The sequence below is a fragment of the Nocardioides ginkgobilobae genome, assembly GCF_054781275.1.
The window spans coordinates 1-56,655 of the sequence record NZ_BAAGUS010000015.1 but is presented as its reverse complement, the minus strand read 5'-3'; the positions used below and the strand labels follow the sequence as shown (position 1 = coordinate 56,655).

The window sequence follows — 56,655 nt, the reverse complement described above, 5'->3', positions numbered from 1 at the left end:
AGCTGGAGGCCCTCGAGGCGGGCGTCGACATCGTCGTCGGCACGCCCGGTCGGCTCATCGACCTCGCCAACCGCAAGTCCCTGGACCTCTCGCACGTCCACGCCGTCGTCCTCGACGAGGCCGACGAGATGCTCGACCTCGGCTTCCTGCCCGACGTCGAGAAGCTGATGCGGATGACCCCGGAGACCCGGCAGACGATGCTGTTCTCCGCCACGATGCCCTCCGCGATCGTGGCCCTGGCCCGCACCTACATGCGCCACCCGATGAACATCCGGGCGGAGTCCTCCTACGAGAACGCCACCGTCCCCGCCACCGCGCAGTTCATCTACCAGTGCCACGACCTGGACAAGCCCGAGATCATCGGCCGGCTGCTGCAGGTCGAGGACGCCGACAAGTTCATCGTCTTCACCCGCACCAAGCGCCAGGCCCAGCGCGTCGCCGACGACCTGGCCGAGCGCGGCTTCGCCGCCTCCCCCCTGCACGGCGACATGGCCCAGGTGGCGCGCGAGAAGGCGCTGACGAAGTTCCGCGAGGACAAGATCCGGGTCCTCGTCGCCACCGACGTCGCCGCCCGCGGCATCGATGTCCGCGGCGTCTCCCACGTCATCAACTACACCTGCCCCGAGGACGACAAGACCTACGTCCACCGCATCGGCCGCACCGGCCGCGCGGGCGCCACGGGCATCGCGATCACCCTGGTGGACTGGCAGGACCTCCACCGCTGGAAGCTCATCAACAAGGCGCTGGACCTGCCCTTCGACGAGCCGCTGGAGACCTACTCCACCTCCGAGCACCTCTTCCACGACCAGGGCATCCCGCCGGGCACCAAGGGCCGCATCGTGGCACCCAAGCCGGCCGAGAAGCGTGAGCCGCGCGAGCGCAGCGGTGAGCGCTCCGGCGAGCGCCCGTCGCGCAACCGCAACCGCACGCGCACCCGGTCCCGCGGCGGCGAGGTGGTCTCCGCCGAAGGCCAGCCGACCGACGCCGCGCCGGAGGGCGCTGCGGGCGGCGAGGACCGCCCGGCCGGCTCCTCGAGCAGCCGCAACCGACGTCGCCGCCGCTCGCGCGGCGGGAGCGGCAACGGCGGCGGTGCCGCGGCGGCTAGCGCGCCGAGCGAGTGACCAGGTTGGCCGCGACCTCGCGGTAGGCCTGGGCGCCCTTGCTGGAGCGGCTGGTCGCCAGGATGGAGCGACCGGCCGCCGGGGCCTCGGCGAACTTGATCGTCTTGGGGATCGGCGGCTCGACGACCTCGAGCTCGTAGGTCTCCGCGATCGTCTCGAGCACGGTGCGCGAGTGGTTGGTGCGCCCGTCGTACAACGTCGGCAGCACGCCCCAGACCTCGAGCTTGCGGTTGGTGAACTTCCGCACGTCGTGGACCGTGTCGAGCAGCTGCCCGACCCCGCGGTGCGACAGCGTCTCGCACTGCAGCGGAACGAGCACGCCGCGGGCCGCGGTCAGCGCGGCCACCGTGAGCACGCCCAGGGAGGGCGGGCAGTCCAGCAGCACCCAGTCGTAGTCGTCCTCGAGGTCCTCGACCACCATCTTGACCACGTGCTCGCGACCGGTGCGGGTGAGCAGGTCGGCCTCCGCGCGAGCGAGCTCGATGGTCGCCGGCAGCAGGTCGACGCCGTCCTCGGTCGTGAGGATGACCTCGGTCGGGTCGGTCCCCTTGGTCAGCACGTGGTGCACCGAGAGCTCGAGGTCCTCGGGGTCGATGCCGAGGGAGAAGGTCAGGCACGCCTGGGGGTCGAGGTCGACGAGGAGCACGCGGTGCCCCAGCTCGGCCAGGGCGGCGCCGATCGAGGCGACCGAGGTGGTCTTGGCGACGCCACCCTTCTGGTTGGCGATCGCGAGTGTCGTGGTCATCAGGGGTCATCATGCCGGACGCACCCTCCCCGGCACCCCCTCGACCTGTTCTACTCCTCCCATGTCTCGCTCCCTGGTCACCGGACCGACCGCCGGCATCGGTCTCGCCTTCGCCCAGCAGCTCGCCGCCCGCGGTGACGACCTGGTCCTCGTCGCCCGCGACGCCGCCCGCCTCGAGGCGCTGGCCGACGAGCTGCGCACCGCCCACGGGGTGGAGGTGGAGGTGCTCCGGGCCGACCTCGCCGACCGGGCGCAGCTGCGCACCGTCGAGGAGCGGCTCGGCGACCTCCAGCGACCGGTCGACCTGCTGGTCAACAACGCCGGCTTCGGCCTCAAGGGACGCTTCCTCGACAACGACGTGGACGCCGAGACCGAGATGCTCGACGTCCTGGTGACCGCCGTGATGCGGCTGACCCACGCCGCGCTGCGACCGATGGTGGCGCGCGGTTCCGGCGGGGTCATCAACGTCTCGAGCGTCGCCTCGTTCCTGCCCCGCGGCTCCTACTCCGCGGCCAAGGCCTACGTGAACCGCCTCGGCGACTGGGCAGCGGCCGAGTACGGCCCGCAGGGCGTCACCGTCACCACGCTGTGCCCGGGGTTCGTGCGCACCGAGTTCCACGCCCGGATGGACGTCTCCCAGGACTCCGCCCCGGACTGGCTGTGGCTGGACGCCGACGACCTGGTGCGCCAGGCGCTGGCCGACCACGCCCGCGGCCGCGCGCTGTCGATCCCGAGCGTGCGCTACAAGGCGATCGCCGGGGCGGCGCGCCTGGTCCCGACGCCGGTGCTGCAGCGCTTCCAGTCGCTCGGCCGCAAGTAGCTGGCCAAGAACGACTCAGAGCCCGAGCGGCTCCGGGGCGTCGCGCCCCGCGGCGCGCCGGGCGTCGGCGGCCAGGGCCAGCAGCCGCTCCAGCTCCTCGGGGGCGGTGGTGTTGCAGGCCAGGTCGTGGCCGACCTTGCCGGTGCCGTGGTGGTCGCTGGACCCGGTGACCACCAGGCCGAGGTCGCGCGCGATGCCGCGCAGCTCGGCGCGGGCGCGCTCGTCGTGGTCCTGGTGGTCGACCTCGAGGCCGGCCAGGCCGAGTTCGGCGAGCTCGGCGATCGCCGCGGCGTCGGGGATCCGGGCGGTGCGCCGACCCCAGGCGTGCGCCACGACGGTGACGCCACCGGCGGCGGTGACCACCTCGATCGTCTCGCGCAGCGGTGCCGCGTAGCGGTCGACGTACCCCGGCATCCCGGGGTTGAGCAGCCGCGCGAAGGCCTCGTCGCGGTCGCGGACCACGCCGCGGACCACGAGGGCGTCGGCGATGTGGGGGCGGCCGCTGGCCGCGGCGTCGCCGGAGACCCGGGCGACGTCCTCCTCGGTCAGGTCGATGCCCACGGTCCGCAGCCGCTCCAGCACCGCCGGCACCCGGTCGTTGCGGCCCTCGAGCACCTTGTCCAGCAGCGCGACGAGCGGCGGGTACGTCGGGTCGGGGAGGTAGGCGAGCAGGTGGACGCCGCGCCCGTCGAGACGGGTGCTGATCTCCATCCCCCGCACCAGCGCGATCCCGGCCGCGTCGGCGGCGCGCTCGGCCTCCGCCCAACCGTCGGCGGTGTCGTGGTCGGTCAGTCCCAGGACGTCGAGCCCGGCAGCAGCCGCCGCCTCGACCAGCTCCTCCGGGGACTGGGTGCCGTCGCTGGCGCGGGTGTGGGTGTGCAGGTCGACCCTCACCGGGCGCCCTCCCGGCGGCTCACCACGGGGGCGCGGGCTCGGCGAAGGGCAGCTCGACCAGCGGCGGGCCCAGGCCGGAGACGTCGCGCAGGATCCAGTCGTCGCGCAGCAGCAGCACCGCCGAGGCGGGCCGCACCACGATCCACAGCCACCGCCCGAGCGCCTCGCCGGCGACGACCGAGCGGTCCCACTCCCCCGAGCTCCCGCTGGTGGAGACCGACCACAGCGGCACCTGCTTCTGGTCCAGCCGCACCCGCACCAGCGGGGGGCCGTCGGGCAGGCCCGGGCCGGGGTCGTCGTGCGCGGAGCCAGCGAGCCGGGCACCCAGCCCGGTGCCGGTCTCCTCGGTCACGACCACCACGTCGACCGGGCCGTCGAGCTCGCTGGTGCCGGAGCAGCACGTCATCGTCGCGCGGGTCCCGGCCTCGGAGCCGACCGCCGCGAAGTCCGTGACCGACCAGCCCGGGCTCAGCGGCCACGGCAGGTAGGTCGGGAAGCCACGCGTGCGGCCGAGGTGCTCGGTGAACGCGGCGTACGACGCCGACGGAGGGCGCCACAGGGCGTCCGTGGGGCCGTGGTCGGGGCACGACCACGACCTGCCTCCGTCGCCGGGAGCGACGGGGGCCGAGCAGCGGGGACAGGCCGGTGACATCGCCTGCACTGTAGCGCCGCCCCGGCTCAGTCGGCGGCGAGGACGACGACGCGGTCCTTGGGGCCATGCGCGGATCGTGCCGGAACCGGGCCCGCCCCGGAGGCGGAACGGCTCAGCCGGCTCGAGGGGTGGTCACTCCCCCTGCGGGCCCGGCCAGTTCTTGTCCGGCTGCGGGGTGGGGCGACCCGGCTGCTCGCCGCCGCGCGCCTCGAGGTAGCTGTTCTTGGGCACCATCACCTTGCGACGGAAGATGCACACGACCTTGCCGTCCTGGTTGTAGCCGATGGTCTCCACGTGGACGACGCCGCGGTCGTCCTTGCTCTTGCTCTCCCACTTGTCGAGCACGGTCGTCTCGCCGTACAGCGTGTCACCGTGGAAGGTCGGCGCGACGTGGCGCAGCGACTCGATCTCCAGGTTGGCGATCGCCTTGCCGGAGATGTCGGGGACCGACATGCCGAGCAGGATGGAGTAGACGTAGTTGCCGACCACGACGTTCTTGCCGAACTGCGTGGTCTCCTCGGCGTAGTTCGTGTCGAGGTGCAGCGGGTGGTGGTTCATGGTGAGCAGGCAGAACATGTGGTCGTCGAACTCGGTGACCGTCTTGCCGGGCCAGTGCTTGTAGGTCGCGCCGACCTCGAACTCCTCATAGCTGCGACCGAACTGCACGTCAGGCTCCTCTGCGTCTCTTCGTCCCCACCTGCGGTGGTGACCCACGGGTAACAAGCGCTGGTCATCCTGCCACGCGGAACCCCTCCGGACGGGCTAGCGTCTCAGCACCATGAGCATGCTCCGCGTCACCTCCCGCGCCCTGGCCGCCGTCACCTCGGGGGCGCTCGCGCTCGCAGTGGCGGGCTGCGCGGGCGGCGATGACGTGGTCCGCGACGAGCCGACGCCTGCTGGCTCGCGCTCGTCGGCACCGGCTCCGCCGGACGAGCCCGACGACGGCGGGTTCGCGCCCACGACCTACTCCTACACGCTGCGGATCTCCTGCTACTGCCCGTACGCCGCAGTGCCGGTGCGCGTGAGCGTCGAGGGCGACACGGTCGTCGACGCGGTCTTCGAGCGCGGCGGTGGCCGTGGCGGCGCCACCCGCGGGGAGCAGGCGCCCGAGCTGCTGCGCCTCTCGATCGAGGACGTGCTCGCTGCAGCTGAGGAGGCCGAGGCAGCAGGCGCCCACGAGGTCACCGTCGAGTGGCCCGAGGGCAGCGAGCACCCGACCGAGGTCTACATCGACCGCAACGAGATGGCGATGGACGAGGAGGTCGGCTACACCATCTCGGACCTGGACGTCGTCGCCTAAGGCGCGGGCGGCCCGTGGGTGGGCACGCGAACCTGCGAGGTGGAGGTCCTCCCCGGCACCTGGTGCCGGACAGGACCTCCAGTGCCCACGGTGCGGCCCGTCCGGCTACGTGCAGCGAGCCGCGACCACGGGTCCGGCCCCGGTCAGCTGCCGCCGCCGCCGGCCTTGCGCCGGTGGGTGCGGGGGCCGCCGCCGACGACCTCGGAGCCGTGGGCCTTCTCCTTGGTCGGGCCGGCCTTGGGGACGCCCCGGTCGTTGCTCTGCTTGCGCTCCAGCGCTTCCTTCATCTTGGCCTTGATGTCGTCGTTGGACGGGGTCGCGCTCGGCTCAGCCATGCCCCCACCATGACGCGACGAGGCGCCGAGGTCCAGCGAATTCGCGTGGTCCTCGGCGCCTCGTACGACGCGTGCTGCTCAGCCGGTCAGGCCTTGTACTCCTTGAGGAGCGAGCGACCGATGATCATCTTCTGGATGTCGGAGGTGCCCTCGCCGATGAGCATGAACTTGACCTCGCGCATGATCCGCTCGATCTCGTACTCCTTGGAGTAGCCGTAGCCGCCGTGGATGCGGAAGGCGTCCTCGACGACCTCGTTGGCGTACTCCGAGGCGACCATCTTGGCCATGCCGGCCTCGACGTCCATGCGCTTGCCGGTGTCCTTCATCCGCGCGGACTTCACCATCATCGCGTGGGCGACCTCGACCTTGGTCGCCATCTCCGCGAGGCGGAAGAGCACGGCCTGGTGGTCGGCGATCTGCTTGCCGAAGGTGTGGCGCTGCTGGGCGTAGGCGATGGCGAGCTCGAAGCCGCGCCAGGCCAGGCCGCAGGCGCGCGCGGCGACGTTGACCCGGCCGACCTCGACGCCGTCCATCATGTGGAAGAAGCCCTTCCCGGGCTCGCCACCGAGGATCTGGTCGGCCGAGATCTTGTGGCCCTCGAAGACCAGCTCGGTGGTCTCGACGCCCTTGTAGCCCATCTTCTCGATCTTGCCGGGGACGGTGAGCCCGGGAGCGGTCTCGCCGAAGCCGGCCTCCTTCTCCACCAGGAAGGTCGTCATGTTCTTGTAGACCGAGTCCGCACCCTCGTCGGTCTTGACCAGGCAGGCGACCAGGGTCGAGGTGGCGCCGTTGGTCAGCCACATCTTCTGGCCGGTGATGGAGTAGGTGCCGTCGTCGTTCTTGGTGGCCTTGGTGGAGATGGCCGAGACGTCGGAGCCCAGGCCCGGCTCGGACATGGAGAACGCACCCCGGACCTCGCCGGTGGCCATCCGCGGGAGGTACTTCTGCTTCTGCTCCTCGGTGCCGTGCTGCATGAGCATGTAGGCCACGATGAAGTGGGTGTTGATGACGCCGGAGACGCTCATCCAGCCGCGCGCGATCTCCTCCACGCACAGGGCGTAGGTCAGCAGCGACTCCCCGAGGCCGCCGTACTCCTCGGGGATCATCAGACCGAAGACGCCGAGCTCCTTGAGGCCCTCGATGATGTCGGTGGGGTACTCGTCGGCGTGCTCCAGCTCGTTCGCGACAGGGATGATCTCCTTGTCGGTGAAGGCCCGCACGGCCTTGAGGATCTCGATCTGGTCCTCGGTGAGTCCCTCGGTCTCGCACAGCCGGCTCATGCTGGTCCTTCCACGTCGACGCGGCCCCACCGGGCCGGGAGCTGGGTGTTGGGTCTGGTGTTACCCGACAGTAACCGACCCACGCACGGGCCGGGAGACCCGTTCGGCCCCCGGCTGGTGTGACGGCTCCTACACTGGGCGTGGCCGATCATGACAGGTGCACGCACAGGTGGGTTGATGGACGAACCGAAGGGACCCTGGCTGGAGGCCGTGGGTCTGGTCGTCATCCTCACCCTCGCCGCCGGCGCCTTCTGGGTCTCGCTGCGTCCGGGACCGACCGAGCCGGTGGCCCAGGGCACGAGCAGCTCCTCGACCCCGGCCGCCCGGCCGGCGCAGGAGGTCGTGACCGGCGGGACGCTCGGCGCCGCGGAGCAGCGTGCGCAACGGCGCCAGGAGGACCGCGGCGGCCAGGCCGTCCCGCGCCCCCAACGCATCCCGGGCGGGGTGCTCCAGCGCGCGGAGCGCTGCGTGATCAGCACCGACTCCTCCCTCGAGGTCGCCTCCTTCAACATGCACTCGGGCTGGAACCGCGACCGCAGCCGCTTGATGCTCCCGACGCTGGCGCAGGAGATGGCCGCGCTGCAGGTCGACGTCCTGCTGCTGCAGGAGGTCGACAAGAACCGCATCAACAGCGGCCGCGTCGACCAGGCCGCCTACCTCGCCGGCCAGCTCGGCATGGAGTACGCCTTCGCGACCAACGTGCTGCGCCCCGGCGACAGCAGGTACGGCACGGCCGTGCTGTCGGCGTACCCGATCGTGGAGTCGGCCAACACCCTGCTCCCCCGCCCCGGCGGCACCCAGCAGCGCGGGCTGCTGCGCGCGGTCCTCGAGATCGCCCCCGGCCAGCGGGTCAGCGTCTACACCACGCACTTCGAGCACACCTCCGAGGGCGCGCGCATCCAGCAGGCGCGCGCCGCGGCCCAGGTGATCGCCCAGGACCCGTACCCCGCCGTGGTCGGCGGCGACATGAACTCGCGGCCCGCCTCGACGGCGATGAGCACGCTGCGCACCGTGGCGACCGACACCTGGGCCGTCGGCGGCCAGGGGGCCGGCCTCACCCACCCCTCGGCCAGCCCGCGCAGCCGGATCGACTACCTCCTGCACCGCGGCGACCTCGGCGTCAACGCCGTGACGACCTTCCCCAGCCAGGTCTCCGACCACCGGGCCGTGCGCGCGTCCTACGACCTCACCCCCGGCGTCCCCGACGAGATCGAGCTCCCGTTCGGCTGCTGAGGCCTAGGACCGACCGAGCACCCGACGCACGGCGTCGCCGACCCGGGCCCGCCACCCTGGCTCGAGCGCGGCGAGCTGGCGGTCCTTGACCTCCCTGTGCGACTCCAGCTGGCGCGAGACCATCGTCGTGAGGGCGGCGACCGACGCCTGGGCCACCTGCTCCTCGGTGACCTCCTGCTCGTCGGGGGCGAAGGACTCCTCGCGCGGCAACAGGTCCTCGACGTCGCCGACGACGTCGTACCCACCGCTGCGCAGGTGCTCGACGTAGGCCTCGGAGAGCTCCTGGCACCAGGCGGCCTCGCTGCGCGGCAGCAGGATCCGTCGGCCCTCGGTGCCGCCGAGGACCGCGACCGAGAAACCGCGCTTGCCCACGTCGCCGTAGACGTCGCGACGCTTCAGCTCGTCGGGGATGCCCGCGTTGACCCGGCGCAGCACCTCGGCCTGCTCCAGCCGCAGGCCGCGGTTGTCCCGGCCCACGCTCGACCGGTCCAGGTGGGCCGGGTCGACACCCAGGACGGAGCAGAACCGGCGCAGCAGCAGGTCCTTCTCCGCGCCGGCGGGCGGGACCGTGACCACGTGGATGCGCTCGGCGGCGACGTGGCGCCCCCACTTCTCCAGCACCGCCGGGAGGTCCTTCTGCCACCAGATGGGCGCCGGGGTGCCCTGGGTCTCGTGCAGCCGCGCGAGGTAGGCCGGGAAGGTGATCGAGCGACCCGACTGCAGGCCCTGCTGCCACACCGAGGGGATCTGGCGCGCCAGGTCGCGGGCGGTCACCACCAGGTGGACCTCGCGGTCGGAGCAGGCGTCCAGCAGCCGGCGCAGCTGGTGGTCCTCGGCCGGCGAGAACGACTCCTCGGAGACCAGCGCCGCCCGTCCGGGCGCGCTGCGCAGGGCCTCGGGAAGGCCCCGCAGCACCTCGCGGGCCTGCGGCGGGTTGTGCGGGCGGAGCCGGTCGCGCACGTCGAGCATCAGCCAGTACGCCTCGCGACGCTGCCGCGGGTGGACGTCGAGCCCGTGCTCGCGCAGGACCTCCTGGTTGCCCAGGAAGAGCCCCTGCAGGTAGGACGTCCCGGTCTTCTGCAGACCGATGTGGAGGTAGAGCGGCCGCGTCACGGGCACACCCTAGGGCTGCGCGGGCTCCGTCGGCTCGGTCGGCTCGGTCGGCCCAGCGGGATCGGTCGGCTCGGTCGGCTCCTCGACCACGGGCGGGTCGGCGATCGCACCGAAGGCCCGCACCCGCGACTTGTAGGCCTTCTTCGCGGTCTCGGTGCGCAGCACCGTGCGCTCGGTGACGATGCTGCGGGCCAGGGCGCGGTCGAGCTCCAGCACGGTCCTCGGCGTCGCGCCGGCGCGGCTGGCGAGCACGGTGGTGCGCGGGACGCTGGCGTCGATGGCCTCGGGGCGGTGCCGCAGCCACGACCCGGGGATCTCGGCGAGGCGGCGCACCAGGAACTCCTCGGCCGGGGTGTTGGCCGCGGTGCCGGTGAGCACCTGCACCGTGACCCCGCGGCGGGCCGTGTCGAGCAGCTTGTTGGCGAAGCGCCGCATGTCCAGCGAGGACGTCTGCAGCCGCAGCGTCCCGCCCTCCGGCACGCTGCGCAGCGCGGTGAGCAGCGAGCGGGCGACCGCGCCCCGGGCACGCTGCGAGGTGGCCAGCGGGTCGTTGACGGTGGTGCCCGCAGCGAAGCTGACCACCGGCTCACCGACCGTCTGCTCGGGCAGTGCGAGCTCGACGACGAGCGCGTCGTGGTCGGAGTTGAGCTCGCGGGTGGTCTGGGCGAGCACGCTGAAGACCGCGGCGGGGCGCACCATGACGTAGTCGATCGTGGCGCCGAAGTGGTCCCCGGTCGGTGCGTAGCGGCCGGAGAGGTCGTAGACGGCGTTCATCCCGTGCTGCTGCAGCAGTGCGCGGGGGTACTCCCGGGACTTGTAGTGGCGGTTGAAGTCGCCGCCGACCAGGACCGGTCCGCTGGAGCTGAGCTGGCCGACGAGGGCGCCGAGCCGGTTGATCGAGGGGCCGAGCAGCTTGGTGGTGCGCTCGGACTTCGGCGCGATGTGCACCGAGACCAGCGAGACGGTCTGCTGCCCGTCGACGGAGCGCAGCGTCACCCAGTTGGCGTAACGCACGCCCCACATGACGTGCTGCCCGCGGCCGTAGCCCTGCAGGTTGCTGATCATCGTGGTCCCGCGGGCCTCGGCGGTCCAGCGGTCCGTGCGCCACACGACGGGGGTGGCGCCGGTGTACTGGCCCGGGGTGCGCCAGATGGCGTAGCCGGCCGGGGCGAGGTACTGCGGCTGGCGCATCGGGACCTCGTTGTAGGTCACGAAGTCGGGGCAGGTCTTGAAGACCTTGCGCAGGTCGGCGCGGAACTTCGACAGCTCGGTGCCGGACTTGATGTTGGCCTGGACGACCTCCACCGACGTGACCGGCTCGGGGTCGGCCGGCGGGGTCGTGGGAGTCGTCGGGCTGGCGGTGGGGCTGGCGGTGGGGCTGGTCCGCGGGCTCGGGGTCGCGGTCGGGCTGGGCGACGTGGTCGCGGTGGCGCTCGGGCTGGGGGTCGGGGTGAACGTCGAGGGGTCGGGCTCGCTCGCGCAGCCGGTCGCCGCGGCCAGCTCAAGCCCCCCGTCGTACGTCGTGGGGAGGCCGCCGTCGAGGGCGAGCACGGCTGCTCCGGCCGTCGCCAGGGTGGCGGCGAGTCCGGTGGCCAGGGCCCGGCGCAGCAGCATCGTCGTGTCTCCTCGGGGCAGCGCGAGAGCACCTCGTGCGCTCTCGTCACAGGAATCACAACAGCAACACGAGCCACACGTCCAGGGGTCCGCGACAACTACAGACGTGTAATTCGCAAGGCCTCCGCGAGGGTGTCCGCGAGGTGCTCGGAGTAGGCCGTCGTCATGTGCTCGGAGTCGCGCATCGTGATGAACCGACCGACCACCGACGGGCAGCGCAACCGTTCGCAGAACCACTTCTCCGCGTCGATCGCCTCCACCCCGACACGCTCCGCGACCTCGATGAAGCCGCGCTGCAACCGCCGCGGCGCCCGCTCCGGACTGAGCAGGCACTCCCCCAGGTCCGAGGCCCGGGAGAGGCAGACCGCCTGCTCGCGCTGGAGCTTCGGGGTGTTGGCCAGCAGCACGACCCGGTCGGCGTCGGCGTCCAGGCGCTCCAGGGCCGCGGCCAGTCCGCGGTCCAGGGCGTCGCCGAAGACCTCCGGCCCCTCCGAGCGCTCGACCACCTCGCCGGTGTCGACGTCGGTCACCGGGGCCAGCGGTGCGTTGGAGACCAGGACCAGCTCGGGCTGCAGGTCGGCGATCGTGTCGAGGGTGAAGTCGACGAAGTCGGTGCACTCCTCCCACTCCCGTCCGGTCTCCGGGTCCAGCCGGATGGCGAGGTTGGTGGGGCACCCGGTGTAGGCCAGCGTGAGCACGCGGTAGCCCAGCCGCTCCCCCAGCAGCCGCACCGCGGGGCTCCAGGCCCGAGCGTGGGAGTCGCCGGCGAGCACGATCACCCGGTCGGCGTCGGCGTCGCCCTCGGTGCACAGCGCGCGGGTGCCCGTGCGGTAGTCGCAGTCACCCAGGGACGCGGTGTCGCTGCGGATGTCCACCAGCCCCGGGACCAGTCCCCCGGGGATCGGCCGACCCTCCTCGGCCGCCAGCACCGAGGCCTGCACCAGCGCGCGGACCGGGTCGCGGGACAGACCGTCCCGGGCGTAGTCGGCGACCTCGATGGCCGGGTTGTCCTCGGTCGCCGCCAGCCGCTGGTCCAGCCAGAGCTGGGAGGCCAGCACCCCGATGGCCAGGGTGCCGACGGCGGCGGGGTACATCGGCAGCGCCCAGCGGGCGCGGTCCCAGCGGCTGCCGCGGCGGCGGAACGGCTGCTCGACCAGGTGGTAGGTCAGCCCGCTCAGCACGCCGATCGCCACCACGCACACCAGCGCCGCCAGCGGCGAGAGACCGCCGAGGTGGCTGCGCGCGACGACGATCACCGGGAAGTGCCAGAGGTAGATGGAGTAGGACCAGTCCCCCACGACCTGCATCGGGCGCAGCGACAGGGCGCGGGCGACCAGCGTGCCGTCGCCGCCGGGCAGGGCGCCGGCCAGCAGCAGCGCCACCGCACCGAGGACCGGCACGGCCGCGGCGACGCCCGGCACCGGCGAGTCCGGTGTCAGCACCAGCGCGGCCGCCACGACCAGCACGACGCCGGCACCGGCGAGCAGCCCCGGCACCGCCCTCCGGCCGCCGGGCTCGCGCACGTGCGCCGCGGTCGCCGACGTCGTACGACGGTGCAGGACGACGGCCAGGAGGGCACCTGCCCCGAGCTGCCAGCCGCGGGTGAACGTCGAGAAGTAGGCGGTGTCCGGGGAGGCGTAGGTCGCCCAGACCGACCACGCCAGCGAGGCCAGCACCAGGACCGTCAGCACGTGCTGGATGCCGGCCACGGGGTCACGGCGGCGCCGGACCGCGAGCCCGGCGACCACCAGCAGGAGCACCGGCCAGACGAGGTAGAACTGCTCCTCCACCGCCAGCGACCAGTAGTGCTGCAGCGGCGAGACCGGCTGGCCCTCGGCGAAGTAGTCGGTCTCGACCATCGCGAAGCGGACGTTGGCCGCGAACAGCGCCGACCACCAGGCGTCGGTGAGGATCTCGGTCACCCGCGCGACCGGCAGCAGGACCGCCGAGGCCGCGCACGTCGCCACCAGGACCACGGTGGCCGCGGGGAGGATCCGCCGGGCCCGGCGGGCGTAGAAGTCGACCAGGGCGCCGCGCAGCCCGGGCGCGTCCGGACGCTCCCGGGCCCGCAGGAGCAGCCCGGTGATGAGGAAGCCGGAGATGACGAAGAAGACGTCCACCCCGACGTAGCCACCGGGGACCAGGTCGACCCCGAGGTGGGTGACCACGACGAGCAGCACGGCGACCGCCCGCAGGCCCTGGACGTCGGTGCGCATCGGCTCCTCCGGGGTGACGGGGTTCGGGTAAGGTGACCCGCGTCATGTCGGACCCCAGCAAGCACCGCGCCCCGACCCCTCGGGCTCCCCGGAGTGTAGTGCGGCGGGCCCTCGCCGCCGCGGTGGCGCTGACCGTCGTGGGTGTCGGCGTGGCCGCCGCCACCCAGGTCCCTTCGCTGGTCGACGGGGGCGCCGCCTCCATGAGCATCAGCGGCCGCACCTCCACCCCCGTGGTCGAGGAGGTGCCCCAGGCCGTCGTGCCGGGCGTCGAGCTGCGCCTGACCAAGGCCCGGATCGCCGAGCTCGAGCGGCTGGAGAGGCTCGCGAAGGCCAGGGCCGCCCGCGAGAAGGCCGAGCGGATCGCCGCTCGCAAGGCCGAGAAGGCCGCGGCCCAGCCGTTCACCTTCCAGGTCGCCTCCTTCAACGTCCTCGGCAGCAACCACACCGCCCCCGGCGGTGAGCGCCGCAGCTTCCCGCCCGCCGGTGCCCGCACCCCGCAGGCCGCCGCCGTCATCCGCAGCCACGGCACCGACCTCGTCGGCCTGCAGGAGGTCAAGCCCGACCAGCTCGTCGGGCTGACCCGCGCGACGGGGATGGTCGCCTGGCCCGGTGCCGGCGCCGCCGACCCGGACAACTCCGTGATGTGGGACCCCGCCCGCTTCGAGCTGGTCGAGGGGTCCACCTTCTACGTCACCTTCATGAGCCGGCCGCGGCCGCAGACCGTCGTGCGGCTGCGCGACCGCGAGACCCTGCGCGAGTTCTACCTCGTCAACATGCACACCTCCGCCGGCCGCGACCCGCGCAACACCTCCACGCGCGTCGCCGGGTGGGACCGTGGCGCCGCCGAGGTGCGTGCGCTGCGCGCGACCGGGCTCCCGGTGCTGGTGACCGGCGACATGAACGACCGGGCGGCGTTCTTCTGCCGCTTCCTGCCGCCCACCGGCTTCGTCGCCGCCGTCGGCGGGAGCACCGCAGGCGGCTGCCGGCCGCCGGCCCGGATGCCGGTGGACTGGGTCGTCGGCAGCCCCGACGTGTCCTTCAGCGGCTACGTGATCGACGAGTCCACCGTCAACCGGCGGATCAGCGACCACTTCTACATCAGCGCGACCGCGACCGTCGCGCCCGCCACCGCCGACTGACCGCGTCCCGGACCCCACTGGCGCCCGGCGCCTGGGCACCCGCCTCGCGCAGCTCCGAGCGCAGCGCCCGGACGTCGCCGAGCAACCCGGCGATCACCTCGGCCCCGGCCTCGGCGACCTCGGCGTCGGTCACGCTGTCCGGCGTACGCCGTTGCTCCAGCTCCGCGGGCACCAGCAGCCACGCGGGGTCGCCCACGACGTCCACGCCGCGCTCGGCCAGCAGGGCCACCGCGCGCTCGCCGCGGGCGCGGCAGTCGGCCACCTGGTCGGGGTAGGGCCAGAACCGCTCCCCGCCGCGGGTCACCAGCCGCTCGTCGGCCAGGAACGTGCGGATCCACACGCCGCGGTCGAAGGCGGACCGGAACTCCCCGAGGTGGGCGTTGACCCGCCGCAGCAGCTCGGCCTCGACCACGCCCATCGACTCGTTGGGGAAGGAGCCCGACACGTCCACTCCCGTGTGGTCCAGGCCCAGCACCCCGGCGAAGCGCCGCCAGATCTCCTCGCGGTCGGCGGTGCGGTCCAGCGGCAGGACGTGCACGCGCTCGGCCGGGACCGCCTCCAGCCAGCGGTCCAGGACCAGGGACAGGTCGAGGGTGCGCCAGTCCCAGATCGCCTCGGGGCTGTCGGACTCGGTGCGGCCGTAGTCGGCCATCGGCGTGGTGCTGCGGTTCTTCAGGCTCTCCTGCCAGCTGGCGGTGAAGAGCCCGAGCGGCTCGCGCGCCGTGACCAGCACGTGCACCTCGCGCCCGCCCGTGGCCAGCTGCGCCACGAACCGCCGGGCCTGCTCGGTGGAGGCCGCGGCGAAGAACTCGTGGGAGACCAGCACGTCGCCCTCGGCGGCGGCCACGTCGGCCAGCACCCGCTCCATCGCCTCGTGCTCGCGGTCGGGGCGACGCCGCCCCTCGGGCTCCTCGCGCACGACGCGGGAGACCCACAGGTGGTCGCGGCGCTCCCGACCGGGCAGCACCAGTCCCTGGGCCGCGACGGCCTCGCGCTGGCCCCACAGGATCGTCTGCAGGTAGGTCGTCGCGGTCTTGGGCAGGCCGAGGTGGAGGAAGACCCTCCTCACAGGCTGTCCTGGAAGGCGGCGATCGCCGCGTCCACCCGCTCCTGGTCACGCTGGGCCATCGGCACCAACAGCTCCTGCACGAGGTCGGCCAGCTCGGCGAGCCGCAGGTTGTGCCGCCGCAGGTCGGCGACCTCCTGCTCCAGCCGCGCGACCCGCTCGACGAGGTCCTTGTCCCGCTTCAGTCCCACTGTCCTCAGTCCCACTGTGCGACCACCTTTCCGACCGATCCCTTGCCGCCGTCGGCTCCCCCGGCGGGCGCCTCGACGACGTCCAGCACGGTGCCCCCGTGCCGCTCGAGCAGCTTCTGCACCCGTGCGACCTTCATCGGCACCAGGCCCGCGCCGCCGCGTCCGCGGCCGGTCCAGGTCTGCACGTAGAGCCGCCCGCCGCCGCGCAGCGTCATCGACGCGAGCCGGCCCAGCGACTGCCGACCGAACTCGTCGGTGGCGTCCAGCACGTGCCGCGCCAGCATCGCGCGCGGACCCTCGGGGAGCCGGCTCACCCGGGCGCCCTCGCTGAGCACCCAGCGCCACTCGTCGAGGTTGAGCGCACGGACCTCCAGGGGCAGCTCGCGCCGGGCCGCCGTGCGCTGGGCCTTCTGCAGCCCGCGAGGGGCGAAGTCGTAGGCGAGGGTGGGGTGCCCCTGGCGGGCCAGCCACAGCGCGTCGCGTCCGCGGCCGGCACCGACGTCCAGCACGAGGGTGCCCGGGGCCTCGGCCCGGCGCAGCTGCTTGGCCAGCGCCGAGGAGCCCTTCGGGACCGGTCGCCGACGGCGCTGGGCCGCCCGCCGCTCCCAGTCGCGGCGGGCGTGCCCGGTGCCGCGGAACCACTGGTTGAGCAGCTCGGTCACCTGGCGCGGGGTCTCGAACTTGAAGGCGGGGTCGGGGACCTGCCAGGACGGCCCGTACATCACCTCGAGCAGCTTCTCCGGGCGCGCCGGGGCGGGGTACTCCCGTCCGCGCAGCGTGGTGGTGCCCAGCGGCAGCAGCCACTCGCGCTCGAACGGATGCCCGACCTCGCCCATGAGGTAGAGCCGGCCCCCGTCCAGGAAGCCGCCGAAGACGTCGAGGAAGCGGGTCGCGCCGTCGGCCTCGACCACCTCGACCCGGAACGCCAGCCCGCTGTAGCGGTAGGTAGCCCACCCGCGCTCGGCGACGGCGCGCTGGAGCCGGAAGGACTCGCGCACCACGTCGACGGGGCTGGAGTGCGAGGAGACGTAGCCCAGGTCCGCGTCGGAGTCGTGGCCGAGGAAGTCGCCCTCCCGCACCGCGCCGAGCAGGGTGCCGTACGCCGGGAAGGCCGCGACGCCGTGCGCGGCGAGCACGTCCAGCAGCTCGCCCATGGCGTCCAGCAGCGGATCCAGGTCGGCGGCGGTGCGCTCGGCGAAGACCGGGCTGAAGCGGTCGGACTTGTCCAGGCTGATCGGGTGCCCCTGGCGGTCGACGAACTCCACCCGGCGCTCGTCGTCGGTGAACACGACGTCGCCGGACCACACGTCGGCACCGCTGACGTGCTCGCGCAGCGTCACCGAGCCGGTGCCGACCAGGTGCGGGCGCATGGCCGGGGGCCAGGTGATGCTCCGCCCCAGGCCACCAGCCAGGCCGCCGACGCCGCCGCGGCTGGTGTCGCGGCGCACCCAGAAGGACCAGATGCGGCGGCCGTCGAAGAGGACGTCGACCACGCGGTCGGACCCGAGGGCCACCAGGCCGACCCCGTCGGCGTCGACGCGCAGGACGCGCAGGTCGAGCAACGCGACCTCAGTCCATGTCGACGTGCTGGTACGGGTCCGGGTTCGGCGGCGCGTCGGCGCGGCGGGCGGCGTTCGGCGGCGGGTTCTCGAACCAGCGGTCGATGAAGCGCTGGTAGAGCAGCGTGTTGCGGCGACCGACCAGCTTGCCGGTCTGCTCGTCGGAGCGGCTGGCGGCGTCGGAGGTGTTGGCCGAGCCGTTGAAGGTGACGTGCGCGGTGCGGTCGTCGCCGAGGCGGCCGTTGATGGTCAGCACCTTGAGGTGGAAGTAGTTGTCGAAGTCGCCGTCGCCGTCGAAGTCCTGCACCAGGTGCCGGATCGGCACGGGGCCGCGACCGCCGCCGGCGGTCAGGACGCGCTTCACGTCCTTGCCCATGACGGTGTAGGCCACGCGGACGTCGCAGCCCTGGTCCCACAGCGCCTTGAGCCGGCGGGCGGCGATCATGCCGCGCTGGCCGCGGATGACGTCGGGGGCGCTGCGCACGATGGTGCGGCCGTTGGCGTTGCCGGCGTTCTCGGCGCCGAAGCAGCGGATGTCGTCCATCGCCTTCTGCACCGGGTCGCCCTTGAAGTCCTTGCCGTAGTAGGGCGAGAAGTAGAGGCTGTAACGGTTGCCCTCGAAGGCGCGGTAGGCGTTCTTGCGGGGCTGGTCGAGCCACATCTCGTCGAAGATCTCCTCGGCGAAGTCGTAGAGCTTCGTCCGGCCGACGTAGGTGTAGATCTCGTTCCACTGGTTGGCGGCCGCGGCCGTCGTGAGGTTGGCGCTGCCCTGGATGAGCACGTCGCGCGAGAGGCCGACCTTGTCGAAGAGGAACATCTTGGTGTGGGCGGCGCCGCTCTTGCCGCGGCACGAGCCCTTGCACATGCGCGCGAACGACTTCGTCGCGTTCTTCTCCCGCTTGCCGTTGGTGGCGGCGAGCCCGGCCTTGAGCCGGCGGAACGACGGGTTGTCGGTGTCGAAGTCGTTGTTCTGGGCATCCATGAGCACCCGCACCGTGGTGCCGCGCCGGGCCCGCTCGATCAGGGCGTCGGCGGCCTGGGGGTTCATGAAGTTCCAGGTCATGATCTTGATCGTGCCCTTGGGCGAGGTGTGCCGGATCGTCTGGATGATCTTGTCCAGGATGGCGCGTCGCTGGGCGGGCTCGCCGACCGCGGTGTTGAAGGTCGGCCCCTCCTTCGCCCGGTACGTCGGCTTGCGCTCGACCGCGGTGGCGACCGAGCCGCCGGGGACCGAGGCGCCCGGCGCGAGCAGCGCGGGCACGAGCGGGAGGACCAGGGCCACGAGCAGGCCGGGGACGAGGAGGCGGAGACGGAGCACGGAGACTCTCCCGGGAGTTCGGACGCCCACCGCACAGCGGCCGGACGCCTAGGAGCACAGACGCAGGGCAGGCTACACGGGCAAGATGACAGGCCCTACCTACCGCGTCCGCGCAGCAGGCCCTTGCGGGGACCGGGTCCCTCCCCCGCGGCCGCGCCCGCGGGGACGGGCGAGGTCCCGCGGTAGAGCTCGGCCTCCGGCTTGGGCCGCCCGCGCCACTCCTCCAGGGCTCGCGCGAGGTCGTCGGCCGGCACGGCGCCGGGGGCGGTCGGGCACCCGGGCAGCGGCTGGAGCGGGTCCACCTCGTCCAGCACCTGCAGGTCGCGCAGGTCGGCCAGCGGCTCCTCCACCTGGAGGCGGTAGAAGCGTTCGAGCTGGCGCTGCAGCGCGTCGGGCTCCAGGTCCCGGGAGATGAGCTGGCGCAGGGTGCGAGCGGTCTGGCGACGCTCGGCCCGGTAGGCCGCCCGGGGACCGGAGGCCACCATGGCGGTCCACTTCCGGCAGAAGTCCTCCAGCGAGTAGGACTCGTAGTGGTGGACGACCCAGGCCTCGTCCTCCAGCCCCGGGTCCTGGCTGCGGTCGTCGTGGGCCACCTTGTGCAGCGTCAGCCAGCGCTCGGCCCCGATCCGCACCGCGGACTTGCCCATCACGTGCCCGCGGATCCAGGACTGGTTGCTGGGCTCGGCCAGCAACCCCAGGCCGTGCAGCAGCGCGAGGTCGTCGTCGTCCAGCTCGCGCTTGAACGCGGTGGGCTGGCCCTCCCAACCGCTGCTGGACACCGCCTCGCGCACGGCCAGGCGCAGCGCCGTGGCGTCGGCCGGCACCGCGCCCAGGGCACCGCGGTCCACCCGCACGACCTCGTCGCCGTCGATGTGGAGCAGCCAGCCGTGGCCCAGCCCCAGCCCGTCGAGCACGCGGCGGGTGACGTTGGCGTTGATGCACTGGCGCACGTTGAGCTCGCGCGGCCGGTCCCCGCCCCACCAGGCGCCGCCGGCGCGGACCGCGGTCACCCGCGGGTGCTGCTCGAGGTAGGTGAGGACCTCGCCCTGCCCCTCCTCGGAGGGCGCGTCGAGGAACACCACCAGGTGGTCGACCCCACCGGCCAGGTTGCCCTCCACGTAGCGCCGGACGTGCTCGAGGCTGTCCTTGACGGTGCTCGCGGCGACCAGGGGCGTGCTCATGGGCGCACCCTAGTGCGGCCGGCTCCGGCGCCAGGGCAGCCGGGAGCGCCGGGCTGCGGGTCCGGCGGCGCGAGCCCGCAGCACGTCGGCGACGGCGGCCGGGTCCACGTCGGCCGGCCACGGCACGTCGGGGGGCGGGTCGTCCGGTCCGGCCAGCACCGGGTCGAGGTCGGTGGGGTCGCCGTGCACTAGGTGCCCTGCCGACGCCACCTCCCCCAGCCACGCGTGGGTGGCGGCTGCCAGCAACGGTCCGAGGTCCGCGGGGGTCCGCGGGGGCGTGGAGGACCGCGCGGCCAGCTCCTGCTCGGCCCAGCCCCGCTTGACGACGCGGTGGTGGACCTCGGTGCTCATCGGAGGCTCGTCGGCGGCGAGCAGCCGGTTGACCTCGCGGACCAGGGCGACCTCCGGCGCCCCCAGCGACGGGTTGCCCGCGACCGGCAGCGCGGGGTCCACCGGGCCGTCGGGTCCCGTCGGGACGCCCAGGGCCTCGGCGAACCGGCGCCACAGCTCCTCCCGCGGCGCCCCCGGCGCCGGGCCGACCACCAGGTGGCCGGTCGCCCCGCCCGCGGTCCAGCGCGCCAGCGTGTCGGCGAGGTCCTGGCCGTGCCAGAACCTCGGCCGCACCCCGCCGGCGTCGGGCCCGGCGTCACGACCGCTGTCGGCGCGCAGCTCCTCGGCCTCGAACGTCGCGAAGGAACGGGTGTCGCCCAGCTTCACCCGTTCCTGCCAGTGGGCCACCGCCTGCCGCCCGAGGTCCCGGGCGGTCACCACCACGTGGACGTCAAGGCCGTCGAGGTGCGCCAGCGCTGCCACCGCCTGCTCCGTCGTGGCGCCCGCGAGCACCTCGTGCCCGAGCACGACGTCGCCGCCGGTCCCCTCCACGTGACGGCGGGCCTCCGCGCACAGCGCGGACCAGGCGCCGTCCACGCGGGAGGGGTCGAGGCCGAGCAGGTGCGCGCTGCGGCGTACGTCGGCGGCGGCGCGGAAGTGGGTGCCCGGCCCGAGGTCGGGGTAGAGCCAGCCCGCGGCGAGCAGCGGCTCGCGGTGCGCGGCGAGCAGCGCCTGGAGGTGGGTGGTGCCCGTCTTGGTCAGGCCCACGTGGACGACGACGCGCACCCGGCCATCGTGCCACTGACCGGCCCGTCCATCGTCATGCCCTAGCCTCGGGTCGTGAGCTCCAGCCCGGTCCGCGTGTACGCCGCACGGCTGGTCGGCCTCCCCATCTTCGACCCCCAGGGCGACCAGGTCGGCAAGGTCCGCGACGTCGTCGCGGCCGTGCGCTCGGAGACCAGCCAGCCGCGGGTGCTCGGCCTGGTCGGCGAGGTCTTCGGCCGACGCCGGATATTCGTGCCGATGACGCGGGTGACCAACATCGACGCCGGGCAGGTCTACACGACCGGGCTGCTCAACATGCGCCGCTTCGAGCAGCGCACCACCGAGACCCTGGTGATCGGCCAGATGCTCGACCGCACGGTCACCATCCCCGGCAGCGGGGTCACCGGCACGGTCTACGACGTGGCGATGGAGCAGGCCCGCAACCGCGACTGGGTGCTCTCCCGGGTGGCGGTGCAGGAGCCGGGCAAGGGCCTGCGCCGGCGCGGGCAGACCCACGTCGTGGAGTGGCGCGACGTCGAGGGGCTGACCCGCCGCGACGAGGCCCAGGGCGCCACCCACCTCGTCCACGCGCTCAACGAGATGAAGCCGGCCGACGCGGCCAACATGATCCACGAGCTGCCGCCCGAGCGGCGCAGCGCCGTGGTGAGCGCGCTCGACGACGAGCGGCTCGCCGACGTGCTCGAGGAGCTGCCGGAGGAGGACCAGGTCGAGATCCTCAGCCACCTGGAGGAGGAGCGCGCCGCGGACGTCCTGGAGGAGATGTCCCCCGACGACGCGGCCGACCTGATCGCCGAGCTGCCGCCGGAGACCGCGACCGCGCTGCTGGACCTGATGGAGCCCGAGGAGGCCGAGGACGTCCGCCGGCTCATGTCCTACGTCCAGGACACCGCCGGCGCGATGATGACCCCCGAGCCGGTGATCCTGGGCCCGGACGCCACCGTCGCCGACGCCTTGGCCCACGTGCGCAACCCCGACCTCACCCCGTCGCTGGCCAGCCAGGTCTACGTCTGCCGGCAGCCGCTGGAGACCCCGACGGGCAAGTTCCTCGGCGTCGGCCACATCCAGCGGCTGCTGCGGGAGATGCCCTCCTCGCTCGTGGCGGGGGCGCTCGACGACGGCAGCGAGACGCTGCGCCCGGAGATGACCATCGACGAGGTGGCGGCCCACCTGGCGACGTACAACCTCGTGGCCGCGCCGGTGGTCGACGAGGCCGGGCACCTGCTCGGCGCGGTCACGGTCGACGACCTGCTCGACCACATGCTCCCCGAGGGCTGGCGCGACCGCTCCCTGGGCCTCCGCAGCCAGCAGCTGCGCAGCCAGCGCGAGGTGAGCGGTGGCTGAGCGCTCCGGCGGGTCCGAGCGGCGCCCGCGCCTGGACACCCCCCGCGAGGTCCGCCGCTCGCTGGTGCGGCGCCCGCGCTTCGACACCGACTCCTTCGGGGTCTTCGCCGAGAACTTCGCCCGCTTCATGGGCACCGCGACGTTCCTGTTCTACATGACGCTCTTCGTCGCGGCGTGGGTGGTGTGGAACAGCGTCGTGCCGGGCGAGTCCTCCTTCGACGACTACCCCTTCATCTTCCTGACCCTGATGCTCAGCCTCCAGGCGTCGTACGCCGCTCCGCTGATCCTGCTGGCCCAGAACCGCCAGGAGATGCGCGACAAGGTCGTGGCCGAGCAGGACCGGCAGGCCAACGCCCGCGCCCACGCCGACATGGAGTTCCTCGCCCGCGAGGTCGCCTCGCTGCGGATGGCCGTCGGCGAGGTCGCGACGCGCGACTTCGTGCGCTCGGAGCTGCGGGCGCTGCTGGCCGACATGGACGAGCGCGAGGCCGAGCGTCGCGAGCGGGAGGCCGACCGCGGGTCGGACGAGACGTCCGCCACGTCTCCCGAGGGCGGGGAGCAGCCGGGCAGCACCTAGACTCGAGCATCATGAGCAGCACCCTCCTCGAGCAGGTCCGCGCCGCCCTGGCGACCGTGAACGACCCCGAGATCAAGCGACCCATCACCGACCTCGGCATGGTCGACACCCTCGAGATCGACGAGGCCGGCGGCGTGGACGTCACCGTGCTGCTCACCGTCGCCGGGTGCCCGCTGAAGGACACCATCACCCGCGACGTCACCGGCGCGGTCTCAAAGGTCCCCGGCATCACCGACGTGCGCCTGACCCTCGGGGTCATGACCGACGAGCAGCGCGCGGGCCTGAAGGAGATCCTCAGCGACGGCCGCGCGCAGCGCGAGATCCCCTTCGCCCAGCCCGGGTCGCTGACCAAGGTGTTCGCGATCGCCTCCGGCAAGGGCGGCGTCGGCAAGTCCTCGGTGACGGTCAACCTCGCCCTCGCGATGGCCGCCCAGGGCCTGAAGGTCGGCGTCGTCGACGCCGACATCTACGGTCACTCGGTGCCGGCCATGCTCGGTGTCGCCGACTCCCGCCCGACCCAGGTCGACGACCTGATCATGCCGGTCCCCACGGCCTCCGGCGTCTCGGTCATCTCCATCGGCATGCTCAAGCCGCGCCGCGACCAGGTCGTGGCCTGGCGCGGCCCGATGCTCGACCGGGCCCTGGTGCAGATGCTGGCCGACGTCTACTGGGGCGACCTGGACGTCCTGCTCCTCGACCTGCCGCCGGGCACCGGCGACATCGCGATCTCCCTGGGCCAGCACCTGCCCGGCGCCGAGGTCGTGGTCGTGACCACGCCCCAGGAGGCCGCCGCCGAGGTCGCCGAGCGCGCCGGCACGATGGCCTCGATGATGCACCAGCGCGTCGTGGGCGTCGTGGAGAACATGAGCTACCTTCCCTGCCCGCACTGCGACCCCGCCGAGGACCACCGCCTGGAGATCTTCGGCAGCGGCGGCGGCGAGCGGGTGGCCCGCACCCTCTCCGAGCGCTTCGGCTACACCGTGCCCGTCCTGGGCCAGGTGCCGCTGGACACCTCGCTGCGCGAGGGCGGCGACGCCGGCAAGCCGATCGTCGAGAGCGACCCGACGGCCCCGGCCGCGCAGGTCCTCATCGAGGTCGCCGGCAAGCTCGCCGGTCGCGGCCGCGGGCTGGCAGGCATGCAGCTCGGCCTGACCCCCGCGGGCCGGCTCTGATCCTCGGCGGGCGGGTCCTCCCGGTCGTGCCCTAGGCTTCACACGTGTTCGGAGTCGGGCTGTCGGAGCTGGCCGTCATCGCGTTCGTCGCGGTGCTGGTCTTCGGACCCGACCGCCTCCCCGTGCTGGCCAAGCAGGCCGGTGCCTGGGCGCGCACCGCGCGCAAGTTCGCGATGAACGCGCGCGACGAGCTGCGCCAGGAGCTCGGCCCGGAGTACGCCGACCTCGAGCTGCGCGACCTCGACCCGCGCACCATCGTGCGCAAGCACATCATCGAGGCGATGAACGAGGCCGGCGAGGACGACGAGGAGCTCGACGAGCTCGAGCAGCGGCGCTCGCGCCGCAGGCAGCGGCCGCTGGACGACGGCGAGGTCCCGCCCTACGACCGCGAGGCCACCTGAGCGCTGCTCAGCCGACCCGAGCCACCGCGGCCAGGGCGTCGAGCGCCACCAGGACCGTGCGGCCCTCCCGGCCCGTGCGCAGCTCCACGAAGTCCGCACCGACCCGGGCCGGCACGCCCTCGACGCGTCCGCCGTCGAGCCGGTGCCACCAGCACGGCTCCCCCGCGTCGGCGAGCCGGCGCAGCGCGGAGCCGACCCCCAGCCGGCCCAGCGGCGACCACGCCACCTCGGGCAGCGCCCGCTCCGAGGCGCCGCGCACCTCGACCACGGCGGCCGTGCGCACGACCCAGTCCGTGCCCGCCACCTCCAACGACACCCAGCCGGCGGCGACCCGGTCCAGGTGACCGGCCAAACGGCCCACGCCCTGCACGTCGAGCTCCACGGGGCTGCCCTCGGTGGCAGCCAGCCGTGAGGCGAGCGTGACCGCGGCGTACTCCGCCCGCACCCGGTCGGCCAGCTCCGGCCCGCGCTCGGCGTCGTAGAGCGCCTCCGCCTGCTGCTCGAGGTCCTCGAGCAGCGAGAACACCTGCTCCTCCCACGCCATGCCCGGGCACCTCCCCCGCCGCCCGCGGCGGCAAACGCTCCTCCACAGGGCGGTCGCTCCTGCGTTGACAGGCGAAGCATCGCCACGTCTACTGATCCAGACAGATGCAAACAGACGCAAACGCAAGGTTCAGCACGATGACTCTCGGGAACACGTCCATCGCCCGGTGCGCCGCGGTGTGGTTCGGCGCCTTGGCGCTCGTCCTCGGCACGGTGGCGCTCCTCGCTCCCGACCTGCGGCCGAGCAGCGACGCGTCCGACTTCGAGGCGGTCGTGGTCACGGCCGCCGCGTGGGCGCTCGTGGTCGCCGCCTGCTGGGTGCTCGCGGTGACCACGGCGGTGGTCGTCCCGGTGGTGCGCTCCGCACCCGTTCCCCACCGCGGGCTCCCCGCGCCGGTCCGCCGCGTGCTGCTGCGGGCCTGCGGGGCGGTCGCGGTCGGCGGCCTGGTCGCCGGTGCCGTCGCCGGACCCGCCGCCGCCACCCCGGGCAGCCTGGAGCGCGACGCCGGCGACCGCGTGACGCAGACCGTCCAGCCGCCCGCGGGGCCCCAGCCGGCCTCCGGCCCGATCATCGTCCGCTCGAGCGCTGCCGCACCCGACCGGGTCACGGTCCGCCCGGGCGACTCCCTGTGGCGGGTCGCCGAGGCGGCCCTGCGCGACCACGGCCTGCCGGCCGGCGACGCCGACGTCGCGGCGTACTGGCCCCGCATCCACGACGCCAACCGGGCCCTCGTCGGGCCCGACCCGCACTTCGTCCGACCCGGCGTGCCGCTCGTGCTGCCCGCCCCCGACCCGCAGGAGACCTGAGATGTCCGTGCTGTCCGCCGTGCCCTTCGCCGAGGTCCAGGGCTCCCTCGCCCTCGACCTGGCCCCCTACCTCGAGGCCGAGCCGGTCGCGCCTCTCGCTGCCCGCCACGAGGTCGGCCCCGACGCCGACGTCGTGCCGATCGATCGCCGCGAGCGCGCCGAGACCGAGCGCTGGGCGCGCCACATCGTCCAGGCCGCCCTCGAGGTCGTCGGCGGCGTGCGCCCGTCCAGCCAGCTCGTGCGCTGGCTCTCCCCCACGGTGTACGCCGACCTCCGCCGCCGCACGCACCTGCTGGCCCTGGCCTCGGTGCGCGACCCGGAGCGGGCGCACCCGGTGCGGGCCCGGCTGCAGACCCTGCACGCGAGCTACCCCACCCCCGGGGTGCTCGAGGCCGCGGCGCGGGTGCGCCACGGGGAGCGCTCCCGCGCGGTCGCAGCACGCTTCGAGCGCCGTGCGGACCGCGGGTGGGTCTGCACGGCGCTCGACTTCGCCTGAGGCTGGGTCCCGGCGCTGCGGGTCAGCCGCCGGCGCGCGTGGTCATCCCCGTGGGGCCACCGGACGCGCCGTGGCAGTGCTTGTACTTCTTGCCCGAGCCGCAGGGGCACTTGGCGTTGCGGGTCGCACCGGCGTACGGGTCGTCCGCGGCCGGCGCGGCAGCCCGGACCTCGGCGTCACCGGTCTCGCTGGGCGCGGTGTAGGTGAGGTTCGCGGGAGCGGCCGGGGCGTCGAGGCCCTTGGCCTTGATCTGCGGGGCGGCACCGCCGGCGACCGGGGAGCGCAGGCCGGGGGCCACGGTGAGCACCTCGTCCTCCTCGCCCTCGTCCTCCTCCTCCACGGTGACCTGGAGGTTGAAGAGGAACCCGACGGTCTCCTCCTTGATGCCGTCCATGACCGCGGCGAACATGTCGAAGCCCTCGCGCTGGTACTCCACGAGCGGGTCGCGCTGGGAGTAGGCCCGCAGGTAGATGCCCTCGCGCAGGTAGTCCATCTCGTAGAGGTGCTCGCGCCACTTGCGGTCCAGCACCGAGAGGATGACGCGGCGCTCGAGCTCGCGCATGACCTCCGAGCCGACCTCCGCTTCGCGGGCCTCGTAGGCGGCGTGCGCGTCGGCCTGGAGCAGGCCGATCAGCTCGTCGCGGTCCGCGGCGTTGCCGCCGCCGCTCTCGTCGTACCAAGCGTGCAGGTCGACGCTGAGGGGGTAGAGCTGGGACAGCGCGGTGGTGAGGGCGTCGAGGTCCCACTCCTCCGCGACGTCCTGGGTGGCCCCGGTGACGTAGCCGGCGACGACGTCGTCGACGAAGCCGCGGATCTGCTCGGTGAGGTCCTTGCCCTCGAGCACCTCGCGGCGCTCGGCGTAGATCACCTTGCGCTGGCGGTCCATGACGTCGTCGTACTTCAGGACGTTCTTGCGGGACTCGAAGTTCTGCGACTCCACCTGGCCCTGCGCGTTGGCGATGGCGTTGGTGACGCGCTTGTTCTCGATCGGGACATCGTCGGGGATCCGCAGCACCTGCAGCACCCGGTCGACCCAGTCGGACTTGAACAGCCGCATGAGCTCGTCCTGCAGCGAGAGGTAGAACCGCGACTCGCCCGGGTCGCCCTGACGGCCGGAACGACCGCGCAGCTGGTTGTCGATGCGGCGCGACTCGTGGCGCTCGGTGCCCAGGACGTAGAGGCCGCCGAGCTCACGGACCTCCTCGGCCTCCGCGGCGACTTGGGCCTTGATCCGCTCCAGGGTCGCCGGCCACGCCGCGTCGTAGGCCTCGGCGGTCTCGCCGGTCGGCTCGAGGCCCTGCTTGCGCAGCTCGGCGTCGGCGAGGAACTCCACGTTGCCGCCGAGCATGATGTCGGTGCCTCGACCGGCCATGTTGGTGGCGACGGTGACCGCTCCCTTGTGGCCGGCCATCGCGACGATCTTGGCCTCGTCGGCGTGCATCTTGGCGTTGAGGACGTTGTGCGGGACGCCCTTCTTCTTCAGCAGCGCCGAGAGGTAGTCGGACTTCTCGACCGAGACCGTGCCCACCAGGATCGGCTGCCCGGTCTTGTGCTTCTCGGCGATGTCCTCGGCGACGGCGTCGTACTTCGCCTCCTCGGTGCGGTAGACCAGGTCGGGCTGGTCGACGCGGACCATCGGGCGGTTGGTCGGGATGGGCACGACGCCGAGGGAGTAGATCTTGTCGAACTCCGAGGCCTCGGTCATGGCCGTGCCGGTCATGCCGGAGAGCTTGTCGTAGAGCCGGAAGAAGTTCTGCAGCGTGACGGTGGCGAGGGTCTGGTACTCCTCGCGGACGGTCACCTTCTCCTTCGCCTCGATGGCCTGGTGCAGGCCGTCGTTGTAGCGACGACCCGACAGGATGCGGCCGGTGTGCTCGTCGACGATGAGCACCTCGCCGTTCATCACGACGTACTCCTTGTCGCGACGGAACAGCTCCTTGGCCTTGATGCCATTGTTGAGGAAGGAGATCAGCGGGGTGTTGGCCGACTCGTAGAGGTTCTCGATGCCGAGGTGGTCCTCGACCTTGGTGATGCCGGGCTCGAGGACGGAGATCGTGCGCTTCTTCTCGTCGACCTCGTAGTCGACGTCCTTCTGGAGCTTGGCGACGATCTTGGAGAACTCGCCGTACCACTTCACCTCGTCCTGGGTGGGGCCGGAGATGATCAGCGGCGTGCGGGCCTCGTCGATGAGGATCGAGTCGACCTCGTCGACGATCGCGAAGTTGTGGCCGCGCTGCACGCACTCCTCGAGCGAGGAGGCCATGTTGTCGCGGAGGTAGTCGAAGCCGAGCTCGTTGTTGGTGGCGTAGGTGATGTCGCAGGCGTAGGCCTTGCGACGGGCGTCGGGGCGCATGTCGGGCAGGATCACGCCGACGGTCAGGCCCAGCCAGTTGTGCACGCGGCCCATCTGCTCGGACTGGTAGCGCGCGAGGTAGTCGTTGACGGTGACGACGTGGACGCCCTTGCCGGCGATCGCGTTGAGGTACGCCGGGGCGACCGCGACGAGGGTCTTGCCCTCACCGGTCTTCATCTCGGCGATGTTGCCCAGGTGCAGCGCCGCGCCACCCATGATCTGGACGTCGAAGGGGCGCATGCCGAGCACCCGCTTGGCCGCCTCACGCACGGTGGCGAAGGCCTCCGGCATCAGGTCGTCGAGGGACTCGCCGTCGGCGTGCCGCTGGCGCAGCTCGTCGGTCATGCCCTGCAGCTCGGCGTCGGACATCGCGACGAAGTCGTCCTCGATGGCGTTGACGGCCTTCGCGACCCCCTCGAGCTGGCGCAGGATCTTTCCCTCGCCGATGCGGAGGATCTTGTCGAGAATCGCGGGCACGGCGTTGCTGCTCCCTCATGCTCAGGCTGACCCGCACGGCTGCGTCGGGCCGCGGTCACTCTACCCAGCCGGGTGAGCGGACCCTAAAGCGCACCGCAGGCGGCGGAGAGCTCCGGTGCGAGGTCACCCCGCGGGGCGACCACCACCCCGGCGAGCCCCAGCCAGCCGGCGAGGCGGTGCAGCTCGACGGCCAGCTCGGTGGCCGTCGCGGCCGGCGCCCCGCGCTCGGCCCAGGCCGCGGCGACCCGCAGGAGCCCGCCGTCGGCGGCGCCCCGGTCGGCCTTGAGGTCGACCCGCGCCACCAGCTCGTCCCCGAGCAGGAACGGCAGCACGTAGTACCCGTGCACCCGCTTCTCCGGCGGTGTGTAGATCTCGATCCGGTAGTGGAAGTCGAAGAGGTGCTCGGTGCGGTCCCGCTCCCACACCACCGGGTCGAAGGGGCTCAGCAGCGAGCGGGCACCGACCCGGCGGGGCACCCGGGCGCCGCGGTGGAGGTAGGCCGGCCTGCGCCACCCCTCGACCGTCACGGGCAGCAGCTCGCCCTCCTCGACCAGCTGCTGGACCGCCACCGCGGTGCTGGGCAGCCCCGGACGGCGCGGGTCGGGCTGCTGGCGCAGCCGGTAGTAGTCGGCCAGGCAGGCGGCGCTGGCCACACCGTGGGAGCGTGCCGCCCGTCGGACCAGCTCGGTGACGGCCTCCTGGGGGCTGGGCGTCGGCAGCGCCAGCACGGAGGCGGGCAGCACCCGTTCGGGTACGTCGTAGCGCACCTCGAACTGGGCGTTGCGACCGGCGACGGCCAGCTCGCCGCACATGTAGAGGTAGTCGAGGACCTTGCGCACCTCCGACCAGTTCCAGCCCCAGTGGTCCTTGCGACGCGGGCCGCCGGCACCCAGCCGCTCCTCGAGCCCACGGGCCGTGACCGGGCCGTCCCCCGCCGCGACCGCGCTCCTGACTCGGTCGACCAGGGCGTCGTCGACGTCCTTCCACCACTTCCCGCGACCGGCGCGGTAGGTCTCCATCCGGTGCTGCATGAGCGGCCACAGCTCCACGGGCATGAAGGCCTGGACGTGCGCCCAGTACTCCACCACGCGACGCGGCCGCCGCTCCGCCGCCCGGGCCAGCAGGCCGGTGGCGGGGTGCGCGTCGTAGGGGCCCATCCGCGAGTAGAGCGGCATGTAGTGCGCGCGCTGCAGCACGTTCACCGAGTCGACCTGGAGCACGCCCGTGCGGGCCAGGGTGCGGTCGAAGGTGCGCAGCGTCGGCACCGCGTGCGGCGGGTCGAGGAAGCCTTGGGCCGCCAGGGCGACCCGGCGCGCCTGGGCGCGGCTCAGGGACTCCATGCGTCGGACCTACGGCAGGTCGAGGAGCTTTTCCTTGACGGCGTACATCACGGCTTCCATCCGCGAGTGCAGCTGCAGCTTCTCGAGGATGTTGCGCACGTGGTTCTTGACCGTGTTCTCGGAGATGAAGAGGTCCTTGGCGATCTCGCGGTTGTTCTTGCCGGTGGCCACCAGCCGCAGGACCTCGAGCTCGCGCTCGGTGAGACGCAGGCCGGGCATGTGCTCGCGCTCGGGCTTGGACATCTGCTTGAACTCGTCGATCAGCTTCACCGCCATCGAGGGGCTGATCAGCGACTGGCCCTCGGAGACGACCCGGACGGCCTGGGCGACCTCCTCGATGGAGGAGTCCTTGAGCAGGTAGCCCGCGGCGCCGCTCTTGACGGCCTCGTAGAGGTCGGCCTCCTCGTCGGAGACGGTGAGCATGATGATCTTGGCCGAGGGGACGGCCTCCTTGATGGCCTTGCAGGCCTCGATGCCCGAGCGCTTGGGCATCCGCACGTCCAGCAGGACCACGTCGGGGGCGGAGCTGGCGGCCAGCTCGGTGCCCTCGACGCCGTCGCCGGCCTCACCGACGACCTCGATGCCCTCCTCGACGGAGAGCAGCATGGTGAGCCCTCGACGGAACAGCTCCTGGTCGTCGACGACGAGGACGCGGATCGACTCCTCGCTCTGGGTACCTGGCACGGGCGCATCATGGCACGTCCGGGCCCCTCGGGTGGACACCCTCGGGCTACCCGGACGTGCCGTCGATGGCTCGCTGGGACTACGGGCGGGCTACTCCGGGGACCCCTCGCCACCGAGGTCGAGGGAGATCACGCCGTAGTCGTAGCCGCGCCGGCGGTAGACGACCGCGGGCCGCTCGCTCTCCTTGTCGACGAAGAGGTAGAAGTCGTGGCCCACCAGCTCCATCTCGTAGAGCGCCTGGTCCAGCGTCATCGGGGTGGCGGGGTGGGTCTTCTCGCGCACGACCAGGGGGCCGTCACCGGTGACCGCGATCGGGCCGACGTAGCGCTCCTCGCTGCGCTCGCTGGCCTCGGACTCCTCCTCCAGCGCCAGGCCTCCCGGGCCGTCCCCGACCGGCGGCAGGCCCGCGGTGGCCTGGCCGACCGAGATCGGCCGCTTGCCGCCGCGGTGGATGCGCTTGCGGTCGGCCGCCTTGCGCATCTGGGTGGCCATCTTGTCCAGGGCCAGGTCGAGGGCTCCCATCTTGTCGTCGGCGGCCGCCTCGGCCCGGATCACCGGGCCCTTGGAGAACGCCGTCAGCTCGACGTGCACCGCGCGGTCGTGCTGGCGCGGGTTGGGCTCGCAGTCCACCTCCACGTGCACCCGCATGATCCGGTGGTCGTGCTTCTCGAGCTTCGCGAGCTTCTCGGTGACGTGGTCCCGGAAGCCTTCCTTGATCTCGCAGTTCCGGCCGGTGACGACAACTTCCATGGGAATCCTCCTCAGAGCGCACTCACAGGTGCGCCGTTGGTGTGGCAGGAGGAGTCCGTCCGGCCGACCTGGTCTTCGTCCCCACACTCGCCTGCTGGGGCTCTCGCAGCTTCTCTGCCACTACTGACCCTCTCCCGACGTCGGCCGCATGTGGCGGCCGGGCCGAGGCAGGACTTACGACTAAGCCGCACCGTGATCCCGCCCGAGGGCGGTTACGTGGACCGTTTCGCCTGCGACTGGCATCGGCTTGCCGCGGGGGCATCCGGACTGACCGGGGCGCCCCTACGACGCAACCACGGACCCGGACGGACTCCATGACGAGACGATAGGCGCAACGCCGGTGGTGCGGAAGGGACCTAGGTCGGCTTTCAGGAACTCCTCACCTGGGACCCCCCGGGCGGTCCGGTGCGGCGCCGGCCGGTGGCCCCCAGCGTGGCGGCCCCGAGGACCGGCAGGCCGACCGCCCGGAGCGCCCGGGACGCCTCAGCCAGCGTGGCCCCGGTGGTCACGACGTCGTCGCAGAGCACCACGCCGGCGATCTCCGGGGTCCGGCGCGAGAGCCGCCGCAACCGCTCCGGCCGCACCCTGAGGGAGCCGTCGAGGTTGGCCATCCGCTCCTCGGCCCCGAGCCCGGCCTGGTCCACCAGACCCGCGCGGGTGGTGAGCAGCGGCGCCACCACCACCGGTACGCCGCGGCGCCGGAGCGTGCGCGACGCGGCACGGACCAGCACGAGCGCGGCGTCCCTCCCCCGCGCGCGCACCGCGGACGGCCGCGAGGGGGCTGGTACGAGGAGGACGGGCCTGCCGCTGGGGACGTGGTCGCCCGCACCCGCGAGCGCCGCGAGCACCGACTCGGCCAGCAGCGCACCCAACGGCGCGGCGAGGGCCTGCTGCCCGTGCTCCTTGTGCGCGACGACCAGCTCCCGCAGCGCACCCTCGTAGGCAGCGCACGCCCAGGTCGGCGGCAGACCCTGAGGGCACGGGTCGGGGCGGGTCGGCCGCGCTGCACCGGGCGCCTCGTGCGCGAGGAGGGCCCGGCAGCCGGGGCACAGCACGCTGCCCCGGCGGCCGCACGCCGCGCACGAGCCGCCGAGGAGGAGGTCCCGGGCGGCGCAGAGGAGGGTCGGCGGGTCGGACGGCACGGACCCAGTCCAGCGGCCGCCGGTACGCCGCGGGGCGGTCGTCGGGCGCTCCTGGGGAGCGTGGCGTGCGACGGACGGCTGGGGAGACCTCGCGGCCCGATCAGCCCGCGTAGTCGAGGTAGCTGACTCCCTCGTCGAGGACCCGCGGGCCACGCACGGTGGCGTTGAGGTCGGCCAGGCCGGAGTCGGTGACGGCGTACACCCGCGCGCCGGGGACGGGCGAGCCGGCCAGGGCGGTGGCCCCCGACAGCGTCGTGGTGATGCCGTCCAGCCCGCCGGGCGAGCCGTCGACGCCGACGGTGACGACCTTGGCGGAGACGTCGGTGAGCCGGTTGAGGACGGCGAGGGTGGTGGTGGAGTTCCACGCGACGTCGCGGATCCGGCGGCTGGCGCCGTCCTCGATGGCCACGGCACGGGCCCGGGTCACCCCGGCGACCCCGCCCTCGGCGTCGGTGCGGATGCGCGCCACCCGCAACGAGTCGCCGCGGGGTCCGCGCACGACGACGACCAGCCGGCTGCCGTCGCGGGAGACCAGCAGCTCGCTGACCTGCTGACCCGAGACGCCCGGGACCTCCACCACGCCGCTGCGCTCCTCGCCGTACCACTGCACGACCGCGCCGAGGGGGGTCCGGTCGACGAGCCACAACCGGTCGTGGACGTCCCAGGCGGGGGGCAGGAGGTCGGTGCCCGTGGCCACGGTCGCCACGTCGGCGAGCCCGGGGTCCTCCCCGCCGTCGGTGGCGCCGGCGCCGGCGTCGCTCAGCGGGGCGAGGTAGGCGGTGGTGCCGCCGTCGGAGACCGCGGCGACCTGGTCGCTCGCCAGGTCCACCGAGACCGAGCGCAGGCCCAGCGGGACGCGGCCCAGCACGCCGTCCACCGGCTCCAGCGAGCCCGGGGTGCCGGCGACCAGCAGACCGTCGCGCAGGCCGTAGAGCAGGGAGTCGGACTGGAAGCCGACCGGGTCGAGCCGGTCGCCGGCCTGCACGGAGAACCGGGTGGCGCCCTGGGCGGTCCTGACGGCCCGGCCGTCGATGTCCAGGGTGAAGGCGTCGATGTCGGGGTCCTGCCGCAGCGTCCAGGCCAGCTGGGAGACCAGGAGCTCGGTGTCGGCCGGGGTGAAGGCACTCGCGTCGCCGGTCAGGGAGATCGCCGCGGTGCCGTCGGTCACCGGCACCGACAGGTCGACGCGCAGGCCCGAGGGCAGTTGGCTGGAGACCACGCCGCGCAGGCGGGGGCCGGGACCGCGCAGCAGGCCGGAGACCAGCGTCGAGGCGAAGGTGGAGTCGTCACCGACGAAGACCGGCTCGGGCACCAGCACCGTGCCCGTGGGGTCGGGGAAGTAGAGCGCGACCTGGCGGTAGCGCTGCTCGAACCAGGTCGTGGGCACCACGAGGGCGGGCGGCAGGTCGGCGATGCGGTACTCCCCCTCCTCCAGCACCAACCGGAACGCTAGCGAGTCCTCCTCGGCCGAGAGCGCCCCCAGCCAGGCCCCGCGGGCGTCGAGCCGGTCGGCGCCGCCCACGCGCAGCTCCACCCGCCCCGCGCCACCGGCGGGCGGCAGGGCGTCCTCGTAGACGATCGTGCCCTGGGGGTTCCAGGTGGTGCGGGCCTCGGAGGAGAGGAACTCCTTGGCGGTCGCGAGCTCGGTCGGCCAGGCCTGCATCGCGTCGAGGAAGCCCTTGACCACCTCGGGCGGGGACTGGCCGTCCTGGGGCGGGCGGGCGTCGATCGCCGCGGCACCGCCGGTGTCGGCTTCCCCGGCCGACTGGCGCTCCACCTCCACCACCGGGCCGGCGACGGGCAGCGAGACGCACCCGGCCAGGGCGAGCGCCAGCACCCCGGTCACCGCCCCGGCGCGCAGCGTGCGTGCGACCCGGCGCGACCTGAGCCCGGACCTCACACCGGCTCCACGACGTCGTCGGGGATGAGCGAGATCGGGCTGCGGCGCAGCGGGGTGCCGTTGCGCCGCGGGAGGGTCAGCCGGAACTGCGCACCCTCGCCCGGACGCCCCCAGGCCTGCAGCCAACCGCCGTGCAGGTGGGCGTCCTCGAGCGAGATCGACAGCCCGAGCCCCGTGCCGCCCGAGGTGCGGGCCCGGGCCGGGTCGGCGCGCCAGAACCGGTTGAAGACCATCGCCGACTCCCCCGGGGCCAGCCCCACGCCGTAGTCGCGCACGGCCACGGCCGCCGCGTGGTCGTCGCCGGCAACGCTCACCACGACGGTCGGCACGGCCCCCGGCGCCCGCGGACCGGCGTGGTCGATGGCGTTGGAGACCAGGTTGCGCACGACGCGCTCGATGCGGCGTACGTCGGCCTCCGCGAGGCACGGGTGGCCCGGCGAGCGCACGACCAGCGTGACCCCGCGCTGGTCGGCCAGCGGCCGGGTGCTGTCGACGACGCGGTGGGCGACGTCGACGAGGTTGACGTCGTCGACCTCGAGGACCGCTGCCCCCGCGTCGAAGCGGCTGATCTCCAGCAGGTCCGCGAGCAGGGTCTCGAAGCGGTCCAGCTCGATCTGCAGCAGCTCGGCCGAGCGCGCGGTGACGGGGTCGAAGGAGTCCTTGGCGTCGTGCAGGACGTCGCCGGCCATCCGGACCGTGGTGAGCGGCGTGCGCAGCTCGTGGGAGACGTCGGAGACGAAGCGTCGCTGGACCCGGCTCAGCTCCTCGAGCTGGCGGATCTGGCGCTGCAGGTTGGAGGCCATCTGGTTGAAGGAGGTGGCCAAACGGGCGAGGTCGTCCTCCCCGGAGACCTCCAGCCGCTCGGTGAGCCGCCCGGCGGCCAGCCGCTCGGCGACCCGGCGGGCCATCCGGATCGGGGTCACCACCTGCTGGGCGACCAGCCAGGTCACCCCGGCCACCAGCAGCAGCAGGAGCACCCCGGCGGTCAGCAGCGCCCGGGTGACCAGGGCCAGGGTGTCCTCGTCCTCGGAGGTCGGGAAGAGGAGGTAGAGGGTGTAGGTGCGTCCGTCGGCCGGCAGCGTGACCTGCGAGCCGACGGCGATCCCGGGCTCCTCCACCTTCGTCTCGCCGTCGGCGCCCAGACGGCGGATCGTGGTGTAGGTCCAGGAGGGCGGGGCGATGGTCGAGAAGTGCTCCACCAGCGAGGCCGGCACCGACTTCCGGTCCAGCCCGAAGGTGTACGTCGCGCCGCCGCTGCCCGGGTCGGAGGCGACGCCCCCGCTGCCGTCGGGGCCGGCGAGCACGACGGCGAAGTCGCGCGAGAGCCCGCGCTGGATGATCGGCTCGACCAGCGCGCGCTGCTGCTCGGCTGCGTCGACGTCGCTGAGGGTGGCCGACTCCAGCCGGGCCCGGGCGTCGCGGGTCTCGTTGGCCGCCTCGGCGACCACCGCGTCGACCCGGTCCTCGAGCAGCCCGTCGCGGGTCTGGCGCAGCAGGAACCAGCCGACGGCGCTGACCACGACGAAGGAGAGCACCAGCGTGCTGGCCACCACCCGCGCCTGGATGGAGCGGCGCCAGAAGGTGAGCGCGCCCACGCGGCTGCTCAGGCCGCGCCGGCCTTGTAGCCGACCCCGCGGACGGTCACCACGATCTCGGGGTTCTCCGGGTCGTGCTCGACCTTGGAGCGCAGCCGCTGCACGTGCACGTTGACCAAGCGGGTGTCGGCGGCGTGGCGGTAGCCCCAGACCTGCTCGAGCAGCACCTCGCGGCTGAAGACCTGCCAGGGCTTGCGGGCCAGGCACACCAGCAGGTCGAACTCCAGCGGGGTCAGGTTGACCGGGCGGCCCGAGCGGGTGACCTGGTGGCCGGCGACGTCGATGTGCACGTCACCGATGGAGAGGGTCTCGGCCTGCGCGGTGGCGTCGAAACGGCGTACGCGCGCCCGGATGCGGGCCACGAGCTCCTTGGGCTTGAACGGCTTCACGACGTAGTCGTCGGCGCCGGACTCCAGGCCCACCACCACGTCGACGGTGTCGCCCTTGGCGGTGAGCATGACGATCGGCACGCCGGACTCGGCCCGGATCTCCTTGCACACGTCGATGCCGTCGCGACCGGGCAGCATCAGGTCGAGCAGCACCACGTCGGGCTTGTAGTCGCGGAAGGCCTCGACGGCCTGGTCGCCCCGCAGGCACATGCGGGAGTCGAAGCCCTCCTGGCGCAGCACGATGGTGAGCATCTCCGCGAGCGAGGCGTCGTCGTCGACGACGAGGACACGACCCTTGGTCGTGTAGTCGTCCTGCGTCGCCGCGTCACCCATGGTCCCCATCTTGCCCCCTGCCCCTCAGCACGCGCGAACGGCGGCCCCGTCGAGCGGGGCCGCCGTGCGCGTGGTGTCGATCAGATCAGTAGCGGTACTCGTCGGACTTGTACGGCCCCTCGACCGCCACGCCGAGGTAGCCGGCCTGCTCGTCGGTGAGGGTGGTCAGCTTCACGCCGAGCGCGTCGAGGTGCAGGCGGGCCACCTCCTCGTCGAGGTGCTTGGGCAGCACGTAGACGCCGACCGGGTAGTCCTGCGGCTTCGTGAACAGCTCCACCTGGGCCAGCACCTGGTTGGTGAAGGAGTTCGACATGACGAACGACGGGTGGCCGGTGGCGTTGCCGAGGTTCATCAGGCGACCCTCGGACAGCACGATGATCTGGTTGCCCTCACCCTCGGGGAAGGTCCAGACGTCGACCTGCGGCTTGACGTTCTTGCGGACGATGCCGGGGTAGGTCTCCAGGCCGGCCATGTCGATCTCGTTGTCGAAGTGGCCGATGTTGCCCAGGATGGCGTTCTGCTTCATCCGGCGCATCTGGTCGACGGAGACGACGTTCTTGTTGCCGGTCGCGGTGATGACGATGTCGGCGGTCTCGATGACGTCGTCGAGCGTGGTGACCTGGTAGCCGTCCATCGCGGCCTGCAGCGCGCAGATGGGGTCGATCTCGGTGACCACGACGCGGGCACCCTGGCCGCGCAGCGACTCGGCCGAACCCTTGCCCACGTCGCCGTAGCCGCAGACGACCGCGATCTTGCCGCCCATGAGGACGTCGGTGGCGCGGTTGATGCCGTCGATCAGCGAGTGGCGGCAGCCGTACTTGTTGTCGAACTTCGACTTGGTGACCGAGTCGTTGACGTTGATGGCCGGGAAGAGCAGCGAGCCCTCGCGCATCATGTCGTAGAGGCGGAGCACACCGGTGGTGGTCTCCTCGGTGACGCCGATGATCTCGCGCGCGACGTTGGTCCAGCGCTCGTTGCTCTGGGCCAGGCTCTGCTGCAGGACCTCGAAGATGATCCGCTGCTCGGTGCTGGTGGCGGTGGCCGGGTCCGGCGCCTCGCCCTTCTTCTCGGCCTCGACACCCAGGTGGACGAGCAGGGTGGCGTCGCCACCGTCGTCGAGGATCATGTTGGCGTAGCGCTGGTTGCCGTCGGCGTCGGTGCCCCAGTCGAGGATCTGCTGGGTGCACCACCAGTACTCCTCCAGGGTCTCGCCCTTCCAGGCGAAGACCGGGACGCCGGCGGGCGCGTCGACGGTGCCCGTCGGGCCGACCGCGACGGCGGCCGCGGCGTGGTCCTGGGTGGAGAAGATGTTGCAGGAGGCCCAGCGGACCTCGGCGCCCAGGGCGGTCAGCGTCTCGATGAGCACCGCCGTCTGGATGGTCATGTGCAGCGAACCGGCGATGCGCGCGCCGGCGAGCGGCAACTCGTCGCCGTAGCGCTCGCGCATGGCCATCAGGCCGGGCATCTCGTGCTCGGCGAGCTCGATCTCGGTGCGGCCGTAGTCGGCCAGGGACAGGTCGGCGACCTTGAAGTCCATCAGGGTGTCTCCTCGCGAGGGGTGGAGCCAGGCCTGCGCCGCGCATCTGCGCACCGTCGGGATCTCCCGCGCAGTCCGACGTCCAGCGTAGGCGGCGGCTGGGGACGACGGGGAATCCTCACGGGTAGGGCCGCAGATGTCTGGAGCAGCACCCGTCTGCCCGGGCCCCGCGCGCGAGGGGTCAGTGGGCGGCGCGGCGCCGGGGCACCAGGTGCATCACGACGACCACCACGGCACCGACGACGATGCCGAGCACGGCGGAGAAGAACGTGTTGGTCACCCAGCCGAGGACCGCACCCAGGGCACCCGTGGCGTCGTGCACGGCCTCCTCGAGGTGGTGCACGGCGTCGTACGGCGCGGTGAGGCCGAGGTCGTAGGCACCGACCAGGATGATGTGGCCGCCCACCCAGAGCATGGCGACGGTGCCGACCAGCCCGATGACCGTCAGCACCCGCGGCATCGCGCGGACCATGCCCTCGCCGACGCGGCGGGCGGCGCGGCCGGAGCGCTGGGCCAGGGACAGCCCCACGTCGTCCATCTTCACGATCAGCGCGACCACGCCGTAGACGACGACGGTGATGAGCACGGCGACCACGACCATGATCGCGGCGCGGCTCCAGAAGCTCTCGCCGGCGACCTCGTCGAGCGCGATCACCATGATCTCCGCCGACAGGATCAGGTCGGTGCGGATGGCGCCGCTGATGAGGTTCTTCTCCGTCTCGGCAGGGTCGCCGGTGTCGACCGCGGCGTGCTCGTCGCCGTGGCCGTGACCGCCGCCGAGCTTCTCCCACACCTTCTCGGCGCCCTCGAAGCAGAGGTAGGCGCCGCCGATCATGAGGATGATCTTCAGCAGGGTCGGCAGGAACTCGCTGAGCAGCAGCGCCACCGGCAGGATGAGCAGCAGCTTGTTGCGGATCGAGCCGGTCGCGATCTTGCGGATGATCGGCAGCTCGCGCTCGGCCGCGACGCCCTGGACGTACTGCGGGGTCACCGCGGTGTCGTCGACGACGACGCCTGCCGCCTTGGCGCTGGCGCGCCCCGCGGCCGCCCCGACGTCGTCGACGGAGGACGCCGCCAGCTTCGCGAGCGTCGCGACGTCGTCGAGCAGTGCGAAGAGTCCACCGGCCACGGAGGTGAGCCTAGGGCCTACGGGACGTTCTGCGGCACCCGGCGCACCTGCTCCTCGACGTGCTCCTCGATCCGGTCGGAGAGCCGGTCGGCCTCGACCTTCGCCGTGGCCACCTCGAGCGCGTGGTCGACCTTCTTCTCCCCCCACCCCAGCGGGTCGACGGTGTGCTTGAGCACGCGCGCCACCGGCGGGCTGGCCAGCAGCAGCGCCACGCCCACCGACCCCACGGTGGTCACGAGCAGGCCCAGCCACTGCTGGTCACCGAAGAGGTCGCCGTACCCGGCGTACCCCAGGCCCTTCACGACGAAGCCGTGGAAGAGGTAGACCACCAGCGTGAAGGCGCCCATGGTCGTGAACCAGCCGCGGATGCGCGGCACCAGGGCCAGGAAGGCCCAGGCGCCCAGCGTGCCCAGCACGAGCAGGCAGGCGCGCGTGAGGAACGCCTGCCCGTCGCTCACGTCCAGCTCCTCGTAGCGGGCGCGGTAGTAGAGCCACTCGGTCGCGGCCCAGTCGTCGGTGCGGCGGGTGAGCCAGAAGATGGCGGCGAAGACCCCGAACGCCAGCACCTGCACCGCGCGGCCGCGCAGCAGCTCCAAGCGCTCCGGGGTCGCCTTGAGGCCCATCACGAAGAACGGCAGCAGGCCCAGGATGCGGGCGACGTCGAGGGTGTCGCCGGCGTACAGCCCGGCCACCAGCGAGATGCCGACCGCCAGCGCCAGACCGCCCCACAGGTCCTTGAAGACCGGGGTCAGCAGGCGCCAGAAGAACAGCGCCGAGAGGTACCACATCGGCCAGTGCGGGTCGCGCCAGAGGTTCTCCATCTCCTCGCCGCCCACGTGGATGCGGAACAGCGCGATCGCGGCCTCGAACAGGACGTACGGCACCGCGACCGTGCGCACCAGCTGCCACATCCGTGCGCGGGAGTAGGTCCAGCGCCGCGAGAGGTAGCCGGTGACGAAGACGAACGCCGGCACGTGCCAGGCGTAGAGGAAGTCGTAGAGGTGGTCGCGCGTCACGCTCTCGGGCAGTAGCACCCACGCGTGCCCGACGACGACCAGGGTCACCAGGGCCATCTTGGCGTTGTCGAACCACGGGTCGCGGGCCGCGGGCGCGGTCGCGGGGGTCGTCTCTGCAGCAGCGCCGGCAGGGGTGGAGTCGGCACGGGAGGTGGCGGTGGCCATGGGTTCCCTTGTTCCCGGGGCTCCCCACACCCGAAACGTGACGTAGGGCGGCGTGGCCGAGAGGCGTGCCAGTGCCGCTTACCGGTGGTCGAGCAGGCGAGCGTCAGCGCCGCTTTCCCGATGGTCGAGCAGGCGAGCGCCAGCGAGCCGTCGCCGAGACCCCGTACGCCGGTCGCCCTGCCCTGCCCCCGTGGTTGCTCCCTGGGTCGCCGTTGGTGGGTCGTGACGCGTTCGCGCCGCAGCAGGCCCTGGATTCAGTGAAGACGTGGTCGCCCTGGGTGCCACTTCAGCTTCTTGGTTGCGCTTGTCTGGGTGGTCGCCCTCCACTGGGGTGCTCGCTTCGGCTGGGCTTGGATCAGCCCTCCAGAAAGTCCACGAAAAGTGGATCTGACCTGGGGAAACACTGCCAATCGAACGCGTGTTCGACTATACTTTCACCATGTCCACCGGCTCCCTCCTCGACGCGATCCGCGCCGCCAAGCGGCGTGAGGACGACGCTGCGCGGGAGCTGCTGATCGGGGTCGCGGACTGGGCGGACCGTCACACCACCGGGGTCCTGATGCCGGACCTGTACGGCACCTACTCCCACCCCGACGAGGAGGCGTACGACGCCGCCGAGGCTGCGTGGATGTCCCGGTTCGGGATGCCCGGCGCGGACACCATGCTCGACCTCGCCGGCGCAGGTGCGCCGGAGGTCTCCGACTTCGCCGTCACCGAGCTGTCCACCGCCCTCGGGCGCACGCGGGAATCCGGGCGCCTGCTCGTAGGTGACGTGGTCGAGGCCAAGCACCGCCTCCCCCGTGTGTGGGCCCGACTCGTCGCCGGACAGGTCACCGCGTGGCGAGTACGCCGCTTGGCACAGGCCACGCGCGGGCTGTCCGCCGAAGCAGCGGGGTTCGTCGACGCCCAGGTCGCCCACGTCATCCACACCGCCGGACCCGTCGTCGTCGACCGTCTGGTCCTCGAGGCATCAGCGCGGTTCGACCCCGAATCGACCGAGGTCGTCGAGTGCGACACCCGCGCCAACCTCTACTTCGACCTCGACCTCGCATCCCCCGCTACCTCGGTCGGTGCGGCCTCCGCCGTCAGTGCCGACGGACTCCTCGACCGCGCCGACGCCGAGGACCTCGAAGCCGCGATCCGCCACATCGCCCACCAGCTGCTCCTCGACGGTTCCACCGACGACCTTGCGGTGCGCCGCGCCAAGGCCCTGGGCTACATCGCCCGCGGCCAAGACCTCCTCCCCACACCCGATGGTCGAGCAGCGAGCACCAGCGAGCGTCGTCGAGACCGCGCGACCGACACGCCCACCGGCCCCGGCAGCAACGCCCCCAACGCCCGCACCTCCGCTCGCCGGGTCGTGGTCCTCACCGTCCACCTCTCCGACGCCGCGCTGACCGGCGCACCCCAACTCGACCCTGTCACCGGCCGGCTCGGCCTCAACCTCGCCCGCCTCGACAACCACCACCAGCTCCTCACCGCCGACACCGTCCGCGAGTGGTGCGGCACACCCGGCACCCAGGTCATCGTCAAGCCCGTCATCGACCTCCACGACACCGTCGCCGTCGACTCCTACGAGGTCCCCGACCGCATCGCCACCCGTGTCAAGCTCGCACGCACCACCTGCACGTTCCCCCACTGCAACAGGCCCGCCGAGAAGACCGACCTCGACCACACCATCGAGTACGTCCCACCCGACCAAGGCGGCCCACCCGACCAAACCAGCACAGAGAACCTGGCGCCACTGTGCCGCCACGACCACCGCGCCAAGACCCACCCCTCACCAGCAGGCAGACCCTGGCGAGTCACAGGGCTGAGCCCAGGTCATTGGCTCTGGACCAGCCCCCACGGCCAGCACTACCTCGTCCACCCCGACGGCACCACCCCACTCTGAGCCCTACCGCCTGACCCCGCTCCCAGCCCGACCACCACCACCCGGCGGTCGGGCTACCAGTACGCGCGGAGCCGAGGTGAGCCCCTGTCGCCCGGTCCAGGCGCGCACCTGCCCCGCCACCGGTCGAGGCATCGGCCCGCCCACCGCCGGTCGAGGTACGAGCGAAACGAGCCACGAGACCCCGCCGACCCGCCCAGTTCTCACCGGTGGCGAGCGGTGGAGGACCGTGCTCACACCAGGCTCACCCTCTGTCTCCAGCTCGGCGATCGGGCTGGCGACGGCTCCGCTCGTGCCGTTCGGATCCGGTCGACCGGGAGCTCGGATGCCGGGCGTCGCGGATCAGGGCCGCACCGACTCCAGCGGCGTCAGCACCCCGGTCCGCCCGGTACCGCGAGCGTTGTCACGGTCGACGGCGACGGCGGCATGGCCCAGAGGCTCGCCGAGGCCGCACCCGCGCCCAGCGGCGGGGAGCGCTTCCAGCCGCTGCGGCTTCTTCCGCACCCACGCGGTGACTGCCTCGCCCTGCCCGACGAGCCAGGTGCGGTAGTCGGCCGAAAGGTCGTCTCCGAGACCCAGGCCGGGGAAGCACAGGTCGTCGGCGACCGGGCCGACACCGGAACGAGCCAGGCGGCGGTGCTCGCTCACCATGCTCTCGTGGAAGGCGACCACCTCGTCGTCCGGGAGGTCGGAGAGGAGCTCACGCAGCGCCCTGGCCTGGCGGCGGTCACCGTCCGAGGACACCTGGCACGCGGCGGTCATCAGATCCCAGAAGCGCTCGTCCTCCGCCGCGGCCCCCGGACCCCCGGACGCGACCCGCGCGCAGCGCTCTGGCGGCCCGTCGACGTCCGCGGTGGGCTCTTGGTCGTCGATCCCGCAGCCGGTCATGAAGACGGTGAGGACGAGGATCACAGCCAACGGACGCACAGGACCACGCTAGGTGAGCCGGAACTCCGTCGCGGCGGACGGGCCGCGGGTGGCAGGGTGCCGCAGGTGGACGGGACGAGCCGGGTGGTCTTCATGTGCGGGCCGTCCGGCGCGGGCAAGACGACGTACGCGCGGCGGCTCGAGGCCCAGGGCATGGTGCGGTTGTCCTTCGACGCCGGCATCTGGGCCCGCGGCATCACCGGTGGCGAGGTGCCCGAGGAGGTGCGCGAGGAGATCCGGACCGAGCTGCGAACCGAGCTCCGACGGCTCCTCGACGAGGGCCGGGACGTCGTCCTCGACTTCTCGTTCTGGTCGAGGGCGATGCGCGAGGAGTGGCGCGCGCTGCTCGCGGAGCACGGCGTCGTCCCCGAGACGGTCTACCTCGCCACCGACCGCGGCACCGTGCTCGCGCGCGTGGCGAGGCGGCGAGCCGACCACGCCGACGACTTCCCGGTCGACCTCGCGGTGGCAGCGTCGTACGTCGACCGGTTCCAGCCTCCGGTGCCGGAAGAGGGCCCGCTGGTGCTGGTCGTCGACGGCGAGGAGTTCCGGGTGACCCGGCGCAGCGCAGGCGTGTACGACTACGACTGGCTCACCCACCGGCACGGGGGCTACGGCTTCGGCTCGGCGACGAACGACCGGTCCGCCGAGAGCGGTGAGGGGCACGTGGCAGCGGTCCGCGACTTCCTCGCCGCGGTCGACCCACGGACCGGCTTCATGCGGGACGACCCCGACGACGAGGGGGGCTAGTCCTCGACCAACCCGAGCCGGAGGTACTCCGAGGCGTAGGTGCCCGAGAGCATGAGCGAGGCGTAGCGGGCGACCTCGGTGGGGGCATCGGAGCCGAGGGTCTCGACCCGGACCCCGCGCTCGGCGGCCGCGGCGAGCAGCCGGGTGCGGTGGGTGCGGACGGTGGCGTCCTCGGAGCCGTCGTCGAGCAGCACCAGCACCGGCCGAGGGCCGGTGGTGCCCTCGGCGAAGGGGTCGTCGAAGACGTCGCGGGGACGGGCGGCCTCGATGACGGGCAGCAGGTGCTCGGCGTCGCCGGCGATCGCGGTGCGGCCGGAGGCGCGGCGCACGGACTCCGCGACCCGGCGCGCGGCGCGGGCCGCGAGGACGGAGCCACCCCAGACGACGGGCGTGGCGTCGGCGAGCGCGATGGCGAGCATTTTGGCGGGGTTGACCGCGAGGTCCTTGCGCGGGCCGCAGTCCAGGGCGACCTGGTCGAGGGCGTCGGCGACCGAGTCCGGAGCGGCCTCGGGACCGAGCTGGACCCGGTGGAGGTAGGACAGCATGACGACCGCCGAGGCGAGCTGGTCGCGCGTGGTCGAGGGCAGGACCGTGGCGTAGCGGCCGACCGTGTGCTCCGCGACCAGCGAGCCCGGCGGGCACGACACCACGACCTGGCAGCCTCGGCGGACCGCCTCGGAGACCGCGGAGGCCGTGCCGGCGTCGGCGCCGTCGGGAGCGAGCACGACGACGAGGTCCAGGCTGCCCGCCCAGCCCGGCAGCGCCGGCCCCGGCCAGGCGACGAACGGCACCGGGCACCACGGCTCGAGGACGGCACGCAGCAGCCGCGAGTCCGGACCCGCGGCGATGACCGCGCGCGGCCGGTCCAGCTCGCGCGCCCGCTCGACGGCGCTGTCGGCCGCCTCGGCCGCGTCACCCACCTCGCGGCGCACGCGGGAGCCCGACTCCGCCAGGTGGCGCAGCCGCAGGTCCACGGTGCCCAGCGCCGACTCGTCGTCGAGCCGGGCCTCGTCGAACCAGGTCACGGCCGGCGGGCCTCGTCGACCAGCAGCACGGGGATGTCGTCGCGGACGGGGTAGGCCAGGCCGCACGTGCCCTGGCAGACCAGCTCGTCGGCGCCGTCGGGACCGGTGCCGGGCGCGAGGTCGCCGTGGCACTGGGGGCACACGATGATCTCCATCAGGGCCGGGTCGATGTTCATCGCGTTCACTGCTTCCCTCCACGGATCCTGGCCAGCACGCCATCGCGCACGGCCTCCATCGTCTCCTGGTCGCGCCCCTCGACGTTGAGCCGCAGCAGCGGCTCGGTGTTGGAGGGCCGCACGTTGAACGTCCAGTCCGGGTGGCTGACGCTCAGCCCGTCCAGCCGGTCGGTGGTGACGCCGTCCTGCCCGGCGTACTCCGCCTCCAGCGTGTCCATGACCGCAGCCTGGTCCGACACCTCGGAGTTGATCTCCCCCGACATCGGGTACCGCTCGTACGCCGCCAGCAGCTGCGACAGCGGCACGTCCGTGCCCGCGAGGGCCGCCAGGGCGTGCAGCGCGGCGAGCATGCCGGAGTCGGCGCGCCAGAAGTCCCGGAAGTAGAAGTGCCCCGAGTGCTCGCCGCCGAAGACCGCGTCGGTCTCGGCCATCCGGGCCTTGATGAAGGAGTGCCCGACCCGGGTGCGCACGGGGGTGCCGCCGAGCTCGGTGACCAGCTCGGGCACCGCGCGGGAGGTGATGAGGTTGTGGATGATCGTGGCGCCCGGCTCCTTGGCCAGCTCGCGCGCCGCGATCAGCGCGGTCAGCGTGGAGGGCGAGACCGCGCGGCCGCGCTCGTCGACGAGGAAGCAGCGGTCGGCGTCGCCGTCGAAGGCCAGCCCGACGTCTGCCTTCTCCTCGAGCACCCGGGCCTTGAGGTCGGTGAGCGTGGTCTCGTCGAGCGGGTTGGCCTCGTGGTTCGGGAAGCTGCCGTCGAGCTCGAAGTAGAGCGGCACCAGGTCGACCTGGTCGGTCCCCATCCGCCCGAAGACCGCCGGCGCCGTCCAGCCGGCCATGCCGTTGCCGGCGTCGGCCACGACCTTGAGCCGGCGCCCCGAGACCGGGGCCAGGGTGAGCAGGTGGGCGGCGTACGCCTCCAGCACGTCGTGCTCGCTGATCGAGCCCGCGGCCGGGGCGGGGACGAACCGCTCGGTGACCTCCCCGGAGGCGACCAGGTCGCGGATCTCGTGCAGGCCGGTGTCGGCGCCGACGGGGACGGCGTGCGCGCGGCACAGCTTGATCCCGTTGTACTGCGCGGGGTTGTGGCTGGCGGTGAACATCGCGCCCGGGTGCCCGAGGTGGCCGGAGGCGAAGTAGAGCTGGTCGGTGGAGGCCAGGCCGATCATGACGACGTCGGCACCGGCCTCGGAGGCGCCCGAGGCGAACGCGCCCGCCATGCCGGGCGAGCTGGCACGCATGTCGTGGCCCACCACGACCGTGCGGGCACCGAGCACCCGGACGTAGGCGCGACCGGTCGCGCGGGCGAGGTCCTCGTCGAGCTGGTCGGGGACGGTGCCGCGCACGTCGTAGGCCTTGAAGACGGCACGGAGGTTCGCAGCCCCCAGCGAGTCGGAGGTGCGGGTGTCGGCCATGCCCGAACCCTAGTGCTCGGTGGACAGCACGCGCAGATGACCCTTGCGACCGGTCTCGCGGCCGGTCTCCTCGGCCGGTGCCACCCGTCGGGGCGGCTGGGGCCGGCCGGCCTCGCGGACGGCGTCGGCCAGCGCGAGGAGGTCGTCGTTGCTCGGCCGCGGCGGCGCGGGCTGCGCCAGCCGCAGCACCTCCCAGCCGCGGGGTGCCGAGAGCCGCTCGCTGTGGGTCTCGCAGAGGTCGTAGGCGTGCGGCTCGGCGTACGTCGCCAGGGGGCCGAGCACGGCGGTCTGGTCGGCGTAGACGTAGGTCAGCGTCATCACCGCCGGGCGACCGCACGCGGTGCGGCTGCAACGACGGGCGGGACTCACGGCGCAGACGCTACCCGCCCGCACCGACGCCCGCGGATAGGCTCGCGGGCATGACTCGTGACCGTCGGGGCCGCGGCATGCGCGGACCCGCGGTGCTCACCGCGCAGCCGGGCCGCCCGGTCCGCCCGACGTCGCGCGAGCGCTTCGACCGCGTGGTCCTCGACGCCGTCGAGAGCGTCGAGGAGCGGTGGGCCGAGCGCCTCGGGCTGGTGGAGTACGCCGTCGAGGACGTGCCCCACGTGCCCGACGACTGGGACTCGCCGACCGTGCCGCTGTCCTCGCTCGTGCGCGCCACCGGCGACCAGCCGACCCGGCTGGTGCTCTTCCGCAGGCCCATCGAGCACCGGGCCTCGCGCCGCAGCGACCTCGAGGCCCTCGTGCTGACCGTCGTGGTCGAGCAGGTCGCCGAGCTCCTGGGCATCGACCCCTCCGACGTCGACCCGCGCTACTCCCCCGACGAGCCGGACTGACCGGGCACGACCAGCCCGGGCCGCACGTCGGGCACCAGCCCGACCCGCACCAGCTCGCGCAGCCCGACCACGGCCGCGCCCGCGCCGGAGCGCAGCCGCAGCACGCCCTGGACCGCCGTGCCCCGCGGCACGACCCGCAGCAGCGTCGCGCCGTCCGGCACCGGCACCTCGACCGCCAGGTCGGGCCCGACCTCGACGACCCGCTCGTCGACCTCGCGGCCGCGCTCGTCGAGCGCCAGGACCGTGACGGTGCCGAGCGCCTCCGCGCCACCGAGGACCAGCCGCGCCCCCGGCAGCGGGACCGGCACGAGCGTGGCCGTGACCACCGGCCCCTGGGGCACGACGGTGAGCAGGTCCCCGTCGACGCGGCCGCGGAAGCTCGCGGTCGTCGGCTGCGAGGAGACGACCTCGATCCCGAGCACGCCCTCGGCCACGTCCGAGCCGAGCACCCGGCTCAGCGAGAAGCGCCGCACGCTCTGCGGGTCGACCAGCACCTCCTCGAGCCCGGTGGGGGCGAAGGTCGACTCCGCAGTGACCAGGCGCAGCGAGACGCGGGCAGCGCTGTCGCTGGTGTTGGCGACGACGACGGCCGGTTCCTCGACGTCCACGGGCAGCCCGAGCAGCAGCTGGGAGGTCGCCGGCTCGCGCTGCCCGGCGAGGTACTCCTTGGTCGTCTCGCCCCGGCCCACCGGCACGAAGGAGTCGATCACCGTCGCGGCGAGGCGGCCGCGGTCGGTCGTGACCCGCAGCGTGAGCTCCTCGCGCTTGGGGATGGCCGAGCCGAGCTCGATGCGCGTGGTGGCACCACCGGCCACCGAGACCCCGCGCAGCTCGCCGCCGGCACCGACCGGCCCCGACTGGCCGAGCACGGTGATGGTGGCGGTCGCCGGGCCCTCGTCGGGGTTGTGCAGCTCCAGGACCGAGCGGTGCTCGGCGCCCGCACCGACCCCGGTGAACCACTGGTCGCTGCTGGTGGCCGGGCAGTCGACGGCGCGCAGCCCGGAGCCGCCGTACCGCTGGGCCACGAGGCCGGGGGCCGACGATCCGCTGCCGGCGACCTCGTCGGCGTCGTCGAGCCGGGTGGCCGCGCCGGGCACGAGCTCGACCTCGCGCTCCTCCTTGCCCACCAGCGCCGTGACCCGCCCCCCGGAACCCCCCGCGGCGTCGGAGGCGACCAGCACACCCCCGCCCTGGCCGGTCGGGCAGACCAGCGTCGCGCTCGTGAGCGCCACCTCCTGGGGAGCGCTGCCGGCAGGACCGTCCTCGATCCGGGTGTCGGTCAGCAGCGCGGCGCCGACGGTCAGCAGGGGGGCCACCACGGCGACGACCGCCAGGGCGCTCGGCCTTCCCACGGGTCTCCTCATCGACGCGCCCTCCCCCGGCTCGCGCGGCGGGTGGGCGCGCACTGCACCAGCGCGAGGACCAGCAGGCCCAGCTGGGCCAGCAGCAGCACCGGGCGCAGCCAGGAGCCGTCGCCCTCGAGCGCCTCGGCCTCCGGCTCGCGGGTGACCCGCCAGGCCCGGGTGTCGCGGTCCTCCGCGGACGCCTGCGCCAGGCCGGCCGTCGCGTCGAGCACCGCTGCGACGTCACCGTCGGCAGGGGCCGGGAGCACGACGTACTCCACCCCCAGCCCGGCGAGCCGGTCGGCCGCGCCCGCCGCGGCGTCGCTCACGAGCGCGCGGACCAGCTCGTCGAGCGCCGGGTCGGCGGGGCTGAGCGCCAGCACCTCGTCCTCTCCCACGGTCACCCCGTCGCCGCGGCGGACCACGTGCGCGATGCCGTCCTCGACCGACCCGGTGAGCACCAGGATGCCGCGCTCGGGCGCGGTCTCCGCGCTCTGCACCATGTACGCCGGGACGCCCGCCGGGTCCGTGGCCGCGAGCTCCTGCTCGCCCCCGGCGAACCAGCCCAGGCCCACGACCGGCACCACCGCCGCGGCCGCGGCCGTGACCGCGAGCCCGGCCCGCCACGCGCCGGTGCGACCACCGCCGCTGCGCCGCACCTCGACCGCACCCAGCGCACCCAGCACGGCCGCCGTGACCAGGCAGCCCTGCAGCGCCAGGACCAGCACCGACACCGACGCCGGCACCGACCCGCCGGCCAGGTCGAGGGTGACCCAGGACAGCCCCAGCGCGAGCAGGGCGGTGACCGCGGCGAGCAGCCACGCCAGCAGTACCGGCACGCGCGAGGGCCGCGGCAGCAGCGCGAGCAGCGCCAGCGCGACCAGCACCAGCCCGGTCCAGGCAGGGGCGCCCAGGCCGCCGAGCCGGCCGGTGAGGACCTCCAGGCCCGCGGGCGTCGCACCGGGCAACCGGCCGGCCCCGAGGAGCAGCGCCTCGCCGGCACCGTGCTGCAGTGCCGGGACCCACCACGGGAGCAGCAGTCCCACCGGCACGCCCACAGCGAGGACGGGCGGAACCCAGGCGGACCGGTCGCCGAGCACGGCCGGCGCCACCAGCCGTGCGGCACCCAGGCCGAGGCCGACGACCGCGACGGCCAGCAGCCAGGTCGTGGGCGCGAAGGCCACGACGAGCGCCAGCAGCACACCCGTGCGCCAGGCGGCCCGCCAGCGACGGTCCGGCTCGGGGTCGACGAAGCCGACCACGGCGTGCGCAAGCCACGGCAGCACCGCCGCGGCGACGACCACGCCGAGCCGGCCCTGGCCCCAGGCGCCGCTGGTGGCCGGGACCAGCGCGTAGGTCGTGGCGCCCCACAGCAGCACCCACCGCGGCAGGCCGCGCGGGGAGACCAGGCGCCCGAGCAGCCCGAGGAAGCGCCACGCACCCCAGAGGGCGAACGGCACCGCCAGCACGAGCAGCGCCGAGACCGTCGCTACCGCGGAGCCGCCGAGCAGCGTCCCGAGCAGCGCCAGCACCACGACGTACGCCGGAGCGGGGACCGCGGTGCCGACCCCGAGTGCGTGCCAGGACTCGAGGTGCAGCCGCCACCAGGCGCCGACACCGTCGGGCGCGGGCGAGAGCGCGCCGCCCGAGGCCGCACCGAGGCCGGCGCGGGCGCCCGCGAGGAGGAGCACCACGACCACGGCGAGCAGCACGGCGACGGGGTTGGTGAGGAAGCGGGCGACCCAGCCGGTGTCGGCCTCCGGGACGTCCTCGTCCTCGGCCGGGCGGCGCGCCGCGAACGACTCGGGGTCGCGCTCGGCGGCGGCGAGACGACGGCGCTCGGCGACGTCCGCGGCCTGGTTGCCGGCGGCCGCGACCAGGTCACCGACGGCGTCCAGGCCGTGGCGGTAGGGCAGCCACCAGGGCGCGAGCAGGCCGCGCACGGCCGGGGACGGGCTGCCGGTGCGGGCCCGGCGCTCGCGGCGGGCGGCCCGCACGACGCCCGGCCGCACGGCCAGGAGGGCGGCCAGCTCGTCGAGCGCCTCGCCCGGCGACCTCACGAGGAGGTAGCCGAGCACGCGCAGGAGGGTGCCGAGCACCAGCCGGACGACCAGCAGCGGCAGCAGGCGGGAGGAGGTGTTGGCCAGCAGCGTGTACAGCGCGCCGCGGCGCTCGTGGAAGTGGGTGTGCCGCCCGGTCAGCGCCGTGCGGCGCACGCCGCGGTGGGCGGCCTCGGCGTGGAAGACCACGGCCTGCGGGACGACCAGGGTCGTGCGACCGGCCGCGGCCGCCCGCCACCCGAGGTCGAGGTCGTTGCCGAAGAGCGGCAGCCGGTCGTCGAAGCCGCCCAGCTCCTCGAGGACCGCACGGCGCACGAGGAGCCCGGCGGAGTGCACGGCCAGCACCCGGCGTACGTCGTCGTGCTGGCCCTGGTCGTACTCCCCGCGCTCCAGACCGGTCTCCCGGCGACCGGTCGCGGAGATCGTGACGCCGACCTCGAGCAGTCGGCGCAGCGAGGGCCACTCACGCAGCTTGGGCCCGAGGAGGTCGGCCTCGGGGTGCTCACGCGCGGCGGCCAGCAGCCGCTCCAGCGCATCGGGGGCCGGGGTGGCGTCGTCGTGCAGGATCCACAGCCACTCCACGTCGCCCGCCTCCGCGGCCGCGACCCGGACGGCCTCGGGGAAGCCGGTGCCCGACGGCAGCGACCGCACGGCGCCGAAGGAGCGCTCCAGCAGGTCGGGTCCCTCGTCGCGGCTGCCGGTGTCGACGCAGACCACGTGGTCGGGGGCGTGGGTCTGGCTGCGCAGCCCCTCGACCACGACGGGCAGCCAGCGGGCTCCGTCGTGGCTGACGAGGAGGACGGCGACCGAACCCGGTCGTGCCTCCGGCACCGACCCGGACACGGTCCACCACCCTAGATGCGAGCAAAAATGCGAGCGGCCCCGGTCCAGGACCGGGGCCATGCTCGGATCAGCGGCGGGCTCTGCTCAGACGGCGCGCTTCTTCAGCTTGCGGCGCTCCCTCTCGGAGAGACCACCCCAGATGCCGAAGCGCTCGTCGTTGCTCAGCGCGGACTCCAGGCAGTCCTGGCGCACCTCGCAGGTGAGGCAGACCTTCTTGGCCTCCCTCGTGGATCCACCCTTCTCGGGGAAGAACGCCTCGGGGTCGGTCTGGGCGCACAGCGCGCGCTCCTGCCAGGACCCCTCCTCGCTCTCCGCCTCCAGGAGAAACAGCTCTCTCACGGCATCCAACCTCTCGACCCTGTGCGTCCTCGTCCGGCACCGAAGAACACTTGTGGAATTACATGCCTGTCGTAGCACGGACGTCAAGCGGAAGTCTGGTATTGGTCCAGCGCACCCACCCGGCGGGGTGGGCAGGGCGCGGAGCACGTGGCAGGCTGCGGCAGAGTGGGCGCATGCGCGCACTGACTGTCCTCTCCGGCGGCATGGGCGGCGCCCGCTTCCTGCAGGGGCTGCTGCACGGCGTCCGCGAGGGGCTGCTGCCCGGTGTCGACCGCGATGCCGTGGTCACGGTCGTCGCCAACACCGCCGACGACATCTGGGTCCACGGGCTCAAGGTCTGCCCCGACCTCGACACCGTGATGTACACCCTCGGCGAGGGCATCGATCCCGAGCGCGGCTGGGGTCGGCGCGAGGAGACCTGGTCGGTGAAGGAGGAGCTGGCGGCGTACGGCGTGGAGCCGACGTGGTTCGGGCTCGGCGACCGCGACGTAGCGACCCACCTGGTCCGCACCCAGATGCTCGAGGCCGGCTACCCCCTCTCCGCGATCACCACGGCGCTGTGCCGGCGGTGGCTGGAGCCGACCCTCGGCGAGGGGCTGCGGCTGCTGCCGATGACCGACGACCGGGTCGAGACCCACGTGGTCGTCGCCGACCCCGACGAGCCGAGCGGGCGGCGCGCGATCCACTTCCAGGAGTACTGGGTGCGCCTGCGCGCCTCGGTGCCCGCCGAGACCGTCGTCGTCGTGGGCCTGGACCAGAGCACGCCCGGTCCCGGTGTGCTGGAGGCCATCGGCGAGGCCGACCTGGTGGTGCTGCCGCCGTCGAACCCCGTCGTCTCGGTCGGCACCATCCTCGGGGTGCCGGGCATCCGCGACGCCCTGCGCGCCACGGCCGCCCCGGTCGTCGGCCTCTCCCCCATCGTCGGCGGCACGCACGTGCGCGGCATGGCCGAGCAGATGCTGCGCTCGATCGGTGTGGAGGTCAGCGCCCGCGGCGTGGGCCTGCACTACGGCGCCCGCTCGGCCGCGGGCGTGCTCGACGGCTGGCTGGTGGACTCCCGCGACGCCGACGCGCTGCCCGCGCTGCACGAGGCCGGCCTGGCGGGGACCGCGGTGCCGCTGATGATGAGCGACCCGGCCGCGACCGCGGCGATGGCCGCGGCCGCGGTCGACCTGGTCACCCGGTGAGCGGGCGGCTCAGCGTCCTCGCCCCGGACGGCGTCGCCGAGGTCACCGAGGGCACCGACCTGGCCGCGCTGCTGCTCGGGGCGCTCGACGCCCTCGGCGAGCCGCTGGCCGACGGCGACGTCGTCGTCGTCACCAGCAAGGTGGTGAGCAAGGCCGAGGGCCGCACCCGTCCCGGTGACCGGGAGGCCGCGCTGGCGGAGGAGCTGTCCGCGCCCGGGGCACGCGTGGTGGCGCGCCGCGGCCCGACCACGATCGCGCGGACCCGGCACGGGCTGACGATGGCCGCTGCCGGCATCGACGCCTCGAACGTCGCGCTCGGCACCGTGGTGCTGCTGCCGCTGGACCCCGATGCCTCGGCCCGAGCGCTGCGTCGGCGGCTGCACGACCTGACGGGACTGCGGCTGGGCGTCGTCGTCACCGACACCGCCGGGCGCGCCTGGCGCGAGGGCCAGACCGACATCGCGGTCGGCGCCGCCGGGCTGCTGGTCGCCGAGGACTTCGCCGGGCGGGTCGACGCGCACGGCAACGAGCTGGCCGTCACCGCGCCCGCGGTCGCGGACGAGATCGCCGGGGCGGTCGAGCTGGCCCAGGGCAAGCTCGGCGGGCGCCCCTTCGGCGTGGTGCGCGGAAGGGCCGACCTGGTGCTCGGCGTGGACGACGACGGCCCCGGCGCGCATGCCCTGGTGCGGCCCGAGGGAGGGGACCTCTTCGGGTACGGCGCCCGCGAGGCCGTCGTGCGGGCCCTGCTCGGGGACCCGAGCGACCGGGCGCCCTTCGGGGCACCGGCCTCCGCCGACGAGCTGGCCGAGGCCGTGCGCCGGGTGACCACGCTAGCCGGCACCGCCGCCGGGGACGGCCTGGCCGTCGTCGTACCCCTCGAGCAGGAGGGGGCGGTCGCCGCGCTGGCCTTCGCCCACGGCTGGGAGGTCGAGTCACGACTTCGTGTCGAACCCGACGTCGAGGTCCGGTTGCGCCCCGCCACTCCGTAGACTCCCCGCGACACGCCCGCCAGGGGCACCACCCGATCGACGAGGACAGCCGAACCGTGGCCAAGCCCGCCAAGTCCGACCGCCAGGCGAAGATCGACCAGATCCGCAAGCAGCAGAAGGGCGCCGACGCCCGGCGCAACGTCGCCATCATCGGCACCTGCGCGGTCATCGCCCTCCTCATCATCGGTGCCGCGGCGTTCCGTCCGATCAAGGACTGGTGGGACCAGCGCGGCTTCGAGGACACCGAGCTCGCCGCGATCGGCGCGCCCGCGTCGGTCTGTGCCGAGCCGATCACCGAGTCCGCCGAGGGCAGCGGCCAGCACGTCCCCGAGGACCAGCAGGTCACCTACGACGCCTCCCCGCCGGCCTTCGGCCCGCACTGGAACGTCCTGGGCCTGGCTCCGGTCCCGATCGGTCGCGAGTTCTACACCCCCGAGGACCGCCCCGAGCTCGAGCAGCTGCTGCACAACCTCGAGCACGGCTTCACCGTCATGTGGTACGACGAGTCGCTGACCGACGACTCCGAGGCGATGGCCGAGCTGCGCGCCATCTCGCGCAAGTTCTCCGACACCACCGACCGCCGCAACGCCTTCATCGTCGCGCCGTGGACCTCCGAGGACGGCGAGCCCTTCCCCGACGACCAGGAGATCGCGCTCACCCACTGGTCGGCCGGCGGCGTCGGCGAGACCGACCCGACCAAGCAGGTCGGCGTGTGGCAGTACTGCTCCGAGCCCAGCGGCGAGGCCGTCGAGACCTTCGTGCGCGACTACCCGCAGCAGGACAGCCCGGAGCCCTCGGTCGCCCTCTGAGCCGGTCCGGGCCTAGTCCCGCGAGGCGCTCGAGCCTTGCTCGTGGCCAGACGCTCGTACCGGCATCTCGCGGGCCCGCGCGAGCAGGTGTCCCGCCGCGACGACCGTGGGTCATCGCCGGTACGACCGTCTGGGTACGGCGCTGTGACGCCTCGACCTGCGCCTCCGTGGCCAGGCTGCGGACCTCGTCCCAGGTGGGCTGGAGGGCCCTGTTCGGCACCTGGTGCCGGGGAGGACCTCCAAATGCTCACGTCAGGCCGCCTGGCGTCTCGTCGGCGGCAGGGGGTGAGCGTCACCGCGGCAGAAGCGTGCATCTTCGAGGGCACGCTGATGTCCCTCCGACCGGTGCTCGCGCTGGAGGTTACTTAGGATCGGCGCATGGTCATTCGTGATGTCGGCTACGTCGAGGGTTTGAGGGAGCACATCGGCCACGCTCCCGTGATCATGACGTGTGCCGGATGCGCTGTACTCGACGAATCAGGTCGTGTGCTGATGCAGCGGCGCGGTGACGCCCAAGGTCCTTGGGGTCTGCCCGGCGGTGCGATGGAACTGGGCGAGACCGTGGAAGAGACCGCCGTGCGTGAAACGCGTGAGGAGACCGGACTCGACGTACGTCCGAACGAACTCCTGGGCGTCTACACGGGACCACTCCACACCTACGCCAACGGCGACGTCGTACAGGCGGTCGTGGTGGTGCTCACGGCCACACAGGTCGGAGGCAGGCTCTCAGTCGACGGGACAGAGACAATCGACCTGGGGTGGTACGCACTAGACGACCTTCCCAGACCGATCTTCGGCCCGCATGAGCCCATGCTCCGGGATCTGCAACAGGGATCTCGGGGTCGCTGGGTCTGAATGCAGAAGCCGTACCGCTCATCGGCATTCCGCCTACCTGTCCGCGGCAGATCCGGATGTTCAACGAAGGGCGTAGAACCAACTTCCCTCGAAGTCGCGGGCGACTGTTTCCTCTGACTGCACGGTCACTCCGCTGACGTCGTGGGCAGGGAAGCCGTGACGCTCCGCGA

At 73.3% G+C, this 56,655-nt stretch carries 53 protein-coding genes (1 of these 53 only partly in view); 18 read left to right on the top strand and 35 right to left on the bottom strand.

Annotation, left to right across the window (positions count from 1 at the left end):
* Nucleotides 1–1,121 carry the 3' portion of a DEAD/DEAH box helicase gene (locus tag ACYVID_RS14175; RefSeq protein ID WP_460738106.1) on the top strand. 367 nt of this gene lie to the left of the window's left edge, so the window shows 1,121 of its 1,488 coding nt (coding positions 368–1,488); its start codon lies off the left edge, out of view; its stop codon occupies nt 1,119–1,121.
* Here the strand turns inward: ACYVID_RS14175 and ACYVID_RS14170 are convergent.
* Nucleotides 1,102–1,866, bottom strand: coding sequence for a ParA family protein (locus tag ACYVID_RS14170; protein WP_460738104.1), 765 nt, complete (start codon nt 1,864–1,866; stop codon nt 1,102–1,104). The two genes, ACYVID_RS14175 and ACYVID_RS14170, sit on opposite strands and share 20 nt — an antisense overlap.
* Nucleotides 1,867–1,927: 61 nt before the next feature.
* Between ACYVID_RS14170 and ACYVID_RS14165 the strand changes: the two genes are divergently transcribed.
* Nucleotides 1,928–2,686, top strand: a complete 759-nt coding sequence (locus tag ACYVID_RS14165; protein ID WP_460738102.1) for an SDR family NAD(P)-dependent oxidoreductase — start codon at nt 1,928–1,930, stop codon at nt 2,684–2,686.
* A gap of 15 nt (nt 2,687–2,701) precedes the next feature.
* Here ACYVID_RS14165 and ACYVID_RS14160 read toward each other — a convergent pair whose 3' ends face one another.
* From ACYVID_RS14160 to ACYVID_RS14150, 3 genes are all read right to left on the bottom strand, one after another.
* The gene (locus ACYVID_RS14160; RefSeq protein WP_460738100.1) at nt 2,702–3,580 is read right to left on the bottom strand and encodes a PHP domain-containing protein; all 879 of its coding nucleotides are present in this window, start codon (nt 3,578–3,580) and stop codon (nt 2,702–2,704) included.
* A gap of 19 nt (nt 3,581–3,599) precedes the next feature.
* Nucleotides 3,600–4,232, bottom strand: coding sequence for a DUF6758 family protein (locus ACYVID_RS14155; protein ID WP_460738098.1), 633 nt, complete (start codon nt 4,230–4,232; stop codon nt 3,600–3,602).
* Nucleotides 4,233–4,364: 132 nt separating this feature from the next.
* Nucleotides 4,365–4,898, bottom strand: a complete 534-nt coding sequence (locus ACYVID_RS14150) for a MaoC family dehydratase (RefSeq protein WP_460738096.1) — start codon at nt 4,896–4,898, stop codon at nt 4,365–4,367.
* A gap of 112 nt (nt 4,899–5,010) precedes the next feature.
* On the opposite strand from ACYVID_RS14150, the gene ACYVID_RS14145 reads away from it, so the two are divergent.
* The gene (locus ACYVID_RS14145; protein WP_460738094.1) at nt 5,011–5,532 is read left to right on the top strand and encodes a DUF6174 domain-containing protein; all 522 of its coding nucleotides are present in this window, start codon (nt 5,011–5,013) and stop codon (nt 5,530–5,532) included.
* Nucleotides 5,533–5,675: 143 nt separating this feature from the next.
* Here ACYVID_RS14145 and ACYVID_RS14140 read toward each other — a convergent pair whose 3' ends face one another.
* Both ACYVID_RS14140 and ACYVID_RS14135 read right to left on the bottom strand, forming a co-directional pair.
* Nucleotides 5,676–5,867: a DUF5302 domain-containing protein gene (locus tag ACYVID_RS14140; protein WP_460738092.1), complete on the bottom strand. Its 192-nt coding sequence runs from the start codon at nt 5,865–5,867 to the stop codon at nt 5,676–5,678.
* 86 nt (nt 5,868–5,953) lie between these two features.
* Nucleotides 5,954–7,147: an acyl-CoA dehydrogenase family protein gene (locus ACYVID_RS14135; RefSeq protein WP_460738090.1), complete on the bottom strand. Its 1,194-nt coding sequence runs from the start codon at nt 7,145–7,147 to the stop codon at nt 5,954–5,956.
* A 177-nt stretch (nt 7,148–7,324) separates the two neighbouring features.
* On the opposite strand from ACYVID_RS14135, the gene ACYVID_RS14130 reads away from it, so the two are divergent.
* Nucleotides 7,325–8,380, top strand: coding sequence for an endonuclease/exonuclease/phosphatase family protein (locus tag ACYVID_RS14130; protein ID WP_460738088.1), 1,056 nt, complete (start codon nt 7,325–7,327; stop codon nt 8,378–8,380).
* A 3-nt stretch (nt 8,381–8,383) separates the two neighbouring features.
* Here ACYVID_RS14130 and ACYVID_RS14125 read toward each other — a convergent pair whose 3' ends face one another.
* The 3 genes from ACYVID_RS14125 to ACYVID_RS14115 all read right to left on the bottom strand — a co-directional run bounded on the left by ACYVID_RS14125 (nt 8,384) and on the right by ACYVID_RS14115 (nt 13,323).
* Complete coding sequence (locus ACYVID_RS14125; RefSeq protein WP_460738086.1) at nt 8,384–9,493, bottom strand: hypothetical protein; 1,110 nt, start codon at nt 9,491–9,493, stop codon at nt 8,384–8,386.
* Between the two features lie 9 nt (nt 9,494–9,502).
* Entirely contained in the window at nt 9,503–11,107 is a 1,605-nt protein-coding gene (locus ACYVID_RS14120; RefSeq protein WP_460738084.1) for an endonuclease/exonuclease/phosphatase family protein, read from the bottom strand.
* Between the two features lie 98 nt (nt 11,108–11,205).
* Complete coding sequence (locus tag ACYVID_RS14115; RefSeq protein WP_460738082.1) at nt 11,206–13,323, bottom strand: acyltransferase family protein; 2,118 nt, start codon at nt 13,321–13,323, stop codon at nt 11,206–11,208.
* Between the two features lie 44 nt (nt 13,324–13,367).
* Here ACYVID_RS14115 and ACYVID_RS14110 point away from each other — a divergent pair, with 44 nt between their 5' ends.
* A complete protein-coding gene (locus tag ACYVID_RS14110; RefSeq protein WP_460738080.1) occupies nt 13,368–14,462 on the top strand; it encodes an endonuclease/exonuclease/phosphatase family protein in 1,095 nt (364 codons plus the stop codon).
* Here the strand turns inward: ACYVID_RS14110 and ACYVID_RS14105 are convergent.
* From ACYVID_RS14105 to ACYVID_RS14080, 6 genes are all read right to left on the bottom strand, one after another.
* A complete protein-coding gene (locus ACYVID_RS14105) occupies nt 14,422–15,531 on the bottom strand; it encodes a hypothetical protein (RefSeq protein WP_460738078.1) in 1,110 nt (369 codons plus the stop codon). The two genes, ACYVID_RS14110 and ACYVID_RS14105, sit on opposite strands and share 41 nt — an antisense overlap.
* Nucleotides 15,528–15,719 (bottom strand): DUF6752 domain-containing protein, encoded by a 192-nt coding sequence (locus ACYVID_RS14100; RefSeq protein ID WP_460738076.1) that lies wholly within the window; start codon nt 15,717–15,719, stop codon nt 15,528–15,530. The genes ACYVID_RS14105 and ACYVID_RS14100 overlap by 4 nt, the downstream gene beginning before the upstream one ends.
* A 5-nt stretch (nt 15,720–15,724) precedes the next feature.
* Complete coding sequence (locus tag ACYVID_RS14095) at nt 15,725–17,281, bottom strand: methyltransferase domain-containing protein (protein WP_460738074.1); 1,557 nt, start codon at nt 17,279–17,281, stop codon at nt 15,725–15,727.
* Nucleotides 17,282–17,288: 7 nt separating this feature from the next.
* Nucleotides 17,289–18,596, bottom strand: coding sequence for a phospholipase D-like domain-containing protein (locus tag ACYVID_RS14090; RefSeq protein WP_460738072.1), 1,308 nt, complete (start codon nt 18,594–18,596; stop codon nt 17,289–17,291).
* Between the two features lie 95 nt (nt 18,597–18,691).
* Complete coding sequence (locus ACYVID_RS14085; protein ID WP_460738070.1) at nt 18,692–19,777, bottom strand: hypothetical protein; 1,086 nt, start codon at nt 19,775–19,777, stop codon at nt 18,692–18,694.
* Nucleotides 19,778–19,786: 9 nt separating this feature from the next.
* Nucleotides 19,787–20,893, bottom strand: coding sequence for a hypothetical protein (locus ACYVID_RS14080; RefSeq protein WP_460738068.1), 1,107 nt, complete (start codon nt 20,891–20,893; stop codon nt 19,787–19,789).
* A gap of 54 nt (nt 20,894–20,947) precedes the next feature.
* Between ACYVID_RS14080 and ACYVID_RS14075 the strand changes: the two genes are divergently transcribed.
* Genes ACYVID_RS14075 through ACYVID_RS14060 form a run of 4 tightly spaced genes read left to right on the top strand, consistent with a single transcriptional unit; the run spans nt 20,948 to nt 24,384 of the window.
* The gene (locus ACYVID_RS14075) at nt 20,948–22,234 is read left to right on the top strand and encodes a magnesium transporter MgtE N-terminal domain-containing protein (protein ID WP_460738066.1); all 1,287 of its coding nucleotides are present in this window, start codon (nt 20,948–20,950) and stop codon (nt 22,232–22,234) included.
* Entirely contained in the window at nt 22,227–22,811 is a 585-nt protein-coding gene (locus ACYVID_RS14070) for a DUF1003 domain-containing protein (RefSeq protein WP_460738064.1), read from the top strand. The genes ACYVID_RS14075 and ACYVID_RS14070 overlap by 8 nt, the downstream gene beginning before the upstream one ends.
* 11 nt (nt 22,812–22,822) lie before the next feature.
* Nucleotides 22,823–23,983: an Mrp/NBP35 family ATP-binding protein gene (locus ACYVID_RS14065; protein WP_460738062.1), complete on the top strand. Its 1,161-nt coding sequence runs from the start codon at nt 22,823–22,825 to the stop codon at nt 23,981–23,983.
* Nucleotides 23,984–24,027: 44 nt separating this feature from the next.
* Nucleotides 24,028–24,384, top strand: coding sequence for a sec-independent translocase (locus ACYVID_RS14060; protein ID WP_460738060.1), 357 nt, complete (start codon nt 24,028–24,030; stop codon nt 24,382–24,384).
* A gap of 7 nt (nt 24,385–24,391) precedes the next feature.
* Here the strand turns inward: ACYVID_RS14060 and ACYVID_RS14055 are convergent, their stop codons facing one another.
* The gene (locus tag ACYVID_RS14055) at nt 24,392–24,928 is read right to left on the bottom strand and encodes a hypothetical protein (RefSeq protein WP_460738059.1); all 537 of its coding nucleotides are present in this window, start codon (nt 24,926–24,928) and stop codon (nt 24,392–24,394) included.
* Nucleotides 24,929–25,065: 137 nt separating this feature from the next.
* Here ACYVID_RS14055 and ACYVID_RS14050 point away from each other — a divergent pair, with 137 nt between their 5' ends.
* A complete protein-coding gene (locus tag ACYVID_RS14050) occupies nt 25,066–25,734 on the top strand; it encodes a LysM peptidoglycan-binding domain-containing protein (protein ID WP_460738057.1) in 669 nt (222 codons plus the stop codon).
* Between the two features lies 1 nt (nt 25,735).
* A complete protein-coding gene (locus tag ACYVID_RS14045) occupies nt 25,736–26,230 on the top strand; it encodes an Rv3235 family protein (RefSeq protein WP_460738055.1) in 495 nt (164 codons plus the stop codon).
* 22 nt (nt 26,231–26,252) lie between these two features.
* Here ACYVID_RS14045 and secA read toward each other — a convergent pair whose 3' ends face one another.
* The 11 genes from secA to ACYVID_RS13990 form a co-directional block, all read right to left on the bottom strand.
* Nucleotides 26,253–29,060, bottom strand: a complete 2,808-nt coding sequence (gene secA, locus ACYVID_RS14040) for a preprotein translocase subunit SecA (RefSeq protein WP_460738053.1) — start codon at nt 29,058–29,060, stop codon at nt 26,253–26,255.
* A gap of 83 nt (nt 29,061–29,143) precedes the next feature.
* Nucleotides 29,144–30,400, bottom strand: a complete 1,257-nt coding sequence (locus ACYVID_RS14035) for a winged helix-turn-helix domain-containing protein (RefSeq protein WP_460738051.1) — start codon at nt 30,398–30,400, stop codon at nt 29,144–29,146.
* Between the two features lie 9 nt (nt 30,401–30,409).
* Entirely contained in the window at nt 30,410–31,084 is a 675-nt protein-coding gene (locus ACYVID_RS14030; protein ID WP_300644746.1) for a response regulator, read from the bottom strand.
* A 90-nt stretch (nt 31,085–31,174) separates the two neighbouring features.
* Nucleotides 31,175–31,834 carry a ribosome hibernation-promoting factor, HPF/YfiA family gene (gene hpf / locus ACYVID_RS14025; protein WP_460738049.1) on the bottom strand — a complete coding sequence of 220 codons (660 nt, stop codon included), beginning with the start codon at nt 31,832–31,834 and terminating at the stop codon, nt 31,175–31,177.
* A 368-nt stretch (nt 31,835–32,202) separates the two neighbouring features.
* Nucleotides 32,203–32,976: a ComF family protein gene (locus tag ACYVID_RS14020; RefSeq protein ID WP_460738047.1), complete on the bottom strand. Its 774-nt coding sequence runs from the start codon at nt 32,974–32,976 to the stop codon at nt 32,203–32,205.
* 100 nt (nt 32,977–33,076) lie between these two features.
* Nucleotides 33,077–34,876 (bottom strand): LpqB family beta-propeller domain-containing protein, encoded by a 1,800-nt coding sequence (locus ACYVID_RS14015; protein WP_460738045.1) that lies wholly within the window; start codon nt 34,874–34,876, stop codon nt 33,077–33,079.
* Complete coding sequence (mtrB, locus tag ACYVID_RS14010) at nt 34,873–36,471, bottom strand: MtrAB system histidine kinase MtrB (protein ID WP_460738043.1); 1,599 nt, start codon at nt 36,469–36,471, stop codon at nt 34,873–34,875. The genes ACYVID_RS14015 and mtrB overlap by 4 nt, the downstream gene beginning before the upstream one ends.
* 8 nt (nt 36,472–36,479) lie before the next feature.
* Nucleotides 36,480–37,202 carry an MtrAB system response regulator MtrA gene (gene mtrA, locus ACYVID_RS14005; RefSeq protein WP_460738041.1) on the bottom strand — a complete coding sequence of 241 codons (723 nt, stop codon included), beginning with the start codon at nt 37,200–37,202 and terminating at the stop codon, nt 36,480–36,482.
* A 76-nt stretch (nt 37,203–37,278) separates the two neighbouring features.
* Nucleotides 37,279–38,730, bottom strand: coding sequence for an adenosylhomocysteinase (gene ahcY / locus ACYVID_RS14000; RefSeq protein WP_460738039.1), 1,452 nt, complete (start codon nt 38,728–38,730; stop codon nt 37,279–37,281).
* A gap of 181 nt (nt 38,731–38,911) precedes the next feature.
* A complete protein-coding gene (locus ACYVID_RS13995) occupies nt 38,912–39,859 on the bottom strand; it encodes a DUF808 domain-containing protein (RefSeq protein WP_460738037.1) in 948 nt (315 codons plus the stop codon).
* Nucleotides 39,860–39,876: 17 nt separating this feature from the next.
* On the bottom strand, nt 39,877–41,040 hold the full coding sequence (locus ACYVID_RS13990) for an acyltransferase family protein (RefSeq protein ID WP_460738035.1): 1,164 nt from the start codon (nt 41,038–41,040) through the stop codon (nt 39,877–39,879).
* 439 nt (nt 41,041–41,479) lie between these two features.
* Between ACYVID_RS13990 and ACYVID_RS13985 the strand changes: the two genes are divergently transcribed.
* Complete coding sequence (locus tag ACYVID_RS13985; protein WP_460738033.1) at nt 41,480–42,934, top strand: HNH endonuclease signature motif containing protein; 1,455 nt, start codon at nt 41,480–41,482, stop codon at nt 42,932–42,934.
* Nucleotides 42,935–43,273: 339 nt separating this feature from the next.
* Here ACYVID_RS13985 and ACYVID_RS13980 read toward each other — a convergent pair whose 3' ends face one another.
* Complete coding sequence (locus tag ACYVID_RS13980; protein WP_460738031.1) at nt 43,274–43,858, bottom strand: DUF4240 domain-containing protein; 585 nt, start codon at nt 43,856–43,858, stop codon at nt 43,274–43,276.
* Between the two features lie 66 nt (nt 43,859–43,924).
* On the opposite strand from ACYVID_RS13980, the gene ACYVID_RS13975 reads away from it, so the two are divergent.
* Nucleotides 43,925–44,608, top strand: coding sequence for an AAA family ATPase (locus ACYVID_RS13975; RefSeq protein ID WP_460738029.1), 684 nt, complete (start codon nt 43,925–43,927; stop codon nt 44,606–44,608).
* On the opposite strand, the gene ACYVID_RS13970 is transcribed toward ACYVID_RS13975, so the two are convergent.
* From ACYVID_RS13970 to ACYVID_RS13955, 4 genes are read right to left on the bottom strand one after another with little or no spacing between them, the layout of a single operon-like run.
* Nucleotides 44,605–45,633, bottom strand: a complete 1,029-nt coding sequence (locus ACYVID_RS13970; RefSeq protein WP_460738027.1) for an SIS domain-containing protein — start codon at nt 45,631–45,633, stop codon at nt 44,605–44,607. The two genes, ACYVID_RS13975 and ACYVID_RS13970, sit on opposite strands and share 4 nt — an antisense overlap.
* Nucleotides 45,630–45,809 carry a Trm112 family protein gene (locus ACYVID_RS13965; RefSeq protein WP_460738025.1) on the bottom strand — a complete coding sequence of 60 codons (180 nt, stop codon included), beginning with the start codon at nt 45,807–45,809 and terminating at the stop codon, nt 45,630–45,632. The genes ACYVID_RS13970 and ACYVID_RS13965 overlap by 4 nt, the downstream gene beginning before the upstream one ends.
* Before the next feature lie 5 nt (nt 45,810–45,814).
* Nucleotides 45,815–47,221, bottom strand: a complete 1,407-nt coding sequence (locus ACYVID_RS13960) for a phosphomannomutase/phosphoglucomutase (protein WP_460738023.1) — start codon at nt 47,219–47,221, stop codon at nt 45,815–45,817.
* A gap of 9 nt (nt 47,222–47,230) precedes the next feature.
* On the bottom strand, nt 47,231–47,590 hold the full coding sequence (locus ACYVID_RS13955; RefSeq protein ID WP_300639062.1) for a DUF3499 domain-containing protein: 360 nt from the start codon (nt 47,588–47,590) through the stop codon (nt 47,231–47,233).
* 50 nt (nt 47,591–47,640) lie between these two features.
* Between ACYVID_RS13955 and ACYVID_RS13950 the strand changes: the two genes are divergently transcribed.
* A complete protein-coding gene (locus ACYVID_RS13950) occupies nt 47,641–48,060 on the top strand; it encodes a metallopeptidase family protein (protein ID WP_460738021.1) in 420 nt (139 codons plus the stop codon).
* Here the strand turns inward: ACYVID_RS13950 and ACYVID_RS13945 are convergent.
* The 3 genes from ACYVID_RS13945 to ACYVID_RS13935 form a co-directional block, all read right to left on the bottom strand.
* Nucleotides 48,036–49,412, bottom strand: coding sequence for a DUF5719 family protein (locus ACYVID_RS13945; protein WP_460738019.1), 1,377 nt, complete (start codon nt 49,410–49,412; stop codon nt 48,036–48,038). The genes ACYVID_RS13950 and ACYVID_RS13945 overlap by 25 nt on opposite strands.
* 8 nt (nt 49,413–49,420) lie before the next feature.
* Nucleotides 49,421–52,306, bottom strand: a complete 2,886-nt coding sequence (locus tag ACYVID_RS13940; protein ID WP_460738017.1) for a glycosyltransferase — start codon at nt 52,304–52,306, stop codon at nt 49,421–49,423.
* Between the two features lie 84 nt (nt 52,307–52,390).
* On the bottom strand, nt 52,391–52,645 hold the full coding sequence (locus ACYVID_RS13935) for a WhiB family transcriptional regulator (RefSeq protein ID WP_300639050.1): 255 nt from the start codon (nt 52,643–52,645) through the stop codon (nt 52,391–52,393).
* 173 nt (nt 52,646–52,818) lie between these two features.
* Between ACYVID_RS13935 and cofD the strand changes: the two genes are divergently transcribed.
* From cofD to ACYVID_RS13915, 4 genes are all read left to right on the top strand, one after another.
* A complete protein-coding gene (gene cofD, locus ACYVID_RS13930) occupies nt 52,819–53,832 on the top strand; it encodes a 2-phospho-L-lactate transferase (RefSeq protein WP_460738015.1) in 1,014 nt (337 codons plus the stop codon).
* Nucleotides 53,829–54,821, top strand: coding sequence for a coenzyme F420-0:L-glutamate ligase (gene cofE / locus ACYVID_RS13925; protein WP_460738013.1), 993 nt, complete (start codon nt 53,829–53,831; stop codon nt 54,819–54,821). Before cofD ends, cofE begins: the two co-directional genes overlap by 4 nt.
* 56 nt (nt 54,822–54,877) lie before the next feature.
* Nucleotides 54,878–55,630, top strand: a complete 753-nt coding sequence (locus tag ACYVID_RS13920; RefSeq protein ID WP_460738011.1) for a DUF3105 domain-containing protein — start codon at nt 54,878–54,880, stop codon at nt 55,628–55,630.
* Nucleotides 55,631–56,008: 378 nt separating this feature from the next.
* Nucleotides 56,009–56,485, top strand: coding sequence for an NUDIX hydrolase (locus ACYVID_RS13915; protein WP_460738009.1), 477 nt, complete (start codon nt 56,009–56,011; stop codon nt 56,483–56,485).
* The last annotated feature ends 170 nt before the right edge of the window (nt 56,486–56,655 follow it).

What these genes read in the sequence shown, in the direction of transcription:
- ACYVID_RS14055 (WP_460738059.1), bottom strand. Translation starts at nt 24,928, where the DNA reads ATGGCGTGGGAGGAGCAGGTGTTCTCGCTGCTCGAGGACCTCGAGCAG.
- ACYVID_RS14110 (WP_460738080.1), top strand. Translation starts at nt 13,368, where the DNA reads ATGTCGGACCCCAGCAAGCACCGCGCCCCGACCCCTCGGGCTCCCCGG.
- ACYVID_RS14050 (WP_460738057.1), top strand. Translation starts at nt 25,066, where the DNA reads ATGACTCTCGGGAACACGTCCATCGCCCGGTGCGCCGCGGTGTGGTTC.
- cofD (WP_460738015.1), top strand. Translation starts at nt 52,819, where the DNA reads ATGCGCGCACTGACTGTCCTCTCCGGCGGCATGGGCGGCGCCCGCTTC.
- ACYVID_RS13950 (WP_460738021.1), top strand. Translation starts at nt 47,641, where the DNA reads ATGACTCGTGACCGTCGGGGCCGCGGCATGCGCGGACCCGCGGTGCTC.
- ACYVID_RS14120 (WP_460738084.1), bottom strand. Translation starts at nt 11,107, where the DNA reads ATGCTGCTGCGCCGGGCCCTGGCCACCGGACTCGCCGCCACCCTGGCG.
- ACYVID_RS13915 (WP_460738009.1), top strand. Translation starts at nt 56,009, where the DNA reads ATGGTCATTCGTGATGTCGGCTACGTCGAGGGTTTGAGGGAGCACATC.
- ACYVID_RS13990 (WP_460738035.1), bottom strand. Translation starts at nt 41,040, where the DNA reads ATGGCCACCGCCACCTCCCGTGCCGACTCCACCCCTGCCGGCGCTGCT.
- ahcY (WP_460738039.1), bottom strand. Translation starts at nt 38,730, where the DNA reads ATGGACTTCAAGGTCGCCGACCTGTCCCTGGCCGACTACGGCCGCACC.
- ACYVID_RS14045 (WP_460738055.1), top strand. Translation starts at nt 25,736, where the DNA reads ATGTCCGTGCTGTCCGCCGTGCCCTTCGCCGAGGTCCAGGGCTCCCTC.
- ACYVID_RS14140 (WP_460738092.1), bottom strand. Translation starts at nt 5,867, where the DNA reads ATGGCTGAGCCGAGCGCGACCCCGTCCAACGACGACATCAAGGCCAAG.
- ACYVID_RS14170 (WP_460738104.1), bottom strand. Translation starts at nt 1,866, where the DNA reads ATGACCACGACACTCGCGATCGCCAACCAGAAGGGTGGCGTCGCCAAG.
- ACYVID_RS14135 (WP_460738090.1), bottom strand. Translation starts at nt 7,147, where the DNA reads ATGAGCCGGCTGTGCGAGACCGAGGGACTCACCGAGGACCAGATCGAG.
- ACYVID_RS14145 (WP_460738094.1), top strand. Translation starts at nt 5,011, where the DNA reads ATGAGCATGCTCCGCGTCACCTCCCGCGCCCTGGCCGCCGTCACCTCG.
- ACYVID_RS14165 (WP_460738102.1), top strand. Translation starts at nt 1,928, where the DNA reads ATGTCTCGCTCCCTGGTCACCGGACCGACCGCCGGCATCGGTCTCGCC.
- ACYVID_RS14035 (WP_460738051.1), bottom strand. Translation starts at nt 30,400, where the DNA reads ATGGAGTCCCTGAGCCGCGCCCAGGCGCGCCGGGTCGCCCTGGCGGCC.
- ACYVID_RS13965 (WP_460738025.1), bottom strand. Translation starts at nt 45,809, where the DNA reads ATGAACATCGACCCGGCCCTGATGGAGATCATCGTGTGCCCCCAGTGC.
- hpf (WP_460738049.1), bottom strand. Translation starts at nt 31,834, where the DNA reads ATGGAAGTTGTCGTCACCGGCCGGAACTGCGAGATCAAGGAAGGCTTC.
- ACYVID_RS14115 (WP_460738082.1), bottom strand. Translation starts at nt 13,323, where the DNA reads ATGCGCACCGACGTCCAGGGCCTGCGGGCGGTCGCCGTGCTGCTCGTC.
- ACYVID_RS14155 (WP_460738098.1), bottom strand. Translation starts at nt 4,232, where the DNA reads ATGTCACCGGCCTGTCCCCGCTGCTCGGCCCCCGTCGCTCCCGGCGAC.
- ACYVID_RS14085 (WP_460738070.1), bottom strand. Translation starts at nt 19,777, where the DNA reads ATGAGCACGCCCCTGGTCGCCGCGAGCACCGTCAAGGACAGCCTCGAG.
- ACYVID_RS13985 (WP_460738033.1), top strand. Translation starts at nt 41,480, where the DNA reads ATGTCCACCGGCTCCCTCCTCGACGCGATCCGCGCCGCCAAGCGGCGT.
- ACYVID_RS14130 (WP_460738088.1), top strand. Translation starts at nt 7,325, where the DNA reads ATGGACGAACCGAAGGGACCCTGGCTGGAGGCCGTGGGTCTGGTCGTC.
- ACYVID_RS14065 (WP_460738062.1), top strand. Translation starts at nt 22,823, where the DNA reads ATGAGCAGCACCCTCCTCGAGCAGGTCCGCGCCGCCCTGGCGACCGTG.
- mtrA (WP_460738041.1), bottom strand. Translation starts at nt 37,202, where the DNA reads ATGGGGACCATGGGTGACGCGGCGACGCAGGACGACTACACGACCAAG.
- ACYVID_RS13960 (WP_460738023.1), bottom strand. Translation starts at nt 47,221, where the DNA reads ATGGCCGACACCCGCACCTCCGACTCGCTGGGGGCTGCGAACCTCCGT.